Source organism: Pseudonocardia sp. T1-2H (genome assembly GCF_038039215.1).
GTDB lineage: Bacteria > Actinomycetota > Actinomycetes > Mycobacteriales > Pseudonocardiaceae > Pseudonocardia.
Map to the genome: position 1 here is coordinate 3751872 of NZ_JBBPCL010000001.1, position 57444 is coordinate 3809315.

52 protein-coding genes and 4 pseudogenes (2 of these 56 running past the window's edge) are annotated in these 57444 nt (G+C 72.9%); 18 read left to right on the top strand and 38 right to left on the bottom strand.

The window, feature by feature from the left end:
* Positions 1-48, top strand: partial view of an asparagine synthase (glutamine-hydrolyzing) gene (gene asnB, locus WBK50_RS18520; protein ID WP_341336814.1) — the end only. The gene continues 1809 nt to the left of window position 1, outside the view; 48 of the gene's 1857 nt are visible here — the last part of the coding sequence; its start codon lies beyond the left edge, outside the window; it ends in the stop codon at positions 46-48.
* 52 nt (positions 49-100) lie between these two features.
* Here asnB and WBK50_RS18525 read toward each other — a convergent pair whose 3' ends face one another.
* Both WBK50_RS18525 and WBK50_RS18530 read right to left on the bottom strand, forming a co-directional pair.
* Positions 101-298 carry a ferredoxin gene (locus tag WBK50_RS18525; RefSeq protein ID WP_341336815.1) on the bottom strand — a complete coding sequence of 66 codons (198 nt, stop codon included), beginning with the start codon at positions 296-298 and terminating at the stop codon, positions 101-103.
* A gap of 27 nt (positions 299-325) precedes the next feature.
* A complete protein-coding gene (locus tag WBK50_RS18530) occupies positions 326-1534 on the bottom strand; it encodes a cytochrome P450 (protein WP_341336816.1) in 1209 nt (402 codons plus the stop codon).
* Positions 1535-1696: 162 nt separating this feature from the next.
* On the opposite strand from WBK50_RS18530, the pseudogene WBK50_RS18535 reads away from it, so the two are divergent.
* Positions 1697-2331 (top strand): annotated as a pseudogene (locus tag WBK50_RS18535) (TetR/AcrR family transcriptional regulator).
* A gap of 221 nt (positions 2332-2552) precedes the next feature.
* Here the strand turns inward: WBK50_RS18535 and WBK50_RS18540 are convergent.
* Complete coding sequence (locus WBK50_RS18540) at positions 2553-4013, bottom strand: LCP family protein (RefSeq protein WP_341336817.1); 1461 nt, start codon at positions 4011-4013, stop codon at positions 2553-2555.
* 381 nt (positions 4014-4394) lie between these two features.
* Positions 4395-6362: an APC family permease gene (locus WBK50_RS18545; RefSeq protein ID WP_341336818.1), complete on the bottom strand. Its 1968-nt coding sequence runs from the start codon at positions 6360-6362 to the stop codon at positions 4395-4397.
* A gap of 472 nt (positions 6363-6834) precedes the next feature.
* On the opposite strand from WBK50_RS18545, the gene WBK50_RS18550 reads away from it, so the two are divergent.
* Both WBK50_RS18550 and WBK50_RS18555 read left to right on the top strand, forming a co-directional pair.
* A complete protein-coding gene (locus tag WBK50_RS18550) occupies positions 6835-8118 on the top strand; it encodes an FAD-dependent monooxygenase (RefSeq protein ID WP_341336819.1) in 1284 nt (427 codons plus the stop codon).
* Entirely contained in the window at positions 8073-8765 is a 693-nt protein-coding gene (locus tag WBK50_RS18555; RefSeq protein ID WP_341336820.1) for a hypothetical protein, read from the top strand. The genes WBK50_RS18550 and WBK50_RS18555 overlap by 46 nt, the downstream gene beginning before the upstream one ends.
* Positions 8766-8786: 21 nt before the next feature.
* Here the strand turns inward: WBK50_RS18555 and WBK50_RS18560 are convergent, their stop codons facing one another.
* On the bottom strand, positions 8787-9755 hold the full coding sequence (locus WBK50_RS18560; protein WP_341336821.1) for a trimeric intracellular cation channel family protein: 969 nt from the start codon (positions 9753-9755) through the stop codon (positions 8787-8789).
* Positions 9756-9857: 102 nt separating this feature from the next.
* On the opposite strand from WBK50_RS18560, the gene WBK50_RS18565 reads away from it, so the two are divergent.
* Both WBK50_RS18565 and WBK50_RS18570 read left to right on the top strand, forming a co-directional pair.
* Entirely contained in the window at positions 9858-11990 is a 2133-nt protein-coding gene (locus tag WBK50_RS18565; RefSeq protein WP_341336822.1) for an acyltransferase family protein, read from the top strand.
* Positions 11991-12267: 277 nt separating this feature from the next.
* The gene (locus tag WBK50_RS18570; protein WP_341336823.1) at positions 12268-14802 is read left to right on the top strand and encodes an ATP-dependent Clp protease ATP-binding subunit; all 2535 of its coding nucleotides are present in this window, start codon (positions 12268-12270) and stop codon (positions 14800-14802) included.
* Between the two features lie 935 nt (positions 14803-15737).
* Here WBK50_RS18570 and WBK50_RS18575 read toward each other — a convergent pair.
* The 11 genes and pseudogenes from WBK50_RS18575 to WBK50_RS18625 form a co-directional block, all read right to left on the bottom strand.
* Positions 15738-16337 (bottom strand): nitroreductase family protein, encoded by a 600-nt coding sequence (locus WBK50_RS18575; RefSeq protein ID WP_341336824.1) that lies wholly within the window; start codon positions 16335-16337, stop codon positions 15738-15740.
* Positions 16268-16600 carry a DUF6092 family protein gene (locus tag WBK50_RS18580; protein ID WP_341336825.1) on the bottom strand — a complete coding sequence of 111 codons (333 nt, stop codon included), beginning with the start codon at positions 16598-16600 and terminating at the stop codon, positions 16268-16270. Before WBK50_RS18580 ends, WBK50_RS18575 begins: the two co-directional genes overlap by 70 nt.
* Positions 16601-16729: 129 nt before the next feature.
* The gene (locus WBK50_RS18585) at positions 16730-18145 is read right to left on the bottom strand and encodes an NADH-quinone oxidoreductase subunit N (protein ID WP_341336826.1); all 1416 of its coding nucleotides are present in this window, start codon (positions 18143-18145) and stop codon (positions 16730-16732) included.
* A complete protein-coding gene (locus WBK50_RS18590) occupies positions 18142-19647 on the bottom strand; it encodes a complex I subunit 4 family protein (RefSeq protein ID WP_341336827.1) in 1506 nt (501 codons plus the stop codon). Before WBK50_RS18590 ends, WBK50_RS18585 begins: the two co-directional genes overlap by 4 nt.
* Before the next feature lie 7 nt (positions 19648-19654).
* Positions 19655-21508 carry an NADH-quinone oxidoreductase subunit 5 family protein gene (locus tag WBK50_RS18595; RefSeq protein ID WP_341336828.1) on the bottom strand — a complete coding sequence of 618 codons (1854 nt, stop codon included), beginning with the start codon at positions 21506-21508 and terminating at the stop codon, positions 19655-19657.
* A 3-nt stretch (positions 21509-21511) separates the two neighbouring features.
* A complete protein-coding gene (locus WBK50_RS18600) occupies positions 21512-21817 on the bottom strand; it encodes an NADH-quinone oxidoreductase subunit NuoK (protein ID WP_341336829.1) in 306 nt (101 codons plus the stop codon).
* Positions 21814-22368 carry an NADH-quinone oxidoreductase subunit J gene (locus tag WBK50_RS18605; protein ID WP_341336830.1) on the bottom strand — a complete coding sequence of 185 codons (555 nt, stop codon included), beginning with the start codon at positions 22366-22368 and terminating at the stop codon, positions 21814-21816. The genes WBK50_RS18600 and WBK50_RS18605 overlap by 4 nt, the downstream gene beginning before the upstream one ends.
* Positions 22365-22688 (bottom strand): NADH-quinone oxidoreductase subunit H, encoded by a 324-nt coding sequence (locus WBK50_RS18610; RefSeq protein WP_341336831.1) that lies wholly within the window; start codon positions 22686-22688, stop codon positions 22365-22367. Before WBK50_RS18610 ends, WBK50_RS18605 begins: the two co-directional genes overlap by 4 nt.
* A gap of 98 nt (positions 22689-22786) precedes the next feature.
* Positions 22787-23314: pseudogene (locus tag WBK50_RS18615) on the bottom strand (NADH-quinone oxidoreductase subunit H); the annotation flags it as partial.
* On the bottom strand, positions 23307-24395 hold the full coding sequence (locus WBK50_RS18620) for a hypothetical protein (protein WP_341336832.1): 1089 nt from the start codon (positions 24393-24395) through the stop codon (positions 23307-23309). The gene WBK50_RS18620 and the pseudogene WBK50_RS18615, both read right to left, overlap by 8 nt.
* Entirely contained in the window at positions 24386-24736 is a 351-nt protein-coding gene (locus WBK50_RS18625) for an NADH-quinone oxidoreductase subunit A (RefSeq protein WP_341336833.1), read from the bottom strand. Before WBK50_RS18625 ends, WBK50_RS18620 begins: the two co-directional genes overlap by 10 nt.
* A gap of 216 nt (positions 24737-24952) precedes the next feature.
* On the opposite strand from WBK50_RS18625, the gene WBK50_RS18630 reads away from it, so the two are divergent.
* The 3 genes from WBK50_RS18630 (at position 24953) to WBK50_RS18640 (ending at position 27739) form a co-directional block, all read left to right on the top strand.
* Positions 24953-25234, top strand: a complete 282-nt coding sequence (locus WBK50_RS18630) for a metal-sensitive transcriptional regulator (protein WP_297497398.1) — start codon at positions 24953-24955, stop codon at positions 25232-25234.
* Positions 25235-25310: 76 nt separating this feature from the next.
* Positions 25311-25451 (top strand): hypothetical protein, encoded by a 141-nt coding sequence (locus tag WBK50_RS18635; RefSeq protein WP_341336834.1) that lies wholly within the window; start codon positions 25311-25313, stop codon positions 25449-25451.
* Positions 25448-27739, top strand: a complete 2292-nt coding sequence (locus WBK50_RS18640) for a heavy metal translocating P-type ATPase (RefSeq protein ID WP_341336835.1) — start codon at positions 25448-25450, stop codon at positions 27737-27739. Before WBK50_RS18635 ends, WBK50_RS18640 begins: the two co-directional genes overlap by 4 nt.
* A 102-nt stretch (positions 27740-27841) precedes the next feature.
* On the opposite strand, the gene WBK50_RS18645 is transcribed toward WBK50_RS18640, so the two are convergent.
* Positions 27842-28723, bottom strand: coding sequence for a helix-turn-helix domain-containing GNAT family N-acetyltransferase (locus WBK50_RS18645; RefSeq protein ID WP_341336836.1), 882 nt, complete (start codon positions 28721-28723; stop codon positions 27842-27844).
* Between the two features lie 106 nt (positions 28724-28829).
* Between WBK50_RS18645 and WBK50_RS18650 the strand changes: the two genes are divergently transcribed.
* The 4 genes and pseudogenes from WBK50_RS18650 to WBK50_RS18665 all read left to right on the top strand — a co-directional run bounded on the left by WBK50_RS18650 (position 28830) and on the right by WBK50_RS18665 (position 32114).
* A complete protein-coding gene (locus WBK50_RS18650; RefSeq protein ID WP_341336837.1) occupies positions 28830-30206 on the top strand; it encodes an NAD(P)-binding domain-containing protein in 1377 nt (458 codons plus the stop codon).
* A gap of 16 nt (positions 30207-30222) precedes the next feature.
* Positions 30223-30606 (top strand): ArsR/SmtB family transcription factor, encoded by a 384-nt coding sequence (locus WBK50_RS18655; RefSeq protein ID WP_445942279.1) that lies wholly within the window; start codon positions 30223-30225, stop codon positions 30604-30606.
* Positions 30603-31682: pseudogene (gene arsB, locus WBK50_RS18660) on the top strand (ACR3 family arsenite efflux transporter); the annotation flags it as partial. The gene WBK50_RS18655 and the pseudogene arsB, both read left to right, overlap by 4 nt.
* 18 nt (positions 31683-31700) lie before the next feature.
* Complete coding sequence (locus tag WBK50_RS18665; RefSeq protein WP_341339437.1) at positions 31701-32114, top strand: arsenate reductase ArsC; 414 nt, start codon at positions 31701-31703, stop codon at positions 32112-32114.
* Between the two features lie 262 nt (positions 32115-32376).
* On the opposite strand, the gene WBK50_RS18670 is transcribed toward WBK50_RS18665, so the two are convergent.
* From WBK50_RS18670 to WBK50_RS18700, 7 genes and pseudogenes are all read right to left on the bottom strand, one after another.
* Complete coding sequence (locus WBK50_RS18670; RefSeq protein ID WP_341336838.1) at positions 32377-32661, bottom strand: DUF6343 family protein; 285 nt, start codon at positions 32659-32661, stop codon at positions 32377-32379.
* 128 nt (positions 32662-32789) lie between these two features.
* Positions 32790-33572 (bottom strand): indole-3-glycerol phosphate synthase TrpC, encoded by a 783-nt coding sequence (gene trpC / locus WBK50_RS18675; RefSeq protein ID WP_341336839.1) that lies wholly within the window; start codon positions 33570-33572, stop codon positions 32790-32792.
* 297 nt (positions 33573-33869) lie between these two features.
* Entirely contained in the window at positions 33870-34478 is a 609-nt protein-coding gene (locus WBK50_RS18680) for a dihydrofolate reductase family protein (RefSeq protein ID WP_341336840.1), read from the bottom strand.
* Positions 34475-35668 carry an AbrB family transcriptional regulator gene (locus tag WBK50_RS18685; protein WP_341336841.1) on the bottom strand — a complete coding sequence of 398 codons (1194 nt, stop codon included), beginning with the start codon at positions 35666-35668 and terminating at the stop codon, positions 34475-34477. Before WBK50_RS18685 ends, WBK50_RS18680 begins: the two co-directional genes overlap by 4 nt.
* 172 nt (positions 35669-35840) lie before the next feature.
* Positions 35841-36404, bottom strand: a pseudogene (locus tag WBK50_RS18690) (DUF2267 domain-containing protein); the annotation flags it as partial.
* Positions 36405-36449: 45 nt separating this feature from the next.
* Entirely contained in the window at positions 36450-37823 is a 1374-nt protein-coding gene (locus WBK50_RS18695) for a sensor histidine kinase (protein ID WP_341336842.1), read from the bottom strand.
* Positions 37824-38465: a response regulator transcription factor gene (locus WBK50_RS18700; protein ID WP_341336843.1), complete on the bottom strand. Its 642-nt coding sequence runs from the start codon at positions 38463-38465 to the stop codon at positions 37824-37826.
* 117 nt (positions 38466-38582) lie between these two features.
* On the opposite strand from WBK50_RS18700, the gene WBK50_RS18705 reads away from it, so the two are divergent.
* The 4 genes from WBK50_RS18705 (at position 38583) to WBK50_RS18720 (ending at position 44821) form a co-directional block, all read left to right on the top strand.
* Entirely contained in the window at positions 38583-39635 is a 1053-nt protein-coding gene (locus WBK50_RS18705; protein WP_341336844.1) for an iron ABC transporter substrate-binding protein, read from the top strand.
* 7 nt (positions 39636-39642) lie between these two features.
* On the top strand, positions 39643-42210 hold the full coding sequence (locus tag WBK50_RS18710) for an ATP-binding cassette domain-containing protein (protein WP_341336845.1): 2568 nt from the start codon (positions 39643-39645) through the stop codon (positions 42208-42210).
* Positions 42211-42431: 221 nt separating this feature from the next.
* Positions 42432-44411, top strand: coding sequence for a potassium transporter Kup (locus tag WBK50_RS18715; RefSeq protein ID WP_341336846.1), 1980 nt, complete (start codon positions 42432-42434; stop codon positions 44409-44411).
* 140 nt (positions 44412-44551) lie between these two features.
* Positions 44552-44821, top strand: coding sequence for a DUF2795 domain-containing protein (locus WBK50_RS18720; RefSeq protein WP_341336847.1), 270 nt, complete (start codon positions 44552-44554; stop codon positions 44819-44821).
* Between the two features lie 30 nt (positions 44822-44851).
* Here the strand turns inward: WBK50_RS18720 and WBK50_RS18725 are convergent, their stop codons facing one another.
* The gene (locus WBK50_RS18725) at positions 44852-45862 is read right to left on the bottom strand and encodes an extracellular catalytic domain type 1 short-chain-length polyhydroxyalkanoate depolymerase (protein WP_341336848.1); all 1011 of its coding nucleotides are present in this window, start codon (positions 45860-45862) and stop codon (positions 44852-44854) included.
* A 102-nt stretch (positions 45863-45964) separates the two neighbouring features.
* Positions 45965-46360 (bottom strand): CopG family transcriptional regulator, encoded by a 396-nt coding sequence (locus WBK50_RS18730; RefSeq protein ID WP_341336849.1) that lies wholly within the window; start codon positions 46358-46360, stop codon positions 45965-45967.
* A 102-nt stretch (positions 46361-46462) separates the two neighbouring features.
* On the opposite strand from WBK50_RS18730, the gene WBK50_RS18735 reads away from it, so the two are divergent.
* Positions 46463-47215 (top strand): hypothetical protein, encoded by a 753-nt coding sequence (locus WBK50_RS18735; RefSeq protein WP_341336850.1) that lies wholly within the window; start codon positions 46463-46465, stop codon positions 47213-47215.
* A 115-nt stretch (positions 47216-47330) separates the two neighbouring features.
* Here the strand turns inward: WBK50_RS18735 and WBK50_RS18740 are convergent, their stop codons facing one another.
* The 12 genes from WBK50_RS18740 to WBK50_RS18795 form a co-directional block, all read right to left on the bottom strand.
* Positions 47331-47891 carry a potassium channel family protein gene (locus tag WBK50_RS18740; protein ID WP_341336851.1) on the bottom strand — a complete coding sequence of 187 codons (561 nt, stop codon included), beginning with the start codon at positions 47889-47891 and terminating at the stop codon, positions 47331-47333.
* Positions 47892-47922: 31 nt separating this feature from the next.
* Positions 47923-48651 (bottom strand): hypothetical protein, encoded by a 729-nt coding sequence (locus WBK50_RS18745; RefSeq protein ID WP_341336852.1) that lies wholly within the window; start codon positions 48649-48651, stop codon positions 47923-47925.
* Positions 48652-48766: 115 nt separating this feature from the next.
* Complete coding sequence (locus WBK50_RS18750; protein WP_341336853.1) at positions 48767-49195, bottom strand: cupin domain-containing protein; 429 nt, start codon at positions 49193-49195, stop codon at positions 48767-48769.
* A gap of 16 nt (positions 49196-49211) precedes the next feature.
* Positions 49212-50582, bottom strand: coding sequence for a flavin monoamine oxidase family protein (locus WBK50_RS18755; protein ID WP_341336854.1), 1371 nt, complete (start codon positions 50580-50582; stop codon positions 49212-49214).
* Positions 50583-51115: 533 nt separating this feature from the next.
* On the bottom strand, positions 51116-51748 hold the full coding sequence (locus tag WBK50_RS18760; protein WP_445942280.1) for an IS5 family transposase: 633 nt from the start codon (positions 51746-51748) through the stop codon (positions 51116-51118).
* 79 nt (positions 51749-51827) lie between these two features.
* On the bottom strand, positions 51828-52397 hold the full coding sequence (locus WBK50_RS18765; RefSeq protein WP_341336855.1) for a GNAT family N-acetyltransferase: 570 nt from the start codon (positions 52395-52397) through the stop codon (positions 51828-51830).
* A gap of 94 nt (positions 52398-52491) precedes the next feature.
* On the bottom strand, positions 52492-53241 hold the full coding sequence (locus WBK50_RS18770) for a sugar phosphate isomerase/epimerase family protein (protein WP_341336856.1): 750 nt from the start codon (positions 53239-53241) through the stop codon (positions 52492-52494).
* The gene (locus WBK50_RS18775; protein WP_341336857.1) at positions 53234-53623 is read right to left on the bottom strand and encodes a RidA family protein; all 390 of its coding nucleotides are present in this window, start codon (positions 53621-53623) and stop codon (positions 53234-53236) included. Before WBK50_RS18775 ends, WBK50_RS18770 begins: the two co-directional genes overlap by 8 nt.
* A gap of 8 nt (positions 53624-53631) precedes the next feature.
* Positions 53632-53949, bottom strand: coding sequence for a DUF2218 domain-containing protein (locus tag WBK50_RS18780; RefSeq protein ID WP_341336858.1), 318 nt, complete (start codon positions 53947-53949; stop codon positions 53632-53634).
* A gap of 1 nt (position 53950) precedes the next feature.
* Positions 53951-54730, bottom strand: a complete 780-nt coding sequence (locus WBK50_RS18785) for a 2-keto-4-pentenoate hydratase (RefSeq protein ID WP_341336859.1) — start codon at positions 54728-54730, stop codon at positions 53951-53953.
* Positions 54727-55542: a 2-keto-4-pentenoate hydratase gene (locus tag WBK50_RS18790; RefSeq protein WP_341336860.1), complete on the bottom strand. Its 816-nt coding sequence runs from the start codon at positions 55540-55542 to the stop codon at positions 54727-54729. The genes WBK50_RS18785 and WBK50_RS18790 overlap by 4 nt, the downstream gene beginning before the upstream one ends.
* 83 nt (positions 55543-55625) lie before the next feature.
* On the bottom strand, positions 55626-57444 hold the 3' portion of the coding sequence (locus WBK50_RS18795; protein WP_341336861.1) for an ATP-binding protein. Its footprint extends 1004 nt past the window's final position; only the last 1819 of its 2823 coding nucleotides appear in the window; its start codon lies off the right edge, out of view — the gene reads right to left on this strand; the stop codon is at positions 55626-55628.

Here is a 57444-nt window from a genome sequence, read left to right on the forward strand (position 1 = left end):
GACGCCTGGCTGCGCCGCTACCAGCCGACACTGGACATCGCCGCCTGAACCGAGCGGGTGCTGCTCCGGGATCCCGCCGAGGATCCCGGAGTGGTCCCGCTCAGTCCTCGCTCAGCGAGAGCGCTTGACTGGGGCAGATGTGGACGGCTTGCCGCACGTGTTCCAGGGCGTCCCCACTCACCTGTTCGGTGCGCAGCACGACCGTGCCTTCGTCCTCGTCCTGGTCGAAGATCTCGGGCTCGGCGAGCACGCACTGCCCGGCACCCACGCAACGCCCGGTGTCCGCCACGATTCGCACGACTGCACCTCCCCGCCTCTGCCGGCTCTACCAGGTCACCGGGAGCGCGTGGAGGCCGTAGATGACGACGTCGTCCTTGAACGGCAGGTTGCCGACAGCGGTCGCGAGCCGCAGCTGCGGGATGCGCTGGAACAGCGTGTCGAACACGATCTGCAGCTCCGTCCGCGCCAGGTTCTGCCCGAGACACTGGTGGGCGCCGAAACCGAATGCCACGTGGTGCCGGGCGCCGCGCTCGACGTCGAGGGCGTCCGGGTCCTCGAAGGCCTCCGGATCGCGGTTGGCCGCGTTGCCCAGCGCGATCACGCCCTCGCCGGCCCGGATGTGTACCCCGCCCAGCTCCACGTCCTCGAGTGCCAGCCGCGACGTTGCCGTGTCGACGATGGTGAAGTACCGCAGTAGCTCCTCGACGGCGGCGGGGGTATTGCCCGGGTCGGCCCTGATGATGGCGAGCTGCTCCGGGTTCTCCAGGAGCGCGACGGTGCCCAGCGAGATCATGTTCGCGGTGGTCTCGTGTCCGGCGATCAGCAGCAGGAACGCGAGCGAGACCAGCGCCGCGTGGTCCTCGGTGGCGGTCTGGCGCTGCCTGAGCACCTGTCGGCCGAGCAGGTCCTCGCTCGGCTCGCGTTCCTTCCCGGTGACCAGGTCGTCGAGATAGGAGCGGAGCTCGTCGATCCCGACCTGCCGCGCCTGCGGGCTCGTGGTGCGGGAGAACAGCAGCTTCGACCGTGACTGGAAGAACTCGTGGTCGGCATAGGGCACGCCGAGCAGCTCGCAGATGACCAGCGAGGGCACTGGCAGCGAGAGCGCCTGCACCAGGTCTGTCGGCCGCGGCCCGGCCAGCATCGCGTCGATGCAGTCGTCGACGATCTCCTGGATCCGCGGGCGTAGCGCCTGGATCCGCTTGACGGTGAACTCGCCGACCACCGCGCGCCGTGCCGGACCGTGTTCGGGCGGATCCATCCCGATCAGCGACGGGGTGAAGTTCAAGCTGGGCTGCGGGAACTTGATCAGCCGCGGGAAGTCGGGGTGGCGGCGATCGGAGCTGAACCGCGGGTCGGCCAACATCGCGCGCACATCCGCGTGTCTGGTCACCAACCAGGCATGCCGTCCGGACGGCAGCAGAGCGCGGGTGATCGGGGTCGCCTCGCGGAGCTCGCCGTACTCGGCCGGCGGGCTGAACGGGCAGGTGCGCTGCATCGGGAATGTCGGAACGTGCTGGTCGGCCACCTGAGTCATGGCGAGGCCCCAATCCGGACAAAGCCTATGTGGAGGCTCCTATTCCGTTTACCTGGCTCAGGCTACGCACGTGGAGGGCTTGCGTCCACCGGCCGTTGGTGACGCCTCGTCGGCGAACCGGACGACGTGCGAAGATCTGGGCAACCTGCAGAGATGGTGGCGATGACGGCGGATTCGGCGACGGGCCTGCGGGCCGATGCGCGTCGTAACCGCGACCAGATCCTGGCTGCGGCGAAGGAACGGTTCGCCGCGCAGGGCCCGGATGTTCCGATGGAGGAGATCGCCCGCGCGGCCGGCGTCGGGGTCGGGACTCTGTACCGCCGCTTCCCGATCGGGAAGCTTTGGTCAGGGCAGTGGCCCGGGACAACTTCGGCAATGCACTGGCCGAGGTGCGCACCGCGGTAGCGGAGGAAGCCACGGCGTGGCAGGCGCTGGTCCGGTTTCTGCGCCAGTCGCAGGAACTCCGGTTGACCATCCAGCTCGCTATGGCCTCGCCGCTGGCCAGGACGATCGTTTCCGAGGATGCGGAGACCGACGAGCTGCGCCGCGCGATGATCGAGGTGCTCGACGGCGTGGTGCACGCCGCGCAGACCGAAGGCACCCTGCGTACCGATATCGACACCGGTGACGTGGCGATGATGTTCGTGCTGCTGGTACGCCAACTGCCCGTGCCCTACGAGGAGGCCGCTCGACTGGCACCGGAGCGGTGCATGACGCTGATGCTCGACGGCCTGCGCGCCCAGCCCGGTACCGACCTCCCCGGTCGCCCCCTGACCGGCGAGGACCTGGGTCTCTGACCCCGCCGCGCTGAGCTCGAGCCGCTGTCAACATCGGCTATGTGGTCGGCCTGCTGTACTGCGACCGCCCCGCCCCGCCCCACACCGCCGTGGCCGGCCGCGCCGGCCAGGGAGGCGCCGCCACCCGACGCGGAACGACGACCGCGGCCCGGCGTCGGTGCGCTGACCACGAACGTTCACCGGGTCGGCGACTGAACAGTGCTCGGTTGAAGACCGGTCGCTCAGTTCACGCAGGGCAGGCCGCCCGCGGTGATGGGCGGCGCGTCGGACGCTGCAGGATCGGCGCCTCCGGTTCCGCCCGGCGTCGTCCCCGCCGAGGGCCCGTCCGGGTCCGAGGCCGAGGTCGGGCTGCCGCTGACCTCCGGTCCACGGTAGTCCCGCCCGAGCACGATCTTGACGTGTCCGGCGGCCACGGCGCCGTCGTCCACGACGGTGAGCCCCCCGAGGATCCGGGCGACCTGGGCCGCGGCCGCCGCCGTGGCGGCGTCGGCGCGGACGACCGACCTCGCCGTCGTGGCGGCGTTGCCGAGCGTCCCGGGCACCATGCCGTGGTCGTCGAGGACGCTCTGCACGGCCGCGGCGAGCCCGGTGCGGCCACTGGCATTCTCGACGTCGACGGTCGCGGCCGAGGAGGCGGCGGTGCCCGGATCCGCGGAAGCGGCAGCGGAGGGTGAGCTGACGCCGGCGACGAAGGAACGGACCAGAGCCGGGTTCACCTCGACCGCCGCGCCGTCGGAGGGAGTCGGGAGGGCAAGACGACCCGTCGGGATGGTGCGGAACTGGACGTTCCCACCGGTGAGCCCCTGGGCCTGCGTCGCGAACCGCAGCAGGTCCCAGCCCTGGTCGATGACGATGTAGCGGTTGACGGCGCTGATCAGCCCGGCGAGGGCGGTCGGGTCCGCGAGGGTTCCGGCCGAGAGCAACTGATGCGCGAGGCTCGCCATGAACGCCTGCTGGCGCACGATGCGGTCCAGGTCGCCGCGCGGAAGCCCGTGCCGCTGCCGGACGAACGCCAGAGCCTGCGCGCCCTCGAGGGTCTGGGGACCCGCGGGCAGGTCGACGCCGGAATAGGAGTCCTGGACGGGTGCCACGAGGCATACCGGGACGCCGCCCACCGCCCGGGTGACCTCGGCGAACCCCACCAGATTCACCTCCGCGTAGTGGTCGACGGATGCGCCGGTGAGCTGCTCGACGGTGGAGATCAGCTCACGCCGCCCGGCCTGGCTGGCCTGGGTCTCCAAGTCCGCCCCGGTGACGCCCCTTTCCTCCAATGAGGCCCGCGCGTCGGTCATCGCGCGCTCGTACGCAGAGTTGATCTTGTGCGTGCCGAACCCGGGAACGTCGACGTAGGAGTCGCGCGGGATCGAGATCGCCGTCGCGACGGCCGTAGCGTCGTTCGGGACCCGCACGAGCACGAGGGTGTCGGTGTTGAGCGTCCCGGTGTCCGTGCCGGCGCTCAGTTCGTCGAGCACCTGCTGGGGCAGCGGGTTGCCGTGACCGTCCGTCCGGCTGTCGAGGCCGACGAGCAGGATGTCGGTGGCCCCGTCCGATGGGCGATTCGTGCCGAGGACGTCGCTCGTCGCGAGGCCGCGGTCGATCCGGTGGTAGGCCGACCACCCGTATCCGGTGACCAGCAGCACCGCCGCCGAGAGAACGGCGACGAGTACCCGACCCGCCCGCATCGGACCTCCACGCGAACGCACGCCGGACAACAGGCCTCCTGTCGTTTCGTGACCTGCCGTCGGCAGCCGTCGACGGCGCGAGCACGTCCGGCGGCAGCCTCGCGCGGCTGACAGGGAAGGTCTCACAGCGGCCGCGAAGTTCAGGTGAAGTCACGGTGGTCCAAGTGGGCGAGGACGAGACCCCGCTCGCGCCACGAAAGCTCGACCGTGGGCTGCGGGGCCGGCCGCCCGCCAGTTCTCACCTGGCCGACGGAGCTCACGTGGTCGCCGTCGACCCCGCCACGCACCACAGCTTCTACCCGCTGCCCGCCGGAGCGGACAGCCACCCAGCGCCCCGCCTGAGGGTGACCACTATCCGGATCGCGGGCCGGCCAGGAAGGCTCAGGAGCTGCGGCTTCCAGCTGCGGTTACTGCAGTGGTCTGCGGCATTGCCGCGTCGGTGGGTCGCGGTGGGCGGCGCCCGAGCCAGCCTTGTTCGCCCACGCCGAGGTGGTAGGGCACGTCGACCACGACGACACCGGGCGTGAACAGCAGGCGGGTCTTGAGCCGCAGCGCGCTCTGGTTGTGCAGCAGCTGCTGCCACCACCGGGTGACCACGTACTCGGGCAGGAACACCATGACGACGGTGCCGGGGTTGTCGGCGCGCAGCCGCTTGACATAGGAGATGAGGGGGCGTCCGAGGTCGCGATAGGGGGCCTCCAGGACGGTCAGGCGAACCGGGATGCTCAGCTTCTCCCAGTCGGCCCGCAGCTTCCGGGTGTCGACCTCGTCGACGTCCAGGGTGACCGCTGTGAGGCTGTCCGGGCAGATCGTGCGGGCGAGCTCGAGGGCGCGCAGGGCGGGTTTGTGCAGGCGGGACACCAGCACGATCGCGTGCACGTGGCTGGGACGGGTGCCGAGGGCGTCGTCCTGGCCGGGCGTGACCTCGGCGGTGACCCGGGCGTAGTAGCGGTTGACGGCCCGCATCGCTGCGAAGAGCGCGATCATCGCCAGGACCGCGATCCAGGCGCCGTGGGTCACCTTGGTCGCGAACACGACGACGAGCACGACCGCGGTGAACACCGCTCCGAGGGCGTTCACCGACTGCGCACGCCGCATCCCGGCGCGGCCGACGAGGTCGGGTGCACGCAGGATCCGCTGCCAGTGCCGGACCATGCCGAGCTGGGAGAGGGTGAAACTGGTGAACACCCCCACGATGTAGAGCTGGATGAGCCGGTCCAGGTTGGCGTCGAAACCGATGATCAACGCGACGGACGCGGCCGCGAGCAGCACGACCCCGTTGGAGAACACCAGTCGGTCACCGCGGTTGTGCAGCTGACGAGGCAGGTACCAGTCCCGGGCCAGGATCGAGGCCAGCACCGGGAAGCCGTTGAAGGCGGTGTTGGCGGCCAGCACGAGGATCGCGGCCGTGGCCGCCTGGAACAGGTAGAACAGCGGGGAACTGCCGCCGAACACCGCGCCGGCGATCTGCGAGATCACCGAGGGGTCACCGTCGGGCAGCGCTCGCGCGTTCAGCGCGACCGCGAGGACGGTGATGCCGCCGAAGAGCACGACTGCGATGAGCCCCATCAGGGTGAGAGTGGTCGCGGCGTTGCGGGCCTTCGGCTTGCGGAAGGCAGGTACCCCGTTGCTGATCGCCTCGACCCCGGTCAGCGCGGTGCATCCCGAGGAGAACGCCCGAACCAGCAGCAGCACCATCGCGAGCCCGGCGAGCCCGGTGGAGGGCGGAACCGGAACCGACGCCGTGGCAGCCTGCGGAAGCCCGTCGGTCAGCGCGCGGACACCAGCCCAGACGAACAGCAACAACGTGAGCCCGACGAACGCGTAGGTGGGCACGGCGAAGGCCCGCCCGGACTCGCGCGTGCCGCGCAGGTTCATCAGCGTCAGCACGACGACCAGCACGATCGCGAGGGCGACGGCGTGGCGGGACAGCACGGGGAACGCCGAGGTCACCGCGACCACGCCCGAGGTCACCGAAACCGTCACAGTCATGACGTAGTCGACCAAGAGTGCCGCGGCGGCCGCGAGCGACGCGTTCTCGCCGAGGTTCTCCCGGCTGACCACGTAGGCCCCGCCGCCGCTCGGGTAGGCGTAGCAGGTCTGCCGGTACGAGGCGACCACCGTGACCAGCAGCAGCACCACGACCAGGCCGACCCATGGAGTTGCCTGCAGCGCGGCCAGCCCGCCGGCGGCCAGGACCAACACGATCTGTTCGGTCGCGTAGGCCACGGACGAGATCGGGTCCGAGCAGAAGACCGCGAGCGCGATCCGCTTGGGCAGCAGCGTCTCACCCAGACGGGAGCTGCGCAGCGGTCGACCGACGAGGAGCCGCTTGACCACCTCGAACATGCCGCAAGTATCGGCGCCCGGCCGGACCGACCCCGTCATGGTCGCGTCTGTTTCCGGGGAAGGAGCGTCAGAATTTCGTCAAGATCCGTACGCGTCGAGCGCCTGGAGGAGAACGCCGGTGCGACCCAGATGGCACTGACCGACGACGCGTCCGCATGGGTCGGGTACCGCCCGAGGCCGACCTGAGCAAGGACACCATCGCCGAGGCGGTGCGCGCCGCTGGCGTCGGGGCGGCGTTCCTTGCTGACCTGAATGAGATCGATCTCGTCAAGGTCCGTGCCGAACTGAACCGGCAGGGCGCCACCTCGCAGAATCGCCTATCACCGCGCCCGCGAGAGGCGCCCGGACCGACCTGGCAGCTTCGGTGGACTCTTCCACTAGGTGAGGAAGACCGAGGGTTCTCGGCCTTGACTCTGAGATCGACCCGCAGCGGCGCCCGGCGCAGCTACCAACGTCCAGAGGGGCATGAACGATGCAGTTCTATCTCAACGGCTACAAGACCGGCGACCCGTTCATCGAGGACCCGCATCCGTCCGTCGCGGAGCGGCCGGGAGGCCTCCCCGCGGATGTCGACGTCCTGATCATCGGGTGCGGTCCGGCCGGTCTGGTCCTGGCTGCACAGATGGCCAACTTCCCCGACATCAGGACCGTGGTCGTCGACCGCAAGGACGGTCCGCTCGAGGTGGGCCAGGCCGACGGGGTCGCCTGCCGCAGCGTGGAGATGTTCGAGGCGTTCGGCCTGGCTGATCGTCTGGTCGAGGAGGCGTACCGGGTCAACGAGGTCGCCTTCTGGCGGCCGGACCCGGACGACCCGAGCAAGATCAAGCGGACGGGGCGCATCCAGGATGTCGAAGAAGGCTTGTCGGAGATGCCGCACGTGATCGTCAACCAAGCGCGGATGCTCGACTACCTCCTGGACCACATGGAGCGGTCGGCAAGCAGGTTGGAGCCGTTCTACGGCCTCCACGCCAGCGACGTCCAGATCGACGGCAGCGGCTCGTCGGAGTACCCGGTGACGGTCACCCTGCAGCACATGAAGGACTTCGAGGAGACCGGGGAGACCTCGACTGTCCGGGCCAAGTACGTCGTCGGCAGCGACGGCTCACGCAGCGGCACCCGGACCGCGATCGGCCGCGAACTGGTCGGCGACCCGATGAACCAGTCCTGGGGTGTCATGGACGCCTTTGCGGTCACCGACTTCCCGGACATCCGGCTCAAGTGCGCGATCCACTCCGCCAACCAGGGCAACATCCTCATCATCCCGCGTGAGGGCGGATACATGGTCCGGTTCTACGTCGCGCTGGACAATGTCCGGGACAAGGAGATGCTCGACAACCGGAATGTCACCCCGGAGAAGCTGGCCACGGTCGCGAACCGGATCCTGCACCCGTACACCGTCGAGGTCGAAGACGTCGCATGGTGGGCGGTGTACGAGATCGGCCAGCGTCTGTGCGACAAGTTCGACGACGTGCCGGTAGCGGAGATGGCCACCCGTCTGCCGCGGGTGTTCATCGCGGGCGATGCCTGCCACACGCACAGCGCCAAGGCCGGTCAGGGCATGAACGTGTCCATGGCCGACACCTGGAACCTCGGGTGGAAGCTGGGCGCCGTCCTCAGGGGACGGCCAAGCCGGAACTGCTGCACACCTATTCCGAGGAACGCCAGAAGATCGCCGAGCAGCTCATCGATTTCGACCGCGAGTTCTCCAAGATGTTCAGCGCCCACCCGACCGAGTCCGGTGACAGTGACGATGTAGAGGGTGTCGACCCGGAGGAGTTCCAGCAGTACTTCATCACGCAAGGCCGCTTCACCGCGGGAGTCGCGACCATATACGCCCCGTCGATGATCACCGCCGAGGCGATGTTCCAGCACCTCGCCGAGGGCTTCCCGGTCGGGATGCGCTTCCACTCCGCCCCGGTTGTCCGGTTGGCCGACGCCAAGCCCGTCCACCTCGGCCATGTCGCCCGGGCGGACGGCGCCTGGCGCCTCTACATCTTCGCCGACCAGAAGGACCCGACGGGCGGAGACTCCCATTTCCGAGGTTTGTGCGAGTTCTTGGAGTCGGACGCGTCTCCGATCAAGTGCTTCACGCCGGCCGGGGCCGATCCCGACTCGGTGATCGATGTCCGTGCCGTCTTCCAGCAGGGGCATCGTGACCTGGCCGTCGACAAGATGCCGTCGGTCCTGCTGCCGAAGAAGGGCAAACTCGGCCTGGTCGACTACGAGAAGATGTTCTGCCCCGACCCGAAGGCCGATGACATCTTCGCGCTGCGAGGCGTGAACCGCGAGACGGGCTGCATGGTCGTCGTCCGCCCGGACCAGTACGTCTCGCACGTGCTCCCACTGCACGGACACGAGGCACTGGCCGACTTCTTCGCCGGGATCCTGATCGACGCCGAGTAGGGCCGACACGTCCGGCGCCGTCTACGTGCCGTGACGCACCGGCGCTGCCGGGGAGGGGGTGGGGGCGAGCCAGGCCAGGGCGGCGGTGACCAGGGCTTCGGTGCCGGTGTCGAGGGTTGGCTGGATGACCGGCGCGAACCGGGCGGAGTGGTTGACCGGGAGGTCGCGGCTGAGGGTGCCGGCCGCCTCGGCGGCGCGGTAGGTGTCGGGGTCGGTTCCGCCGATGCCCCAGTAGGTGTAGGCGACCTCCGTGCACGGTGATCCGCAGGCTGTCAGCGGCGGAGAGCACCGCGCCGCGGCGGGTGCCGACCTGCCCGGCGGGGCATGGGCAGGACATGCTGGCCGAGCGTCGGTCAGCGCGATCGGTGTGCCGTGCTGCAGCAGGGTGTCGCGAATCGCCCCGCCACCCAGCCCGGACATGATCGCCAACGCCGCGAACCCGATGGGATCGAGCCGTTCGTGGCGGGCAATCACCCCACCGAGCACGGCATTCGCGAACACCCCGGTCAGGTCAACGTCGCGAAAGACCTCGCTGACCGCCCCCTCAACGCATCTCGGCGCGCCATGCCACGTCCGGCGATCGCCACTTCCAACGACGCTCAGCTCAGCATGCCGTCCACGGGCCCGCGGACGAGCCGACACCACTCCCGGTGGGTGGTCGGCCGACCTGCTCGTGGCCGCCCTCGATGCGTCCAAGGGATCACCGGTGACCGTCGGATCGGAGGACGAGTCGCTGCCGCTCGCCCCAACCGCGGGCCTGCCGATCACGACTGGCTGAGTCTGCGGAGCGTGTACCGCCCCGGGCGGGGCCCAACCCGTCCGGTCCCCGGCAGATTCCCCCGCAGCAGCGGTGACCGGCGCATGGAGCCGACGCCTCCGGGCAACTACCGGAGCGAACAGCGGATCGATCGACCGGGAGGAGTGCGGCATGGCTGTGTGCGAAGTGTGCGGGTTCATCGCCGCTCGCCCTATCCGTGGCGTGCTGGGCATTCACAGGGGTTCCCAGCTGGATTCCTTTCGCCGAATCCAGCTGGGGAATCCGTAGCTTCGCCGGAGTCGCCGGGGAAAGGGCGCCGTCCGTAGGCTCGGGTGATGGAGGAGGGGGCCCCGGGACGCCCGTTCCGGCCGGACATCGAGGGCCTGCGGGCCGTCGCGGTCCTGGCCGTCGTCCTCTTCCACGCGGCGGTGCCGCGGATCGCCGGCGGGTTCGTCGGCGTGGACGTCTTCTTCGTGCTCTCCGGGTTCCTGATCACCGGCCTGCTGTGGCGCGAGGTGGGGAAGACCGGCCGGGCGCGGCCTGCCCGGTTCTACGCTGCGCGGGCGCGTCGGTTGCTGCCGTCCGCGATCACGGTCCTCGTCGCCACGGCGGCGGTCGCGACCGCCGTGCTGCCGCCGCTGCAGGTCCGCAGGGTGCTCGGCGACGCCGTGGCCAACGCGCTCTACGTGGGCAACTACCGCCTGGCCCTGCAGGGCACGGATTACCTCGCGGAGAACCAAGCGCCCTCTCCGTTCCAGCACTACTGGTCGCTGGGTGTCGAGGAGCAGTTCTACCTGCTCTGGCCGACGCTGGTCGTGCTCGCCGCGGTGCTCGGCCGGCGTCTCGCGCGGCGGTCGGCCACCCCGGTCGTGGCGCCGTTCGCCGCGCTCGCCCTGGTGACGGGGGCCTCGTTCGCAGGCTCCCTCGCATGGACCAACACGAGCCCGCCCTGGGCCTACTTCTCGCTGCCGACGCGGGCGTGGGAGCTCGGCGTCGGTGGGCTGGTGGCGCTGGGCGTGCCGCTCTGGCACCGGGCGCCGCCCGCTGTCGCGGGGCTCTCGGGCTGGGCGGGGCTCGCTCTCGTGGTGGGCAGCTGCGTGCTGCTCAGCGGCTCGACGCCGTTCCCGGGGACAGCGGCGCTCGCCCCCGTCCTCGGGACGGCGCTGGTGATCGCCGCCGGATGCGCCGGGCCCGCATGGGGGGCCGGAGCGGTGCTCGGGCTGCCGCCGCTGCGGGCGGTCGGGCGCGTGTCGTACTCCTGGTACCTGTGGCACTGGCCGGTCCTCGTGCTGGCTCCCGCGGTCCTCGGTCACCCGCTGGGGCTGCCGGCCCGGCTGGCCGCGGCCGCGGTCTCGGGCGTGCTCGCGGCGGGCACCCTCGTCCTGGTCGAGAACCCGGTCCGCTTCGCCGCGCCACTGCACCGCTCGCCGCTACGCAGCCTGCTCGTCGGCGGCGGACTGACCGCGGCCGGCGTCTGCGCCGCGTTGATGGCGCTCGTCCTGGCGCCGGCGACGGTGGGGCACGGAGCCGCGATTGCCGCGCCGAAGCTCGGCGTCCCGGACGGCTCGACAGGGCCGACGGCGCCCGCTCCCGACCCGCGAGAGGCGCAGCTGCAGGCGCTCACCCGCCAGGTGCAGACGGCGGTGGCAGCCGCGGCCGGCGCCCGGGCTGTGCCGACCAACCTCACGCCACCCCTGGCACAGGCGTCCTCCGACACGGCCTTGCCCTTCCAGAACGGTTGCGATCAGAGCTACACCACCTCCGCGCAGCCGCCCTGCGTGTTCGGTGACCCGGCGGGGACGTCGACGGTCGCGCTGGTCGGCGACTCGCACTCCGCCAACTGGTATCCGACGGTCGAGCCACTGGCCGAGCAACGGCACTGGCGCCTCGACGTCCTCGCGAAGGCCACGTGCCCGTTCCTGCTGGATCTGCCCACCAGGAGCCCCTACCTCGGCCGGGAGTTCACCGAGTGCGAGCAGTGGCGGGCGACGGTGCTCAGCCGGCTGCAGGCCGAGCACCCCTCGCTCGTACTGCTGGCCATGTCCCGCCGGTACGGCGCCGACTTCGACTTCACCTCCTACGACGCCTCGTGGCAGGCCGCGCTGACCCGAACCGTGGCCACACTGCGGGCCGCCGGGTCGACCGTCCTCGTGCTGGGGCCTGTGCCGGACCCGCGCACCTGGGCGCCCACCTGCCTGTCCGACCACCTCGACTCCGCGACCGCCTGCGCCCCGGACCGGGCCGCAGCGGTGAACGCGCAGGGCATCGCCGCGGAGGACGCGGCGACCCGGACCGGTGGCGGCCGCTTCGCCGACCTGGCCGACCTGTTCTGCACCGCCGACACGTGCCCGCTGATCGTGGCCAACGACCTCGTCTACCGCGACGACAACCACATCACCGTCGAGTACGCCGCGATGCTGGCCCCCGTGATGGCCGCGGAGATCGACAGCGCACTGCCGGGAGGATGAGGCGGGATCGCGGAGGACGCAGAAGGAGACGAGGGCGACCGCGGGCAGCTGAGCAACGTCGTCTGAACGAGACGCGGGGTCCGCCCACTGCTGCCACGCACCGACCCACACCAGCAGGGCCGGCCACGCCATCCTCACGGTCAAACCGACGCTCTAAGCTGGTTCCCAGCTGGGTAGAACGAGGCGATGAGCCTGGTTCGGCGCCTACAGTGGGGGGTGTTGCGCTGCCGGTACGCCCGGCGCCCGCCGGCTACCCGGCGCAGTCAGGAAGTGCGACATGTTCGAACGGTTCACCGACGGCGCACGGCGGGTGGTCGTCCTGGCGAAGGAAGAGGCCAGGATGCTCGACCACAACTACATCGGCACCGAGCACCTCCTGCTGGGGCTGATCCACGAGGATGAGGGCGTCGCGGCGAAGGCGCTCGAGTCGCTGGGCATCGCCCTCGACGGGGTCCGCCATCAGGTCGAGGAGATCATCGGCCAGGGTCGGCAGGCGCCCAGTGAGCACATCCCCTTCACCCCGAGGGCGAAGAAGGTCCTGGAGCTGTCGCTGCGTGAGGCGCTGCAGCTGGGCCACAACTACGTCGGCACCGAGCACATCCTGCTCGGGCTGATCCGCGAGGGCGAGGGCATTGCCGCGCGGGTGCTGTTCAAGCTCGGCGCCGACCTCGGCCGGGTGCGCCAGCAGGTGCTGCAGCAGCTCTCCGGCGACCCAGAGCCGGAACCCGGCACCGGCGCCTCGAGTGCTCCCGGCGAGATTGTCCCGGCCGGGTCGCCGCTGTTGGATCAGTTCGGCCGCAACCTGACCCAGCAGGCCCGCGAGGGCAAGCTGGACCCGGTCATCGGCCGCGAGAAGGAGATCGAGCGGGTCATGCAGGTGCTCTCGCGGCGCACCAAGAACAACCCCGCTCTGGTGGGTGAGGCCGGAGTGGGCAAGACCGCCGTCGTCGAGGGGCTGGCCCAGGACATCGTCAAGGGCGAGGTCCCGGAGACGCTGAAGGACAAGCAGCTCTACACCCTGGATATGGGCTCGCTGGTGGCCGGTTCGCGGTATCGGGGTGACTTCGAGGAGCGGCTGAAGAAGGTGCTCAAGGAGATCCGCACCCGGGGCGACATCATCCTGTTCATCGACGAGATGCACACCCTGGTGGGTGCGGGTGCCGCCGAGGGCGCGATCGACGCCGCGAGCATCCTCAAGCCGATGCTGGCCCGTGGCGAGCTGCAGACCGTCGGCGCGACCACGCTCGACGAGTACCGCAAGCACGTGGAGAAGGACCCCGCCCTGGAGCGCCGTTTCCAGCCGATCCAGGTCGCCGAGCCGAGCGTCACGCACACCATCGAGATCCTCAAGGGCCTGCGGGACCGCTACGAGGCGCACCACCGGGTCAGTTACACCGACGCGGCGCTGGTCGCCGCCGCCACGCTGGCGGACCGCTACATCTCGGACCGGTTCCTGCCGGACAAGGCGATCGACCTGATCGACGAGGCCGGTGCCCGGATGCGGATCCGCCGGATGACCGCGCCGCCACAGCTGCGCGAGTTCGACGAGAAGATCGCGAACGTGCGCCGGGACAAGGAGCTGGCGATCGACGGCCAGGACTTCAAGCGGGCCGTACAGCTGCGCAACTGGGAGAAGACCCTGCTCGGCGATAAGTCCGAGTGGGAGAAGCAGTGGCGGGCTGGTGGCCTGGACGTCGTGGCCGAGGTCGACGACGAGCAGATCGCCGAGGTCCTGGGCAACTGGACCGGCATCCCGGTCTTCAAGCTGACCGAGGCCGAGACCACTCGTCTGCTCCGCATGGAGGACGAAGTCCACAAGCGGATCATCGGCCAGGGCGAGGCCGTCAAGTCGGTCGCCAAGGCGATCCGCCGGACCCGTGCCGGGCTGAAGGACCCGAAGCGCCCCTCCGGCTCGTTCATCTTCGCCGGCCCGTCCGGTGTCGGTAAGACCGAGCTCTCGAAGGCGCTGGCGAACTTCCTGTTCGGCGAGGACGACGCGCTCATCCAGATCGACATGGGCGAGTTCCAGGACCGCTACACCGCCTCGCGGCTCTTCGGTGCCCCTCCCGGGTACGTGGGCTACGAGGAGGGCGGCCAGCTCACCGAGAAGGTGCGGCGCAAGCCGTTCTCGGTCGTGCTGTTCGACGAGATCGAGAAGGCCCACCAGGAGATCTACAACACGCTCCTGCAGGTCCTCGAGGACGGCCGTCTCACCGACGGCCAGGGTCGCACGGTCGACTTCAAGAACACCGTGCTGATCTTCACCTCGAACCTGGGTACCCAGGACATCTCGAAGGCGGTCGGGCTCGGCTTCGCGCAGAGCAACGACGAGGCGTCGAACTACGAGCGGATGAAGACGAAGGTCAACGACGAGCTGAAGAAGCACTTCAGGCCGGAGTTCTTGAACCGCATCGACGACATCGTCGTGTTCCACCCGCTGACCGAGCCGCAGATCGTCTCCATGGTGGATCTGATGATCGCTCGGGTCGAGGCGGCGCTGCGGACCAAGGACATGGCGATCGAGCTCATGCCGAACGCGCGCACGCTGCTCGCCCGCCGGGGCTTCGACCTGGTGCTCGGCGCGCGGCCGCTGCGCCGCACGATCCAGCGCGAGATCGAGGACCGGCTCTCGGAGAAGCTCCTGTTCGGCGAGATCGCGCCCGGCCAGATCGTCATCATCGACACCCAAGGCTTCGACCCCACCGACACCACCCGCACCGCGCAGGACAAGGCCCACTTCGTCTTCCATGGCCAGCCCAAGCCCGCCCTCAGCGTGCCCGACACCCTCCCCGTCGCCATGAGCGAGGAATAGCAGCGCCCCGGCGCAGGACCGGACACCAGAGTCGCCCGCGACGCAAAGTCAGAGGTACCCGCGAGGCGAAGCCAGAGCTACCTCGCGAGGCCGTTGACTTCGGCCGCAGGAGGCGCCGGGGAACTCCAGGCCTCCGCACAGCTCCGCGGCCGAACTCGGCGGCCGGTCAACGACAGCTGGATCGCGGCGAGTCGCCTCGTCCGAGACCTGCCGCTGGCGACGTCCTGCGAGGCCCCGTCGCAGGCGCGCTCGGCGGCCACGGCCCGGTCCACCGCCTCGACCGCATGCGCGGCGGCGGCACCGGCGGCGTCCTGCACCTCGGCCGCGCGATAGGCGGCGGCCTGGTGAGCGCCCCGTGTCCGCGGCCTCGGCGAAGGCAGCGTCCCGCTTGGCGAGCGCATCGCGGGCAGTGTCGGTACCCACACATCGCGGGGAACTCGCGGAATGAACCGAACCGCCTGAAGTTTGGCCACCCGGCACACGCCGCCCGTCCGGCGGACAACACGGTCGGACCAGCGGATTCGGAGGGGACGCCCAGTCGGCCGGGCCCGCCCACGGTCCGCTGCAACCGGCCGGCCGCCATGTCACGTCACGGACGCCACGGTGTGACGCTCGCCCGGACAACGGGCTCCATCCCGGTCGGCGCGCCTAGGCTGCCGCTGGTGAACACGCCACCACCTGCACCCGGACTGACACGGACCTGCCCGTGGTGCGCCGAGGCCCGTGTCATTGCGTTCAGCGACGAGGGGCTCGTCCGCGCCCTCTCCCGGCACCTCGAGAGCTGCCCGGGTGCGACGACGGACGAACCGCCGCCGGCCACCTGACGCCGCGACGGCGGCGGAGCGCCGTCGTCTGGCAGGTCACGCGCGGAGGTGCGCCTTGCCGATGACCCCGTACACGCCCGTGAGTGCAGGCGAGGATGAGCGAGCGATCGCTCACTCCGCCGGGACCCAGGTCGTGAGGTCCTGCCAGCCCAGCGCACGCCGGGGGTTCAGCGCCGGAGGCTGGACCGCTTCCGGATGGCCGAGACACACGATCGGCTCCGGGACCCATCCCGCGGGCACCGCCAGCACCACGCCGACCGCGGCGCGGCTGAACGAGCTCACCGGGCCGGCGCCCACACCCAGGGCGTGCGCGGCGAGCAGCATGGTCGCGGCGGCGGTGCCGACGTCGACGGACAGTCCCGGTGCGTCCGGCCGGAATCCGTAGGCCTCCGCCGAGGCCCGGTCGACGCAGATCGTCACCGCCGCCGTCGGGCGCTGGATCATCCCCGGCGACACCATGCGCAGCACCCGGAGCGTGCCGGGATCGACGGTCGCCACGAACCGCTGGAGGTGCCGGTTCCCGGCGGTGGGCGCCCAACGGCCGGCGTCGAGGACCGCCTCGACCGTGTCGCGCCCGACCGGCTCCTCCGTCATCGCCCGGACCACGCGACGGCTCCGGATGGCGGCAAGCACGGGATCGGTCACGCCGGGCCCGTCGTCCCCGGAGCCGACGCGTACCGCGCGAGAAGAATCTCCGCGACCGAGCGGCACACCTCGTCCAGGCGCGCCACGTAGCCGTCGCGGTCGTCCCGGGGCACGGCCAACAGCGGCATCGTCCGGAGCGGGCCGTCCACCAGCGCGCCCGTCCTGTCCCGCGACCGCGAGTCGATCTTCTCGGCGAGCCGGTGCGCGGCCGTGAGCAGCCTCATCGGGCCGTACTCGGCGGCTTCGTCGACCTGGGTACGGGCGGCGGTGACGAGGTAGGCGAGCAACTCCAGCGCGTCGTCCTCGTCGAGGACCCAGGCGGCGGACATGCGCCTCATCGTGGCCCCCGGCGTGCGACACGCCAAGAGCCGCTGCCTCGGGGGCCCGGACGGTGGGGGGCAGCGTCCGCCCGCCACGAACGGTGAGCGCGACACCGCGCCGGGAACCGGCTCTGCCGGTCACGACACGAGGCCCCCGATGACCAGCGGCAGCACCGCCCCACCCCCGATCCCGAGCAGCACCGACACCGCGGCGGCGAGCACCGCGACCACGGTCGCCCGCCGGGCGACCGGCTGCTCGGCGCCGTCCCCGGCCCCCGCCCGGAAGGCGGGCGCGATCCAGCGCAGGTAGTAGAAGACGCTGGCCACCGTGTTCACGATCGCGACGACGGCCAGCCAGGCCATCCCGCCGTCGACGGCGGCGGTGAACAGGGTCAGCTTGCCGAGGAACACCGCGGTCGGCGGCGTCCCGATCAGCCCGAGCAGGCACACCACCAGTGCTCCGGCCGGCGCGGGGGCCCGCCTCGCGAGGCCCCGCATGTCGTCCAGGGTGCGGGCCCGGGGCAGGGCGGCGACCACGGCGAAGGCGCCGAGGTTCGTCACCGCGTAGCCGGCGAGGTAGAACAGCAGGCCCGGGAGCGCCTCCGGTGCGCGACCCGCCACCGCGACGGCCATGAGCAGGTAGCCGACCTGCGAGATCGTCGAGTACGCGAGCAGCCGCTGGACGGAGGTCTGGAAGAACGCGGCCAGGTTGCCCAGGCTCATCGACGCCGCGGCCAGCACCGCGAGCAGCACGGGCCAGGCGACGACGTCGGCGGGCACGGCCACGTCCAGGAGCCGGTAGGCGCCGACGAGGGCACCGACCTTCGGGATCGTGGTGACGACGGCGGCGACCGGCGCGGGGGTGCCGTCGGTGACGTCGGGGACCCAGAACTGGGCCGGCACCGCTCCCGCCTTGAAGGCCAGTCCGGCGAGCACGGCGACCAGCCCGACCGCCGCGAGCGCGGCCGGCGCGGTGGCCAGCCCCTCGCGCAGGGCCGGGTAGGCGGTCGCCCGGCCCGCCCCGTAGACCAGGGCGACACCGGTGACCATCGCGACCCCGGAGAACGCGCCGGACAGGTAGTACTTCATCGCCGCCTCGGTCGCGCGCGCGTCGCCGGCCCAGCCCACGACCGCGTAGAACGGCACGCCGGCCAGCAGGAACGCGGCGAAGAGCAGCAGCAGGTCGTTCGCTCCGGCCATGACGACCGCCCCGAGGCCACCGAGCTGGACGAGCACGGCGAACTCGGTCTCCCGGCGGTGCCCGGCGACCGCGTCCGCCGAGAGCCACAGCGCGAGCAGTACCGACACCAGAACGATCGCGCGAGCGGCCGTGGTCGCCGTGTCGACGGCATAGGCGCCGCCGAACACCGTCTCGCCCTGCCGGGCGGACGCCGTGGCGACCAGCCCGCCCACGGCGGTCGCCGTCGCGAGCCACCGGACCAGGCCCTGGCGCCTGCGCGGTGACCAGGACCCGAGCAGCAGGCCGGCGACCGCGCCGCCGAGCAGGAAGAGCTCCGGGAGCAGCGCCAGCGGGTTCTCGTTCATGCCGGTCATCGCGCCACCAGCTCCACGAGCCCCCGCGCGGCGGGCTCGATCACGTCGAGCAGGACGCGCGGCAGGACCCCGATCACCAGCGCGAGCGCGAGCAGCGGTGCGACCGCCAGCGCCTCGCTCGCCCGGACGTCCGGGAGAGGACGCGGCGCGCCGGGGGCGTCGGGCGTCCGCAGCGGACCGAGGAACAGCCGCTGCAGCGCCAGCAGGAACAGCGCCGCGGTGACGAGGATGCCGGTGACGGCCAGGGCGGTCGGGACCGGGGCCGCCCCGAGCGCCCCGGTGAAGACCTGGAACTCCGCGATGAACCCGGAGAACCCGGGCAGCCCGAGCGAGGCGAACGCGGCGACCGCGAACAGTGCGGCGAACCGCGGGGTGCGCGCGGCCAGGCCCGAGTACGCCCGCATGTCGTAGGTCCCGCCGCGCTCGTGCAGCACCCCGGCCAGCAGGAACAGCGCACCGGTGATCAGGCCGTGCGACACCATCTGCGTGACGGCGCCCGTCGTGGCGAGGGCGCGGGCCTGCACGTCGCCCCCGGCCACCAGACCGGCCGCGCCCACGCCGAGCACCACGTAGCCCATGTGGTTGATCGAGGTGTAGGCGATCATGCGTTTGACGTCGGTCTGGGCCAGGGCGACGAGCGCGCCGTACACCACGGAGACGACCCCGACGATCACGACCACCAGTGCGTACTGCCGCCAGCTCGCCGGCAGCAGCGGCATCGCGATCCGCACGAAACCGTAGGCGCCCATCTTCAGCAGGACCCCGGCGAGGATCGCCGAACCGGTCGCCGGCGCCTCGGTGTGCGCGGGCGGCAGCCAGGTGTGGAACGGCACCGTCGGGGTCTTCACCGCGAGGCCGACGCCGAGCGCCAGCAGGGTCAGCCCCGCGTACAGGCCTCCGCCCGCCAGCGGATTCGCGGCGGTCAGGGCCGGGATGTCGAAGGTGTGCGGTACGGCGGCGAGGAACAGCGCGATGATGCCGAGCAGCAGCGCGAGCGAGCCGAGGAACGTGTAGAGGAAGAACTTCAGCGCCGCGGCCCGGGCCCGTTCGCCGTGCCCCCACCCGGCGATCACGAAGTACATCAGCACGATCGACAGGTCGAAGAAGAGGAAGAACAGGATGAGGTCGAGCGCCGCGAACAGCCCCGTGCTCACCGTCTGCAGGGCCAGGAACAGCACCACGTAGGGCTTGACCCGGCGGGTCTCTCTCAGCGCGAACACGGCGCAGGCGAGGAACAGCACGGCGGTGAGCGCGAGCAGCGGCAGGGACAGCCCGTCGACGCCGAGGTGGTAGGAGATCCCCGCGCTCGGGATCCAGGGCAGCCGCTCCTCGAACCCGTAACCCTGCGGGGGCAGCCGCAGCCACACCGCGACGACCAGGGCGAGGTCGAGCATCCCGGCCGCGATCCACGCGCCCACGAACAGCCGCGCCGGGAGCCGGGCCGGCAGGCACAGCAGCACCGCGCCCACCAGGGCGGGCCAGAAGACGATCAAGGACAGCACAGGGCGGTCACCTCACCACGATCACGAACAGGGCCAGCGCGGCCAGGGCGGCGACGCCGATCGAGAGCTGGGCGAGGTACTGGTGCAGTTGGCCGGTCTGGGGTCGGCGCGCCCACCGGCCCAGGGTCCGGGCACCGGCCGCGACCGCACCGACGGCGCCGTCGACGGCGGGCTCGCCGCGCCGGTCCAGCAGTCCCGCGAGCCGGACGACGGCGCGCGCGGAGCCGTCGACGGCCCGGTCGAGCACGTCGGCGTCGAAGCGGGCGAGGGCCGACGCCAGGGCCACGGTGGGCCGGGCGACCAGCGTCCGGGCGAGACTCTCGAGGCCGAGCCAGCTCGCGAGGAGCCCGGATCCCCGACCGGCGCGGGCCGGCCCGGAAGGTTCCCGCCCGGCCCCCCGGCGCCGGGACAGCACCGCCCACGTCGCGGCCGCGGCGACGACGGCGAGCACCGCCGAGGCGGCGAGCTCGACGGCGCCGGGTCCCGGTCCGCCGAGCAGCGCACCGACCCCGGTCAGCGCCGCGGGTACGGCGAGCAGCACGAGGGGCGCGGCCATGAGCCCGGCGACCCGGCCCGCGGGCTCCTGCTCGTGCACCGGCTCGCCCGGCTCCGCGGGCTGCCACACGAACCACAACGCCTTCACGCTGTACACCGCCGCCACGACCGCGCCGGCCAGCCCCACGACGTACAACGCCGCCGAGCGCTCCAGCACCGCGGCGAGCACGGCGTCCTTCCCGACCCACAGCGACAGCGGCGGGATTCCCGCCAGCGACAGGGCGCCGGTCGTGAACGTCGCCCCGACCAGCGGGAACCGGCGGGCCGCGCCCCGCAGCCCGTCGAGCTGCCTGGTACCCAGGGCGACCAGCCACGCCCCGGCCGCGAGGAACAGCAGGCTCTTCGTGGCCGCGTGGGCGACGAGTTGCAGTGCACCCTGCGGGACCCCGCCGACGCCGGCAGCGAGCACCGTGTACCCGATCTGCGCGCAGGTCGACGCGGCCAGCAGCTGCTTCAGGTCGGACTGCGCGACGGCGACGAGCCCGAGCAGCACCGCCGTCGCGGCCCCGACCCAGGCGACCAGCGGGCCGGCCCACCCGGTCACGTCGAGCAGCGGCGCGACCCGCAGCAGCAGGTAGGCCCCGGCGGCGACCATCGTCGCGGAGTGCAGCAGCGCGGAGACCGGGCTCGGCCCCCGCATCGCGCCGGAGAGCCAGAAGCTGAACGGCAGCTGCGCGGACTTGCCCAGCGCCGCCACGACGACCCCGGCGGCGGCCACGTGCAGCCACGCTCCCCTGAGGGCCGGAAGCCCGGCCAGGGCCAGGGTGCTCACGCCGCCCGCCAGCGCCGCGCCCGCCGCCAGGTAGAGGCCCAGGTCTGCGGCCCGCGTCGTGAGGAAGGCGGTCCGGGCCGCGCCGACGGCCGCGAGGTCGCGGTGGTGATACGCAATCAGCGCCCAGCTCGTGGCGCCCATGACCTCCCAGGCCATGAGCAGCGGCGCGAGGGTGGTCGCGGTGACCGTCACCAGCATCGCCCCGGCGAAGACCAGGATCGTTCCGACGAACCGCGGGCGCCGCAGCTCCGCCTCCCCCGCCGCGAACACCAGCACCGCGAGCAGCACCACTGCCACCGTCACGACGAGCACCGACGACAGCCCGTCGACCGCCAGGCCCGCCGGGATCCCGGCCAGCAGCGGGGCGCTCGCGGCCGGCCGCAGGACGGCGGCCGCGACGGCGAGGCCCAGCACGCCGGAACCGAGGAGGACGCCGGCGGGCGCGGCGAACCGGCCGGACCACGCCCCGAACCCGGCGAGCACCAGCAGCGCCCCGCCCACGAGTGGGACCCCGATGAGCCACCACAGCAGCACGGGTCAGCCCTTCAGGTCCGCGGCGGCGTCGGTCGTGTCGACCTGGCGGGCGCGGTAGATCGCGGTGGCGACGGCGAAGCCGACGGCCATCTCGATCGCCATCGCGGTGACCACGACGACGATCAGCACGGGGCCGTCGGTCCCGTCCGGAGCGACGAAGAACCAGAGGGCGGCCGCCGCGAGGACGACACCGTTGAGCATCAGCTCCAGCCCCATCATCAGCATCACGATCGACTGCTGGGACAGCGCGCCGTAGAGGCCGATCGCGAACAGGCCGGCCGCGGCGAGCAGGAACAGCTGCAGCGTCATCCCGGCCCACCTCCGCCGGGGTCGTCGGCGCGGCGGCGGTCGAGATCGTCGCCGAACCGGTCGTACCGGCCCCGCGCCGTGGCCAGCACGACGGTGCCGACGATCGTGGCGAACAAGGTGACCCCGAGGGTCATCATCGTGAGCATCTGCCTGCCCATGAGTGCCTCGCCGAGCGCGAAGGTCTGGTCCGGCGCGGGTGAGCCGCGGCGGGTGGGCCAGTCCGTCAGCAGGACGCCCGCGGCCAGCACGCCGAAGGTGCCGACCGCGATCGCCATCGACCCGGACTTGTTGTGGTACATGGTCATCGGCATCAGTCCGGCCGGGTTCATCATGTACATGACCATGAACACGGCCATGATCACCATCTCGATGACCATCATCAGGACGATCACCACGCCCAGGTAGCCCAGGCCCAGGAGCAGCACCAGCCCGGCGACGGCGAGGAAGGACACGAGCAACGCGAAGGTCACCTGCGCCATCGAGTTCAGCCGGAACACGGCGAACCCCGCGACCACGGCGCCGACCGCCAGGATCCAGAAGAGCACGGTCATCCGGCACCTCCCCCGTTCAGGACGAGCAGCGCGACGGCGAGCGCCTGCACGATCGTCAGTGGCACCAGGACGATCCACGCGAACTCGGTGAACCGATCGGCGCGGATCGTCGGGAACCGCCTGCGCACGAGCAGGACGAGCGCCAGGAGGACCGCCGTCTTCACCGCCACCCACAGCCAGGCGGGCAGCCACGGACCGGCACCGCCGCCGAGGAACAGCGGCACCGCCAGGGCCACCGCGACCACCAGCAGCAGCCACCGGCCACCGGCGAACACCAGCCGGTCGACACCGGACAGTTCGGCGGCCGCGCCGCCCGCCACGTCGCGGCCGACCGGGGCATCGAACGGACCCAGAAGGCCATCGCCGTGGCGGAGATCAGGTACACGACGAAGGCCACCGGCATGATCACCACGAACCAGAGACCCCGCTGGGCGGCGACGATGTCGGTCAGCCGCAGGCTCTCCGCGCCGAGAGCCGCGGTGATGATCGCGAACATGTGCGGGAGCTCGTAGGCGAGGCCCTGGGCGACGAACCGGTAGCCGCCGACCAGCCCGAGCGCGCTGTTCGGGCCCCAGCCGACCATCCAGACGGCCGCCCAGGCCAGCACCTCCATGGCGTTGAACCAGACGACGCCGACGGACAGGTCGGTCACCGGTCGGGTCCCGAGCGGCAGCACCACCCCGGCCAGGACCGCGGCGACGGGCAGGACCGCGCCGCCTGCCCGCCACAGCACGGAGTCCGCGGCGACGGTCCGCCGCCGCTGCCCGAGGAGCAGCCGCCCCGCCTCCCGTACCGGCAGGAGGGCGTCGGCCCGGGCGCCACGGGCCCGGGCCGTGAGTCCCGCGTCGGCCGCGACCAGGGCCGCGGCCACCGCGACGAGCAGGAACGGCAGGAGGACGACCCACCAGAGCGGCAGCGCGGCCGGCGCGGGCATCGGCTCAGGCATGCCGTGCCCCCCGTTCGGCGGCCACGAGGTCGGTGTCCGGGTCCACGACGGCGACGACGAGGCGCGCGGCCGCGAACTCGGCCCCGACGACCGCGCGGGCCAGCGCGGCGAGGTCGGGCGGCCGCGGCGGGCCGGGTTGCGGCGACGGGATCCCGTCGACCGCGGCGTCGAGGGCGGCGAGCCGGTCGGCCAGCCGGGCCGCGACGTCACGCTCGCCCGCCGGGATCCCGCGGACGAGCCACCGCAGCGTCCGCGACCGGCGGACCCGGTCGGTGAGCGCGTGCACCTGTCCGCGCACCGCGGCCGGTTCGGCGCCGGCGAGCAGTTCGTCCCGGAGCCTGCGGGCCCGCGCCGCCGGATCGGCCCAGCCGGCGACGCCGAGGAACCGCGCGAGGGCGTCGAGATGTCCGCCGGCGAGGTGCCGCGGGTCCTCGTCCCGCCAGAACGATCGCCCGCTTCCGGGGGCGAGGACCTCCGCCTCGGCCTCCTGGATCACGTCGCCCTGGAGCGCGACGCGCAGGACGAGCCCCGCCGGCCAGTCCGGCAGGACCGGCCCGAGGGCGACGTGCAGGCGGTCGAGCATCAGCCCGTCGCGGTCCTCGCCGAGGTCGGCCATGCGGAGGCCCCCGGGCATCTCCATGTCCCCGTGCTCGTGTCCCCCGTGGTCCGGCCCGCCGTGCTCGTGCCCCCCGGAGTTCCCGGGCGCGCTCGCGCCTTCGTCGTGGGCTTCGGTGCACTCCTCGGGCGGGTGGCCGACGGGCCCGCCGGGAGCCCGGTCGGCGAGCCGGGAGGCCGCCGCGTCGAGCGTCCCGGACACGTGAGCAACGGCTTCGACGACCACCCGCACCCGCGGCTCGGGCATCTGCGCCCAGACCCGGTCGACGACCGCTGCCATCGCCGGAGCGGGCGGCCCCGCCACGACGAGCACGTCGGCGTCCGCCGGGGAGACCGCGGCGGCCCAACCCCGTCGGCCGAGCTCGGCCTCCACCGCCAGCCGAGCCTCGGTGGCGCCGGGCAGCGCGACCAGCAGGACGTGGGGCCGGGCGGACGCGAGGCGGAGGAGCAGCCGTCTCAGGTCCATCGCAGCGCGCCCTCCCGCCAGGCGTAGACGACGCCGGCCAGCAGGATCCCGAGGAACAGGAACATCTCGACCACCGCCGAGGGCCCGATCCGCGACACGACCAGTGTCCACGGATACATGAAGATCATCTCCATGTCGAAGGCCAGGAAGACCATCGTCACCGGGTACCACCGGACGTGGAACCGGGAGAACGCGTGCTCGGTCGGCGCGAGGCCGCCGCTGAAGGGCAGGACCTCCAGCGCGGTCCGCCGCACCGTCAGCAGGCGCGCCGCCCCGTAGAGCAGCAGGATGGCGGCGACGACGACGCCGAGCGCCACGAGCACGGGTACGAACTCGTCCATCCGCACGCCTCTTCCACTTCGGCGGCACCACAACCCCCTGGGGGTATCGTGCCCCGTCCTCGCACCCGTTGTCCATGCGGATGGGCAGAACCCCAGCTCATCAGGTGAGAGCGGGACGCGATCTCCCGCTTCGACCGCCGCCTGATCTGCGAACCGGTTGCGTACGGTACCCCCCTACCGTATGTTGGGCGCTGTCCGGACGAGTCGGAGGAGCCCATGAACGGATACACGGAGGACAAGGCCGCGTACCTGCGGCGGATGCGCCGCATCGAGGGGCAGGTCCGCGGGATCACCCGGATGATCGAGGACGACAAGTACTGCATCGACGTCCTCACCCAGATCTCCGCGGTGAACAAGGCCCTCGAGGCGGTCGCCCTGGGCCTGCTCGACGAGCACCTCAAGCACTGCGTGACCGAGGCGGTCGCCGAGGGCGGCGACGTCGCAGACCGGAAGGTCGCCGAGGCGAGCGCCGCGATCGCCCGCCTCGTCAGGTCCTGATCCCGGGGCGCGGCCCCGTCGGATCGCCACCCCCCGGCCCAGCCGGCGAGGGCCCCGGATCCGCTTCGTCGCCGAGGTGCCCTCGACCAGTGGGTACCGGCTGTTCCTGGACTTCCGGCACGGCGGCGCCGTCCACACCGCCGAGTTCACCGTCCCCACCCGCCCCGGCGGCACCGAGGCCGCGGACGGCCACACCCACGAGGGAGGCGCGCGATGACCACCACGTCGCAGACCCGCGCGAAGGATCTGGTTCGCGAGGTCGAGCTGTCCATCGGCGGCATGACCTGCGCGTCCTGCGCCAACCGGGTCGAGCGGAAGCTCAACAAGCTCGACGGTGTCGTCGCGACCGTCAACTACGCCACCGAGCAGGCCAGGGTCGACGCCCCCGCCGGGATCGACCCCGCGGACCTCGTCGCCGCCGTCGAGGCCGCCGGCTACACCGCCCGGCTCCCCCGCCCGGCCGATGAGAACGGCCCGGACGACACGGGTGACCGAGAAGCCGGGCCGGACGACCCGCTGCGCACCCGGCTGATCGTCTCCGCGGTCCTGTCGGTGCCGGTGATCGCGATGGCGATGGCGCCCGCACTGCAGTTCACCTACTGGCAGTGGGTCTCGCTGGTCCTCGCCGCACCGGTGGTCGTCTGGGGCGCCCTGCCCTTCCATCGCGCGGCGTGGACGAACCTGCGGCACGGCGCGGCGACCATGGACACCCTCGTTTCGATGGGGACCCTGGCGGCGTTCGCGTGGTCGCTCTACGCCCTGCTGCTCGGCGCGGCCGGCGTCCCGGGCATGACGCACCCCTTCGAGCTGACCGTCGCCCGGAGCGACGGAGCCGGGAACATCTACCTCGAGGTCGCCGCCGGCGTCACCACGTTCATCCTGGCCGGACGGTGGTTCGAGGTTCGGTCGAAGCGCCGGGCCGGCGCCGCGCTGCGGGCGCTGTTGGAAGCTGGGGCGAAGGACGTGGCGGTCCTGCGGACCCGGGACGGCGTGGACCACGAGGAACGGGTCCCCGTCGACCGGCTGGCCGTGGGCGACCGGTTCGTCGTCCGCCCCGGCGAGAAGATCGCCACCGACGGCGTCGTGGTCGACGGCAGCTCCGCGGTCGACGCCTCGATGCTCACCGGGGAGTCCGTCCCGGTCGAGGTGGGTGCCGGCGACACCGTCGTCGGCGGCACGGTCGACGTCGGCGGCCGGCTCACGGTACGGGCCACCCGCGTCGGCTCGGACACCCAGCTCGCCCGGATGGCGACGCTGGTCGAGGACGCGCAGACCGGGAAGGCGCAGGTCCAGCGTCTCGCCGACCGGATCTCGGGGATCTTCGTCCCGATCGTCATCGCGCTCGCGCTGCTCACGCTCGGCTTCTGGCTCGGCACCGGGGCCGGCGCCGCGGCGGCCTTCACCGCCGCCGTGGCCGTGCTCATCGTCGCGTGCCCCTGCGCGCTCGGGCTGGCCACGCCCACCGCGCTGCTGGTCGGCACGGGGCGCGGTGCCCAGATGGGCGTGCTGATCAAGGGCCCGGAGGTGCTCGAGTCCACCCGCCGCGTCGACACCGTCGTCCTGGACAAGACCGGCACCGTGACCACCGGCCGGATGACGCTCCAGGAGGTCGTCACCGCCGACGGGGTCGACCGGGCCGAGACCCTGCGCCTCACCGGGGCGGTGGAGGCGGCGTCGGAGCACCCGATCGCCGCGGCTATCGCGAGCGGGGCCGTCGACGAGGTGGGCCGGCTGCCCGAGGTGGGTGACTTCAGGAACCTCGAGGGGCTCGGGGTCCAGGGCGTGGTCGACGGGCACGCCGTGCTGGTCGGGCGGCCCTCCCTGCTCGACCGGGGGAGCCAGGGCCTGCCCGCCGACCTCGCCGAGGCCGCCCGCGTCGCGACGGAGCAGGGCCGCACCGCGGTCGCCGTCGCCTGGGACGGCGAGGCGAAGGCCGTCCTCACGGTCGCCGACGCCGTGAAGGAGACCTCGGCCGAGGCGATCGCCCAGCTGCGCGGACTCGGGCTGACCCCCGTCCTGCTCACCGGGGACAACCGGGCCGTCGCCGAGCGCGTCGCCCGGGAGGTCGGGATCGACGTCGGGCCGGCCACGGTCATCGCGGACGTCCTGCCCGCCGACAAGCTCGGCGTCGTCGAGGACCTGCAACGGCGCGGGAGGGTCGTGGCCATGATCGGCGACGGCGTCAACGACGCCGCCGCCCTGGCCCGGGCGGACCTCGGCATGGCGATGGGCACGGGGACCGACGTCGCCATCGAGGCCGCCGACATCACGCTCGTCCGGGGAGACCTGCGCGCCGCGGCCGACGCCCTCCGGCTCGCGCGCCGCACCCTGCGCACCGTCAAGGGCAACCTGTTCTGGGCCTTCGCGTACAACGTCGCCGCGCTGCCGCTCGCCGCCGCGGGCCTGCTGAACCCCATGCTCGCCGGGGCGGCGATGGCGTTCAGCTCGGTGTTCGTGGTGGGCAACAGCCTGCGGCTACGTCGCTTCCGGAGCCGGGCCTCGTGAGGCTCCTCGCCGGCTCGTCGCGTGCACGCCGCCGGTTTCGGCGAGCTTCACAGGGGAGCCGGTGCGGGGAGGACGTCTTCGGCCCGGGTTCGGGCTTCGACCTCAGCTCGGATCGGCCGCGCGGCGGCGTTCGAGGAAGACGGTGTCGCGCCAAACCCCGCGGTGGCGTCCGATGCGTTCGCGGACACCGAGGGTGCGGTAGCCGGCGGACTGGTGCAGCGCGATCGATGCCCGGTTCTCGGGGAAGATCGCGGTCTGCAGGGTCCAGAGCCCGCCCTCGTCCGCGGCGGTGACCTGCTTGTGCAGCAACGCCTTGCCGACGCCCCTGCCGCGGTGCCCCTCGCCGACGTAGACCGAGGTCTCGGCGACGCCCGCGTAGACCGGGCGGGCGGACGTCGCGGTGAGGGCCGTCCACCCGGCCACATCGCCGTCGACCTCGGCGACCCAGCGGTGGCCGGGCAGCCACCTGCGGTCGAGCTCGCCGCGGTCCGGGACCTCGGTCTCGAAGGTCGCGTCGCCGGTGGCGATGCCCTCGGCGTAGATCCGCCGCACCGCCGGCCAGTCCTCTGGCGCGAGGGCGCGGACGGTGACGTCGGCGGGTACGTCCGCAGGGCAGCAGGGGCGTGGGCCGAGCATGCCCATGACGGCGTCGGCCGCGTGGGGCAGCCCCGTGCAACAGGCCGGGTTGACGGACACAAGCGTGGCGGTCCCCTCCCTCCGCAGCGTCACGAAGCCGACGTCGGCCAGTTTCCGCAGGTGGTGCGAGCAGGTGGACTGGCTGATCCCGAGCTCTGCGGTCAGCTCGCCCACGGTCGTCGCGCGCCCGGCGACGGCGACCGCGTGCAGGAGCCGGACGCGGGTGGGCTCGGCGAGGCAGGCGAACCACTCGGCGTAGGTCGCGGCGTCCCCCGGGCCCAGCTGGGCCGGTGGCGGGGCGGACACGTCGGTCAGCGGGATCGGGCGGACGGACGGGCTCGCGCTCATGCGGCCGAGTATCGACCCGGGCCGATGATTGCGTCAATCGATCGACGTCGATACAGTCCGCGCAAGAATCGATCTGCATCGATGGAAACTGGTCGTGGAGGTTCTGATGGGGACGAGTGGACTTCCGGTCGTGGTCGTCGGTGCCGGGCCCGTGGGCCTGGCGGCGGCGGCGCACCTCACCGGACGGGGACTGGACGCGCTGGTCCTCGAGGCCGGGGCGCGGGCCGGCGCGCACGTGCGGGAGTGGCACGCCGTGCGGTTGTTCTCCCGGTGGGCCGAGGTGGTCGATCCGGCGGCGGAGAAGCTGCTCGCCCTGACCGGCTGGCGACACCCCGACCCGGACTCCTACCCGACCGGGCAGGAGTGGGCCGAGCGCTACCTGCAGCCCCTCGCCGACGCGCTGGACGGACGGGTTCGCTACGGCGCCCGGGTGGTCGGCGTCGCCCGACAGGGCCGGGACCGCGTCGTCGACGCCGGGCGGGACACCGAGCCCCTGACGGTGCACGTCGAGACGGCGACGGGCGAGGAGCGGATCGCCGCCCGCGCCGTGGTCGACGCCTCCGGGACCTGGGCCTCGCCCAACCCGCTCGGCGCGGACGGGCTGCCCGCGATCGGGGAGAAGGCCGCGCGGGACCGCATCGCCTATCGGGTGCCCGATCTGGCCGAACCCGCCACGCGTGCCCGCTACGCCGGGAAGCGTGTCGCCGTCGCCGGGAGCGGCCACTCGGCCCTGACCGCGCTGGTCGCGTTCGCGGGCCTGGCCCGGGAGGCGCCCGGGACGCACGTGGACTGGCTGGTGCGGCGCGGCCGGGTGGGCGACACGTTCGGGGGCGGCGACGCCGACCAGCTCCCGGCCCGCGGGGCACTCGGCACGCGGGCCGCAGCCGCCGTCGAGGCCGGACGCATCAGCACGGTGACCGGCTTCCGCACGGCCGTCGTCGAGCCCGTCGGGGAACGGCTCGCGCTCGAGTCCCTGGACGGGCGCCGGCTCCGGCCCGTCGACGAGGTGGTCGTGCTGACCGGGTTCCGCCCGGACCTGTCCTGGCTCTCGGAGGTGCGCCTGGACCTGGATCCGACGTTGCAGGCCGCTCGCGAGCTCGCGCCGCTGATCGACCCGAACGTCCACTCGTGCGGCACTGCTCACCCGCACGGCGCGCGCGAGCTGGCGCAGCCGGAGCCGGGGGTGTTCCTGGTCGGGATGAAGAGCTACGGCCGGGCACCGACCTTCCTGGCGATGACCGGCTACGAGCAGGTCCGCTCGGTCGCCGCCGCGATCGACGGCGACCAGGAGGCCGCGGAGCGGGTCGAGCTGGTGCTGCCCGAGACCGGCGTGTGCGGCGGTGCGGGAGTGTTCGACGACCCGGACCCGTCTGCCGAGGGCGGATGCTGCGGAGCCCCGGCCGAGCCGGTCGGGATCTCGCTCGGGAGCCGGCCGGCGGGACACCGACACCCGCGGGGCCCGCTTGCGCCCCTGCATCGATGAGCGTCAACATAGACGTGTGTCGATTCCGCTGCCGCTGCTGATCTCCTCCGCGGCGACCCATCAGGCCCTCAGCGCCGACGAGGCCGTCGAGCTGGCGGCGGCGTTCAAGGCTCTCGGCGACCCGGTCCGGCTGCGCCTGCTCTCGCTGATCGCCGCCCACGAAGGCGGCGAGGCGTGCGTGTGCGACCTGACCGGCGCGTTCGAACTGTCCCAGCCCACGATCTCGCACCACCTCAAGGTGCTGCGCGACGCCGGCCTGGTCCGCAGCGAGCGACGGGCGACCTGGGTCTACTACCGGGTCCGGCCCGAGGTCATCGGCCTGCTCGCCACCGTGCTGGTCCCCGGCGACGCGCCGCTCCGCAGCACCTGCCCACCCGACGGAAGTGACCTGCCCGCATGAGTGCCCTCCCCACGACCGACGCCGACGCCCCGGTCGCGAAGCGCCTGTCCACCCTCGATCGCTTCCTGCCGGTCTGGATCATCGCCGCGATGGTCGTCGGGCTGCTCGCCGGGCGGCTGATCCCCGGCCTCGGCGGCGCGCTCGACGCCATCGCAGTCGACGGAGTGTCGCTCCCGATCGCGCTCGGCCTGCTGATCATGATGTACCCGGTGCTGGCGAAGGTCCGCTACGACCGCCTCGGCACCGTCACCGGCGACCGCCGCCTGCTGATCAGCTCACTCGTCCTGAACTGGGTCTTCGGCCCGCTGCTCATGTTCGCCCTGGCCTGGCTGCTGCTGCCGGCCCTGCCCGAGTACCGCACCGGGCTGATCATCGTCGGTCTCGCCCGCTGCATCGCCATGGTCGTCATCTGGAACGACCTCGCCTGCGGCGACCGCGAGGCCGCCGCCGTGCTCGTCGCGATCAACTCGGTGTTCCAGGTGATCGCGTTCGCCGCCCTGGGCTGGTTCTACCTGTCCGTGCTGCCCGGCCGGCTCGGGCTCCCGCAGGCCGACCTCGACGTGTCTCCTTGGCAGATCGCCGGGTCCGTACTGATCTTCCTGGGTGTCCCGCTCGTCGCCGGCTACCTCACCCGACACTTCGGGGAGAAGGCCAAGGGCCGCGCCTGGTACGAGGAGAAGCTCATCCCGCGCGTCGGGCCGTTCGCCCTCTACGGACTGCTGTTCACGATCGTCGTCCTGTTCGCGCTGCAGGGCGACGCCATCACCTCCCGGCCCCTGGACGTCGCCCGCATCGCCCTCCCGCTGCTGGCCTACTTCGCGATCATGTGGTTCGGCTCGCTCGCCCTGGCCAAGGCGATCGGCCTGGGCTACGAGCGGTCCGCGACGCTGGCGTTCACCGCCGCGGGCAACAACTTCGAGCTCGCCATCGCCGTCGCGATCGCCACCTTCGGCGTCACCTCCGGGCAGGCCCTCGCCGGGGTCGTCGGCCCGCTGATCGAGGTCCCGGTCCTCGTCGCGCTGGTCTACGTCTCCCTCGCCGCCCGGCGCCGCTGGACGTCGAGCCCGGGCCGGCCCGATCTCGAGGAGCTTCTCGTGAAGAACATCCCCGAGGTGCTGTTCGTCTGTGTGCACAACGCCGGACGCTCCCAGATGGCCGCCGCTCTGCTCCACCACCACGCCCGGGGTTCGGTCGCCGTCCGCTCCGCCGGCTCCGCACCCGCCGACACCGTCAACCCCGCCGTCCGCGAGGTCATGGCCGAGATCGGGCTCGACCTGTCCCAGGAGTTCCCCAAGCCGCTGACCGAAGATGCCGTCCGCGCGGCCGACGTCGTGATCACCATGGGCTGCGGCGACGCCTGCCCCGTCTACCCCGGCAAGCGCTACCTCGACTGGGAGCTCACCGACCCCGCCGGCAGGACCGCCGCCGAGATCCGGCCCATCCGTGACGACATCGAGACCCGCGTGAAGGCGCTCATCGCCGAGCTGACCGGGCCCGCGAACGGGTGACGGCCTCGCCTCGGGCCGCGTCTCCCCCGCTCTACGGGCCGACCTGCAGCTCTGCCGCGGCTACGACGGGGACGTCTGGAGCGTGGCCGGTCATCAGACCGCCCGTCCGGAGCCATGGCTCCCGTGAGGCGATGAATCGAAGACGGCCCGTCACGAGGAACGGCGAGCTCGAAGTGCTCACGACCCGCCAAGCCTGACAGCTACCGCCGGGGCTGTCGATCGGCCGGTAGCCGGTTCGAGCAGGGCGGTCCCGCCGCCGTCCTCAGCCCGGCTCGCCGCGGGACTTGCGGTACAGCACCCAGCCCAGGTCCACGAGGGCGATCACCGCGACCACGGCGAGGACCACCGCGAGCCACAGGACGCCCACCCGCCAGGCGAGCACGGCTCCGACGGCGCACACGACCAGGCCGAACGCCGCCAGCAGCGCCCGCAGCGTCAGGGCGCTGCGGGCGGGCGCGGCGCCACCGAGGCCCGCCGTCAGGTCGTGGTAGTCCGGCAGGCCCTTCTCGTAGTCCTCGCGGGACCGGCGTCCCCGGTCGTCCGGCACGGCGTCCTCCTGCTCGCTCGGCTCCCCCGAGGACTACCCGTCGAGGGCCGCCCGACACCGCCGGCCTGCCTGCCACCGGGCTGGTCCCGGACGTCCGCGTCCGTCCGCGACCGTGCCGGCCCGCGGCGTCAGCCGGCCGCCCCGATGAACTCGCCGACCGCGGAGCGCGGCGCCCCGGAGCGGACCAGCGCCTCGCCGACCAGCACCACGTCGGCCCCCCACCGGCGGTACTCCGCCACGTCGGCGGCCGCGGCGACACCCGACTCCGCAACCCGGACCCGCCCCTCGGGCACCTGCGGCGCCAGTCGCCGGAACACCGACCGGTCGACGTCGAGCGTCGTCAGGTCCCGCGCGTTGATCCCGACGACCTCCGCCCCCACGTCGACGGCCCGCCCGAGCTCCTCCTCGGTGTGCACCTCGACCAGGGCGGTCAGGCCGAGCTCGCGGGCCAGTCCGTACAGCTCCTCCAGCAGGCCGCCCGGCAACGACACCACCATCAGCAGCGCGAGGTCGGCGCCCCACGCCCGCGTCTCCCAGAGCTGGTAGGGCGTCACCACGAAGTCCTTGCGCAGCACCGGGACGTCCACGGCGTCCCGCACGTCGGCCAGGTCGGTGAGCGAGCCGCCGAACCGCCGCCGCTCGGTCAGCACGCTGATCGCCGACGCCCCGCCCGCCGCGTACTCCCGGGCCAGCGATGCGGGGTCCGGGATGTCGGCGAGCGCGCCCTTGCTCGGGCTCTTCCGCTTCACCTCCGCGATGATCGCCGCGCCCGGCGCGCGGAACGCGGGAACCGGATCCAGTGCCGGCGCCATGCCTGCGACCCGCGCCCTCAGGTCGGCCGCCGGCACCCGCCGTTCACGCTCCGCCAGGTCCTCCCGGACACCGTCCAGGATCCCGTCGAGGACGGACATGCACCTCACCTCTCCTTCGCTCCGCGGTTCTCCGCCACCAGGGGCGGCGACCTCGGCCGCTCGCCTCCCGGTGGCTCGGCGGCACCGCCTGTTCGCCGCAAGCGACCTCGTCGTCGGTCACCGACCGGGAACCGCCGACCGAGAGCGCAGCACCCCTCACGAACAGCGACCACGAGCTCCCGGCGGACGGCGCCTGCCTCGCCGTCACCGTCTCATGCGCTCCACGGCCGGCGGCCGGCCCCCCGGCTCCGCGCAGCCTCGACCTGCTCGGCCGCCCGACCGGCCTCCGCTGCCGGGTCAGGCGCCCGAGACGCGGTAGCGCAGGTGGGTCACCCCGCGCGAGCCGATGACCCGGGTCGTGTCGAACCGCCGGCCGCCCGCGGTGATGCGGTCGAAGAGGCGCACCCCGCTGCCGAGCAGCACGGGGGCGAGGTGGATCTGCAGCTCGTCGAGCACGCCCGCCTCCAGGCACTGCTGCACGGTGGTCGCACCCCCGACGACCTGCACGTCCTTCTCGCGGGCGGCGGCACGCGCCTGCTCCACCGCAGTCGTGACGCCGCCGGTGACGAACGTGAAGGGCGCCCCTCGGCGACGGGTCCACGGCTCCCGCGCGTGGTGGGTCAGGACGAAGGCCGGGGCGCGGAACGGGGGCGGGTCGGGGCGCCCGGCGCCACCCTCGTCGAACATCCACCGTCCCATCACGTAGGCCCCCGCACGCAGCCGGATCTCCCGGACCACGTGCTCGTCGGCGTCCTCGCGTCCCTGGTCCTCCTCCACCCCGTCGAGGTCGAGGGCCCACTGGTGGATGCGGTGCCCGCCGTCGCCCAGGGCGTTGCCGGGGCCCGCGTTCGGCCCCGCGATGTAGCCGTCGAGGGACATCCCGATGCTGGCGAACACGACGCTCATCCCACGGTCTCCTGTCGACGCCGCCGGGACGCCTCCAGCGCACGGACGACGAGCGGGACGGCGAGGACGACGACGAACAGGCGCAGGCTCTGCACCGTGGAGACGAGCGGGACGTTCGTGCCGGTCGACTCCGCCGTCGCCAGCACCGCGTTGATGCCCCCGGGGGTCGTCGCGAGGTAGGCCTCGGTGAACGGGATCCCCACCAGGGCGGCGAGGCCCCAGGCGAGCCCGGCACACGCAACGCAGACACCCACCGTGGCCGCGAGCAGGTGGGGGAAGACCCCGGCCGCGTGCCGGGCCGCCGAGCGGGTGAAGCGCAGACCGACCTCGAGCCCGACGACGATGAAGACGACGTCCTTGAGCGGTCCCGCCGGCGCGAACCCGGAGGACGCCCCGGTGAGGGTGAACACCGCGGCCACGAGCATCGGACCGAGCAGTACCGGGGCCGGCAGCCCGAGCCGGCGCCCCACGGCGAACCCGGTGAGACAGATGGCCGCGAGGACGACCAGCCGCCCCGGCTGATCGGCGGAGTCCACCAGGTGGCCCATGACCGGGAGCAGGGGCTGCAGCCGGTCGTCGGCGGGGTTCTGGTCCTGCGGCGCGAAGCCCAGCGCGATAGCGGGTGCAGTGAGCCCCACCAGCCCGACGCGGAGGTACTGGCTGAACGCGACGATCCGGCTGTCGGCACCGAGGTCGTCCGCGCAGCTGACGACCGCCGCGGAACCGCCCGGGACCATGCCGAGGGTCGCGTCGGTGAGGCCCAGCTTCCCGAAGCGGGCCAGGACGGCCGCGGCGCCCACGCAGAGGACGATCGTCGCCACCGTGACGGCGAGCATCGGGAGCGCGGCGCCGAGCACGCCCAGAACCTGGGAGTCGAGGTAGCTGCCCATGAGCACCCCCACGAGCGCCTGGGCGGCCCGGTTCGTGCCCCGCGGGAACGGACGGCCGACCAGGCCGGGCAGGGCGAGCGCGATCCCGGCGACGAGCCCGGTCAGCAGGCTCGGCGCGGGAACCCCGAGTACCTCCGCCCGTTCGGCGACGAAGTAGCAGGCGATGACGAGTGCGGTCCAGCCGGCGCCGCGGACGAGCCGGCCGCGGAGTTCTCCTTCGGCGGGGCCGCCGTCGTGCGGCGGGGAGGGGGCGGGGTCCGGAGGTGAGGTCGGGGGCGCGGTCACGGTCGTGGCAGACATTGTGGTCCTCGCTGTGGCGGACACGGACCCGGCGAACGTGTCCTCCGTGCGTGGCCGCGAGTCACCTCACGGGCGGCCTCCGGATGTCCTCAGTGGAAAGCCCCTGGCCACGGGGGTGGAGACAGTCGTCACCATGTGGCCCCCGTTACCGGTCCGGTCGGAGCCGGACCCCTCAGGCGTACTCCGGGATCAGCGCGTCGCGGTACTCGGCGGGCAGCTGGGCCACCGTGTCGGAGAACTCCTCGTCGCCGACCGCCTCGTGGAGCGCGGCGACCACGGCCTGCGCGTACCGGTGGGCGGGGCCGATGTCGGCTTCGGTCCGCTCGGCGATCTCGGCCAGGAAGTCCATCAGGGCCATCGGCACGCCGGCGCCCCGGCCGCGGTCGATGCCACGGCGGAGCGGGTGCCGCAGCTCGCGCGGGACGCGCGGCATCAGGGCCTCGGCCTGCGCACCGGTGATGCGCGCGGCGAGGGCCTCCGTCACGGCCTCCGCGACCGCCGGCGCCTGCTCCCGCTCGACGCCGCGTTCGCCGAGACGGTCGAGGAACTCCTCCGACGACAGCCTCGCCGGCGGGTCCTCGTCCTCCACCGGGGGCGCCGCCGCAACCGCCTCGTCCAGCCACCGCCGGAACTCCTTCGGCAGCTGCGACCGCATGTCGTGGAACTCCTCGCCGCCCACCGCCCGCCACAGCGTGGCGGGCGGTGGGCGGGCCACCTGCTCGGCGGTCGGCCGATCGAGGTCCGCCTGCCGGGCCCGCGGGCGACCCGTACCAGGCCGCGGTCACACCGCCCCGGCGGGGGCCGGCTCGCCCGCCCAGGCCCGCAGCCGGCGTGGGAGGACCACCGTCACCGTCGTGCCCGCGCCCGGCGCGCCCTTGAGCATCGTCCGGCCGCCGCCGTCGCCGACGACCTGCTCGACGAGCTGCAGGCCGATGTGCCCGGGCCGCCGGCGTCGGCCCGGGTCGAGGCCCACGCCGTCGTCGGTGACGGTCAGCTCCACCGTCTCCCCGGGCCCGCCGGCGACGCGCACCCGGACGTTCTCGGCCTCGGCGTGCCGGAAGGCGTTGCGCAGCAGCTCCCCGGCGACCCGGTGGACCAGGACGGCGGTGCCCTCGGGCAGCCCGTCCACCCCGCCGACCTCGATCGACACCCGCGGGCCCCGCTCCTCCGCCCCGGGGCCGCTCCGCAGCTGCGCGACCAGGTCCTGCAGCGCCCCGGCCAGGTCGTCCGCGATCGGGCCCGGTCGCACGAGCTCGGTGAGCAGCGCGCGCAGCCGGCGCACGTCGTCCGCGACCACCTCGTGGGCGTGGTCCAGGAGCTCCCACGGGATCTCGTCGCCGGACCGGTGGCCCTCCGCGCGGAACGCCTCCATCAGCAGGCTCGCGCCCGCGAGGTCCGGGATGACGCCGTCGTGCAGCCGTTGCGCGAGGTCCCGGCGGGCGAGCTCAGCGGCCGCGAGCCCGTAGTTCCGCACCGCCCGCTGCTCGGCGCGGTCGCGTTCCATCCGCCGGGCGAGCGAGATCGACAGCGGGACGGTGGCGAGGGCGAGCAGCAGCAGGCCTGCCAGGACCAGCGGCACCAGCACCGTGACGGCGTGCCCGGTGGTGGCGCCGACGTCGACGGGGACGTAGACCTCGAGCCTCGTGTCGTTGCCACCCGCGTCCCGGAACCCGAAGTAGACCTCGAACCGCTCTCCCGGCAGGCTCCGCTCGTAGGCGTGCTCGGGGTCGTCCGGCACCTGCTGCACCACCACCTCGCCGCGGTCCAGGCGTGCGGCGAGACCCGGGTCCAGCCGGCCGCTGCGCCCCTCGACGCGCTGCTCGTCGGAGAAGACGATCCGCGCCACGTCGCCGGAGACGCTGAAGACCTTGACCCGCTCGACCATGCCCGAGCCCAGGAACGGCGCCAGGTCGGCGACCAGCTCGTCCCGGGAGAAGCCGCCGGGCCGCTCGTAGTCCCGCTCCGACAGCGGGACCAGCACCGCGGACGCGAGCTGGCGCGCGACCTTCTCCGCCGTCCGGTGCGCGTCGTCCTCGGCGAACCGCCAGACGCCGACGCCCAGCAGCCCGGACACGACGACCGCGACGACGGCGGTGAGCAGCACGTGCCGGACCAGGGTCCGGCGCAGCAGCGGCCCGGCCACGTGGACGGACACCTAGTACCGGGACCCGAGCGAGATGAGGCCGAGGCGTTCGGCGGAGACGACGGCGCCGAGCTGGCTGTGCACGCCGAGCTTCGCCATCACGGACTTGATGTGGTCCCGGGTGGTGTGCAGCGAGATCCCCAGCGTCGTCGCGATCCGGCTGGCGTCCAGGCCCTGCCCGAGCTGGCGCAGCACGTCGTACTCGCGGTGGGTCAGGCCGATCCGCGGCGCGGGCCGGCACGCCTCCGCCTCGACGACGGGGCGCGCGGCGTCGGCGCTCCGCAGGGCGGCGAGGATCGTGGCCAGCGCCGCGTCCTTGCCCAGGAACGCGACCGCGCCCGCGGCCAGGGCGCGGTCGGCCAGGTCCGCGCGGGGGTGCGCGGTGAGCACCACGATCCGGGCGTGCGGGCGCAGCTCGCGCAACCGCGGGATCAGGTCCAGCCCGCCCGCGTCCGGGAGCTGCAGGTCGACGACGGCCACCGCGAAGTCCACCGCCGCGGCCTTGGCCAGACCCTCGCGCGCGGTGTGCGCGACCGCGACGCAGTGCAGGTCCGGCTGCAGGCCGAGGCTGAGCTCGAGCAGGTCCGTGAACACCCGGTGGTCGTCCAACAGGAGGACCGGGATCCGGCCCGGCGTCTCGGGTGGGGGCAGCACCCCCTAATACTAGGGAGCCGAACCTCACTTGTTGAAGCCTAACCTTCCTTTCGAGCCGGCGCGGGCTCGTCGACACCCGCGCCGGACGGCCCTGCCCCCCGTGAAGAAGGAGCCCTCGTGCGCCCCGCCAGACGTCACCTGATCGCCGCCGCGGCCGCCGTTGCGGCGCTGTCGCTCACCGCTGCCTGTGGTGGCGGCGGGTCCACGACCGCCGCGCCGTCGGCCGCCGCGCCCGCCTCCGACACCGCGCTGGTGCTCTACAACGCCCAGCACGAGGAGGTCGGGCAGGCCTGGGCCGACGCCTTCACGGCGAAGACCGGGGTGAAGGTCGAGGTCCGCAACGGCAGCGACTTCGAGCTGGCGAACCAGATCGTCGCCGAGGGTGCGGCCTCCCCGGCCGACGTGTTCATCACCGAGAACTCCCCCGCGATGTCGCTGGTGTCGAGCAAGGACCTGTTCGCGCCGGTCGACGCGGCGACGAAGGCCCAGGTCCCGGCGCAGTACTCGTCGAGCAAGGGCGACTGGGTCGGTGTCGCGGCGCGCTCCACCGTCTTCGTCTACAACTCGAACACCCTCACCGACGCCCAGCTGCCGGCGTCGATCATGGATCTGGCGAAGCCGGAGTGGAAGGACAAGTTCGGTATCTCGCCGAGCGGCGCGGACTTCCAGGCCATCGTGAGCGCCGTCTACCTCACCCAGGGCGACGCCGCCGGTGCGGCCTGGCTGCAGGGGATCAAGGACAACGCGAGGATCTACCGCGGCAACAGCACGATCATGAAGGCCGCCAACGCCGGAGAGGTCCCGGGCGGCGTGATCTACCACTACTACTGGTACGGCGACCAGGCCGACGGCGGCGCCAACAGCGCCGCGACCCAGCTCCGGTACTTCGGCAACCAGGACCCGGGCGCGTTCCTGAGCGTCTCCGGGGGCGGCGTCCTGAAGGCGAGCAAGCACGCGGCCGAGGCCCAGCAGTTCCTCGCCTTCATGAGCGGTCCGGAGGGCCAGAAGATCCTCTCGGACAGCACCGCGCTGGAGTACAGCGTCGGCGGCGGGGTCGCCCCGAACCCGAAGCTGAAGCCGCTCGCCGAGCTGGACACCCCGGCCGTCGACCTGAACGCCCTCAACGGCCCGAAGGTCGTCGCGGAGATGCAGCGGGTCGGCCTGCTGTGATCCGGCCTTGATCACCAGCCCTGCACGGGGTGGCCCCGCGGCGGGTACCGGTCTCCGGTACCCGCCGCTCCGCCTCGCCGCGGCCGTCGCGGTCGCGCTGCTGACCCTGCTCCCGCTCGGCTACGTCGTGGCCGGAGTGGTCGGCACCGGCCCGGCCGGGGTCGTCGCGCTCGTGTGGCGACCGCGGGTCGGCGAGCTGCTGACGAACACCGTCGAGCTGGTGCTGCTCGGGACGACGGCCTGCGTGGTCGTCGGCACCGCCGCGGCCTGGCTCGTCGAGCGCACGGACCTTCCGGGCCGGCCGCTGTGGACCGGGCTGATGGCCGCGCCGCTCGCCGTCCCCGCGTTCGTGAACAGCTTCGGCTGGTACTCCCTCTCGCCGGGGTTCGCGGGTCTCGACGCCGCCGTCCTGGTCACGACGCTGTCCTACTACCCGCTGGTCTACCTGCCGGTCGCGGCCGTGCTGCGCGGCACCGACCCGGCGTTCGAGGACATGTCCCGGGCGCTGGGCAACGGGCCCTGGCACACCTTCGCCCGGGTCGTGCTCCCCCAGCTCCGGCCCGCGCTGCTCGGCGGCGCGCTCCTGGTCGGCCTGCACCTGCTCGCGGAGTTCGGCGCGCTGCAGTCCCTGCGCTTCGACACCTTCACCACCGCGATCTACGACCAGTTCCAGTCGACGTTCGACGGGGCCGGGGCCACGATGCTCGCCGGCGTCCTGGTGCTGCTGTGCCTGCTGCTGCTGGGCGGCGAGCAGCGGCTCGCCGGCCGGGCCCGGGTCGCCCGCGTCGGTTCCGGGGCGATGCGGCGCGCCGTCCCGCACCGGCTCGGCCCGACGATCCTCCCGGCGATCGCCGCGCTGGCGCTGCTCGCGGTGCTCGCCCTCGGCGTCCCGCTCGGCTGCATCGCCTTCTGGTTGGTCACCAGCACGTCGACGGCCTTCCCGCTCGACGACCTGCTGCGCACGACCGCGACCTCGCTCGGTCTGGGGCTGCTCGGCGCGCTCGTGACGTCCGCGCTCGCGCTGCCCGTCGCCTGGCTGGTCGTCCGCCGCCGCGGCCGGGTCAGCCGGCTCGTCGAGCGCTGCACCTACATCGGCAACTCGCTGCCGGGGATGGTCGTCGCGCTGGCGCTGATCACGGTCGCGATCCGGTTCCTGCCCGCGCTCTACCAGAGCACCGTGATGCTGCTGGCCGCCTACGCGGTGCTGTTCATGCCCCGGGCGATGGTGAGCCTGCGCACCGCGCTCGGCCAGATCCCCCCGGAGCTCGACGACGTCGGGCGCTCGCTCGGCGTCGGCTCCGCCGCGGTGCTCGCGCGCGTCACCCTCCCCCTGATCGCACGCGGGCTCGGGGCGGGGTCGGCACTGGTGTTCCTCGCGGTCGTCACCGAGCTCACGTCCACCCTGCTGCTGGCCCCCATCGGCACGCAGACCCTGGCCACCCAGTTCTGGAGCGAGTCGTCATCCATCCACTACGGCGCCGCGGCGCCCTACGCCCTGCTGATGATCCTGATCTCCGCGCCGGCCGCGTACCTGCTGACCCGCCGGAGCCGGGGAGGACACATGACGTCCGGCCTCCAGGTGACCGGCCTGCGCCGGTCCTACGGTCCGGTACCGGTGCTGCACGGCGTCGACCTCGAGGTCCCGCCCGGCACCCTGACCGCGGTCGTCGGGCCGTCCGGCTGCGGCAAGACGACGCTGCTGCGCCTCGTCGCGGGCTTCGACCGGCCGGACGCGGGCACCGTCGCGATCGGCGCGCAGGTCGTGGCGGGGCCGGGCGTCGCGGTGCCGCCGGAGCGGCGCCGCATCGGCTACGTGACGCAGGAGGGCAACCTCTTCCCCCACCTCACCGTGGCCGCGAACATCACCTTCGGGCTCCCGCGGCGCGAGCGCCGGGCCCGGCACCGGGTCGCCGAGCTGCTGGAGCTCACCGGCCTCGACGAGTCCTACGCCGGACGGCATCCGCACGAGCTCTCCGGCGGGCAGCAGCAGCGGGTCGCACTCGCCCGGGCCCTGGCCCCGGCGCCGGAGCTCATGCTGCTCGACGAGCCGTTCTCCGCACTGGACGCCGAGCTGCGCGCCGACACGCGGCGCGCCGTCGCGGAGGCGCTGGCCGCCGCGGGGACGACGACGGTGCTCGTCACCCACGACCAGGCCGAGGCGATGTCCCTGGCCGCGCGGGCGGCGGTGATGCGGGACGGGGTGATCGTGCAGGAGGGCGCCCCCGCCGAGCTGTACCGCAGGCCCGCGGACCGGGGGGTCGCCGCGTTCCTGGGCGACGTCGTCGAGCTGCCGGCGATCTACGGGGACGACGGCGCGGACACCCTGCTGGGCCGGGTCGCGGCCGGGCACCGCAACGGCGCGGCGACGGTGTTCGTCCGCCCCGAGCAGATCGCGCTCACCGCCGGGGGCGAAGGCGCCCCGGCCGACGTCCTGGACGTCGAGTTCTTCGGGCCGTTCGCGCTGGTCCGGGTGCTCGTCGGGAAGGACCTGCGGGTGACCGTGCGCTGCCCGGGACACCTCGTGCCCGCGGTCGGGGAACGGGTGCGGGTGAAGGTGGCGGGCGGGGCGCTCTGAGCGGGGCGAACCGTGGGGTGCCGCGCGTGGGCCGGCCGCGAGCAGCTCGACACCCGGCTCGATGCCGACCACCCTCGTCGTCGAGTCGCCAGGGGTCGTCGTGCTCGGAGCCCTGAACCTTCTCGCCCTCCGGGCGCGCTCGCTCGATCCTCCTCGCCGGCCCGCACGCTGACGGACCCGCCGCCGGGCGCGAGCACGGCGGTGCGGAGCAGACTGGCGGAGTGGAGGACATCCAGGCCGAGTCGCCGACGCCGGAGCAGCACGCGCCCGGCACGGCCTCGACGACGTCGGCGCCGCGCACGCCGAGCCATCCCGCCGCGCACAGCGGCGGTCTGTTCGGGCTCGCGCTGGGCGCGTTGGGCGTCGTCTACGGCGACATCGGCACCAGCCCGCTGTACGCGATGCAGACCGTCTTCTCGATCGACCACAACACGGTCAGGCCCACCCCGGAGGACGTCTACGGCGTCGTCTCGCTGATCTTCTGGTCGGTGACCCTCGTCGTCACGATCAAGTACGTGGTGTTCGTGCTGCGGGCCGACAACGACGGCGAGGGCGGCATCATGGCCCTCGCCGCCCTGGTCTGCGGGGTGTCCGCCTCGAACGCCCGACGCGCCGCGATCGCCCTGTCCCTCGGTGTGGTGGGCGCGGCCCTGTTCTACGGCGACTCGCTCATCACCCCGGCCATCTCGGTGCTCTCCGCCGTCGAGGGCCTCGAGGTCGTCCGGCCCGATCTCGGCGGGGCCGTCCTCCCCCTCGGCATCGCCATCCTCACGGTGTTGTTCACCGCGCAACGCTGGGGCACCCATCGGGTCGGGCGGCTCTTCGGGCCCGTCATGGTCCTGTGGTTCCTCACCCTCGTCGCGACGGGCCTGCCGCACGTCATCGCCCGGCCGGGGGTGCTGCTCGGGCTCTCTCCGACCTACATCGTGTCGTTCGTCGTCGACCACCCCTACACGGCGTTCGTCGCCATGGGCGCCGTGGTCCTGGTCATCACCGGCGCCGAGGCCCTCTACGCGGACATGGGGCACTTCGGCCCCCGGCCGATCCGCGTCTCGTGGTTCGCGCTGGTCTTCCCGGCCCTGATCGTCAACTACCTCGGCCAGGCGTCGCTGATCCTCGATGACCCGACCGCCGTCGCCAGTCCCTTCTACCTGCTCGCGCCGAGCTGGGCGCGTCTGCCGCTGGTCGTGCTGGCCACCGTGGCCACGGTGATCGCCTCACAGGCGGTGATCTCCGGTGCGTTCTCCGTCTCCCGGCAGGCCGTACGGCTGGGGTTGCTCCCGCACCTGACGGTGCGGCACACCTCGACCCGCGAGAGCGGCCAGATCTACGTCCCGGCCGTGAACTGGCTGCTCTTCGCCGGTGTGGTCGTCCTCGTCGTGACCTTCCGGTCCTCCGAGCGTCTCGCCACCGCCTACGGCCTCGCCGTCACCGGCACCCTGCTGCTCACCACGACGCTGTTCCTCACCTACGCCGCCACCGCCTGGCGCTGGGCACGCTGGAAGCTCGTGCTCGCCGCCGTGGTCGTCGGTGGCGTCGAACTCGTCTACCTCGCCGCCAACCTGACCAAGATCACCCACGGCGGCTGGCTGCCCCTGATGATCGCGGCGGTGATCGTCACGATCATGACCACCTGGCAGCACGGACGGCGCATCGTCACCGACCGCCGGATCGCCCTCGAGGGGCCGCTCACCGAGTTCGTCGACCGCCTGCACGCCGAGCGCGTCTCCCGGGTCCCGGGGACGGCCGTCTTCCCGCACCCGACCAAGCAGACCGCGCCACTGGCGTTGCGCGCCAACGTCGACTTCAACCACATCGTGCACGAGCGCGTGGTCATCATCTCCGTGGTCTCGGAGAACGTGCCCTACGTCCCGCTCGGCGAACGGCTGGCCATCGACCAGCTCGGGCACACCGACGACGGGATCATCCACCTCTCCGCCCGGTTCGGGTTCCAGGACGACCAGGACGTCCCCGCACTCCTCGCCGAGGCCCGGGGCCTGTCCGACGAGCTCGACATCGACCCCGCCGAGGCCTTCTACTTCCTCTCCCACATCACCATCGAACGCAGCGACCGGCCCGGCATGCGGACGTGGCGCAAACGGCTGTTCATCGGGCTCGCCCACAACGCCGCCACCCCGGCGGCCTACTTCAGGCTCCCGGTCGACCGCACCGTCGTCATGGGTTCGCGCATCGAGATCTGATTCTGCGAACGGGGGTGGTGCAGCCCTGCCATCAGCGCTTTCATTGAACGGTGGCCGACGGGTGCGGCCGGATTTCCCTCCGACGGGCGGACTCAGGGAGAGGGTCACGGACCATGGCGACTGTTCCACGGCATCCGACGGTGCGCGACCGTCTGATCGCGGCGATCGTCGGAGTCGAGTTCCCCGCCGAGAGATGGCAGGTGGTCGCCTGCGCCGCGGCGGAGCGTGCGGACGTCATCACGTGCTCGCGCCTGGCCCGGATCCCCTGCCGCACCTACGCCGACATCACCGAGGTCCTCGAGGCAGCCCTGCCACCCGCCCGGTCGCCGACAGCGGGCGGCCGGGGGACGGGCGCTCCCGCGCCCTCGTCCCGCGTGATCCTGGGGCGTGGCCAGTCGTCGATCGCCTGAGCGCGAGGACGTCCTCGGCGCCGGGCCCGGTCAGCCGATGCCGAAGAACCGGAGCATCGCTGAGGACGCGTCCGGCCCCGACGGGTCGGTGTAGGACCCGGCGGGGCTCCCCCCGAACCACGCGTGGCCGCCGCCGTGCACCGTCCAGGACTCCACGAGCACCACGCCGTCGGCGTCGCGGTGGACCGTCCGGGTGGCCGAACGGCCGCCGCCGCTCACCGTCGTGGTGTCGCACACCGAGACCGCCACCGGTTCCAGCCGCGCCGCGACGATCTTCTCGGCGCTGACCGGCGCGACGATCCGGTCCCCGTCCCCGTGGAACACGATCAGCGGCACCGTTCCGCCGGGTGCCGGCGAGCCGCCCGTCCGCATCGCCGTGAACGCCGATCCGACGTCCCGGGCAGCCCGGTAGCCGAGGCCGGAGTGGATGCCGGCGGCGGCGTAGAGCTCGGGGTGGGTAGCGCCCATCACCGCCGCCATCGCCCCGCCCGCGGACAGCCCGGCCACGAACACACGGCCCGGGTCCACCGCGAGATCGGCCATGACCGCGCGGGTGATGCCTGCGAGGATCGACGGCTCCCCGCTCCCGGCCTGCTGGTCCGCCGGGGAGAACCAGTTCCAGTACCGGCCGCTGTTGGCCCGGCCGGACTGCTCCGGATACGCCACCAGGAACGTGTGCGCCTCGGCCAGCTCGGTCATCCGGGTGCCCGCCGCGCAGTCCGCGGCGTCCTGCCTGCCCCCGTGGAGCATCACCACCAGCGGGAGGGGCTCGCCGGTGTAGCCGGTGGGGACGTAGAGCTCGTAGCTGCGGGTCCCCGCCGGTTCGGTGTGGGCCAGCCGGCGGAGCTCGCCCGCCGGCGCCGCGGCCTGCAAGGGCCCGGGACGCCCGGCGGTGTGTGGGCGCCAGGAGCGGGCGGCCCCCGGGAGCCCCGTGGAGGGGACGCCCAGCGCGCGGTGCAGGGCGGCGAGCGCGGCGGTCAGCTGCCCGCGGCGGGTCAGCCGCAGTGCTTCGGACATGCCGGTGGAACGGTCGTCGACCATCGAGAACCCCTTCGAAGGGCGTGCGCGATCGGCACCCGTACTGCGGGTGGGTGCCGCGGATGGGACCGCCGGTTCTGGGCGGTGGTGGAGGGTGCGGACGGGCTAGACGGTCCTGGCGGCCAGGGCCGCCTTGACCGCCCGTGGCGCCCGGAAGGCGCCGAGGACCTCCACGGTGGAGATCGTCGCCAGCGCGAGCTCCGGGGAGACGTCGTCGGCGACGGTGGCGAGGCCGAGGACCCTGACCTCGACGGTCTCCCCCGCGTTCCGGAGCCGCTCCAGCTCGGGGCGTCCGAGGTGCAGAGTGCCGAGGGTGAGGGTCCGCCGGGACACCGAGTCGTCCACGGCGCCCGCCCGGCTCTCCAGCTGGCGCCGGATGGCCGTGCGGATGAAATCCGTCCGGTTGGCGTAGAACCCCTCGTCGACCAGGAGGTCGATCTGGCCCAGGTCCACCAGCCCGACGTTGATCGTGATCTTCTCGCTCTTGTCGACCTCGGCCATCGCTCACCTCCGTGGGGCTCGGCCAGCCTAGCACCATCCCGTGGGATGGCCAGAGGAATCCGCCGGTGCGCCGCGGCGCCAACCGCCGCTAGGTTGTGGGGCGTGAACCGCGTCGCCCTGCACCAGTCCACGGTCCACCCGATGAGCCCGGTGGACCTGGTCGAGATCGCGAGGAGGGCCGGGCTCGACGCCATCGGGCTCCGGGTCGCGGCCACCGCCGAGGCGCACGAGTGGTGGAGCCACGGGATCGGCTCGCCGATGCTCCCCGCACTGGTCGACGCCCTGCTGGAGTCGCGGGTGACCGTGCTCGACATCGGGCGGGTCGAGCTCGGGCCGGAGCTGCGGTCCGTCGACTTCGCCCACCCGTACGTGCGGGTGCTCGAGCTCGGCACCCGGCTCGGCGCGCAGTTCGTCACCGCGCGGGCCGGCACCGGGGACCCCGCCGAGCTGTTCCCGCTGCTCGCCGAGCTGGCCGGCCGCTACCGGCTCCGGCCGCTCCTGACCGTCGTCTCCGGTACGCCCATCGACTCGGTGGGGCGGGCGCTCGAGCTGGTCGGCGGGACGAGCGGCGGGATCGTGCTCGACGTCGACCCGCGCCGGGATCCCGCGGAGCTGGAGGAGTCCGTGGTCGAGCTCGGGGACCGCCTCGGCTACGTGCGGATCCTCGCCTCGGCCCTGGAGGACCTGCCCGAGGCCACCCCGGGCCTGCTCGCGACGCTGCCGCCGCACATCCCGATCGCCATCGGGGCGGACGAGCCCGGCCACCTCGACTCGGACCAGGTCGCCAGGGCCACCGCGCTGCGCAGGACCGTCGACGCGATGCTCCGCCACCCGCGGGCGGGCGCGACCGTCTGAGAGCGTGTTTGAGACGGTGTGGCGTGCCTACGCGGGCTCTGCGTCGGTGTGATCAACTGTGACCCGGTGGCGCATCGACCGCGCACCGTGGCCGTAGGTCGCGGCGTCTCGCTGTTCACGACGGTTCGGAGTCCGGCCGCGTCGTTTGCAGTCCGCGGCCGATCTCGACGGCGCTGAGGAATACCTTGACCACGAGGCCGAGGACGAGCAGGTCGAGGATCATCTGCGCGATGACGACCACGCGGGCCGCCTGGCTGGTTGCCGTGATGTCGCCGAAGCCGACCGTGGCGAAGACGGTGACCGTGAAGTACAGCGAGTCGGTCCGGGTGAGCGAGTCGACGTTGAAGTTGTCGGGGTTGGCCTGCTCCATCATGAAGTACGTGGCGGCGAAGAGAAGGAGGAACACCGGCACGGTGACGGCGAGTGCCTCGATCGCGCGTACGGCTGAGTGCCGATGCCTGATGATCGCTCGTACCTGGTAGGCCACGAGGGCGGTCAGCGCGAGCAGTCCGACCGCCAGGGCGACAGCTAGCGAAATGCCGGCCAGGTTGTTCAGTGGCAGGAGGTAGTAGGCCGCGATCACTAGAACTGTGGTTGCCGTGGCTCGGAGCAGTCCGATGGTGACGAGCCGTCGGCGCTCTGCTGCGGAGATGCTCTCGATGGGTGCGGTGCTCATGTCGTGGCTCCTCGATGGACTGGGCCTCTCGCTAGTCGGGGATGCCCGGGTCGGTGGCCCTGTGCCGCTCTTGCTGAACCCGTGGCGAGCGGCGTTCGGCTGCCGCCTCGGGTGCGGTCACCCACAGCATCCACACCCCGTGGATCAGGAATCCCAGCAGCGGGAAGGCTGGGGTGATTCCCTTCGGGAGGGAGAGCCCGGCCAGCACCCACTGGCCGAACTCGTATGCGGCAGCTCCGACGAGATAGGTCGTCACGTTGGCGGCGAACCACCACATCCAGCGCGTCGTGTCCTCGCGCAGTGCCGCGGCCTGGGACAACCCGATCAGCGGTCCGAGAACGATCGCCTGGATGAACCCGTTCTTGAACGCGGCGAGGGTGTCACCACCCTGGGCCAGAATGTCGACCGCCCCGGGTGCGACCGCGAGCAACCACACCGCCAAGGCGGGCACGAACGTGGCCATCACCCACCGGCGACGGTTCAGCCCGGGCAGCCGGGTGACAAGGATCCGCCACTGCCAGCGACCCAGCACAAACCCGTGGAACGCCGCCCCGATGAGGGCGACGAGCAGGACCGCAACAACCCGATGCTCACCCGCGAGTGCTCTGGTCGTGTCGGACGCGAGCAGCTCGAGCGCCACCCCGCCGACCACGATCACCACATAGGCCGCGGCGCTGACGAGGATCCACACGGCGAGCAGCCGCCAGTCCCACCACGGGCCCGGGCCATCCTCCGAGTCCTTCCCGACTCCGATGCTCATGATCGCTCCCAGGCCCATCGATGAGGCTCGCTACGCAACGAAGCGTGATGTTCCGCCAAGTGCCGGAGATGCGCCGTCTCGCGATCGATGATGCGCAGCGCACGCACCGGCTGTGTCAGGCGATCACGAAGAACTTCAAGAACGGCGAGCGGGTCCGCCACGTGGCGGTGGACCCGTCCGGGAACGAGTAGATACCCCCAGCGGTGAGCTCGATCTTCTCGCCGTCAGGGGTTTCCAGTTCCGCCTCACCCTCGATGACGTGGAAGCTGTCGGAGCCGGTGACGCGGTAGGGCAGCTCGGCGCCCTCCTCGGTGCCGACCCTCCACAGTCCCGCAACCGGGCCGTTCTCCGACTGGAGAAGCCAATGGACCTGTCCCATCTCCCGGCCGTCCTCGACCAGCGGCTCCCAAGATTCGGCCGACACCGACGAACTCACCACACTGTTGGCTTTCGTCATTTGTCCCTCCAGATGAAGATGGCTGACTCTTGCGGCCCTCCCGACTGACGACCCGGCGCCCGGCGCGCCGGTGGTGCGGCCCCGCACGCCCTGAACATCGGGGTCAATCGCCGACCGCTTGCGCGAGGCCGGCGGTGGATCGAGCCTGCTGTCCGCCGGCGGACAGATAGTCGTCGATGTCGCGGGCGCCGCGGTAGCCGCTCTCGATCGCCCCGTCGATGAAGGAGCGCCAGGCGGTCGCGGAGTCGGCGCCGGCGAAGAACAGCCGGCCTTCGGTGCTGCGCAGGTCGGGCAACACCTGTGCCAACTGCCCCGGCCGGTAGATGCACCAGGTGCCGAGCGCGAGCGGATCATTGCTCCAGTCCCACCCGATGATGCTGTCCACCTCGACGCCGGGCAGCAACGGCTGCAGCGCGGCCTGCATGCCATCCACATCGTCGAAGCTGCTCATCGGCAGCTGCTTCGGGTTGGCGGCGAACGCGATCAGCCACGAGCCGTTCGCGTCGTGGTCGTAGGTCACCGCCCAGTTGACCGCCTGAGCCTCCGGGGCCAGCACGCTCACGTTGCCGATGTCGCCTTTCACGCGCACGTAGCACTTCATTCCGGCACCGGCGTGCCGTTCGGTCGAGGCGGCCCGCTTGGTTTCGGACAAGGGCGGCTCGAACTCCACGCTGTTCAGCACGTTCATCGGTAGCGTGATCAAGGCGGTCCGCGCGTCGACGGTGTCGCCATTGGTGAGCTCGACGCGCACCTGATGGCCGTTCTGGACGACACGCCGCACGGGTGAGTTGAGGCGGATGTCGGTGAGCGTGGCCTGCGCCGCGATGGAGTCGACCAGCTCGCGCGTGCCTTTCACCAGCTTCGTGGCCGACAACGCGGCCAGCGCCTGGGCTGCGCTCCACCCGGATAAGGCGTAGGTCCGGAACCACTCGGTCGCGGCGGACTGATCGAGCGGGCCGAACGCGAGCAAGGAGCACATCCCCTCCACCCAGTCGCGCAGCTCCGGCGCGACCTGCAGGGTCTCCAGGTGCTCGCGCAGCGATCGATCGCCGAGGCCCTGCGGGTCCGGACCCCATTCGCCCGAATACGGCTCGGCGAACAGGCTCGTGCCGGGCGCACAGAACTGGTCGAGCGCGTCGAGTGCCCGGGCGACGTCGTCGTCGGACAGGTCCACCACGTGGCCGTCGGACACGACCGCTTGCCGGAGCCCTTCCAGCACCGGAAAGGTTTCGGTCTCGACCCCGTAGCGGTTGATCTCGGCCCACACGTTCGGCTGCAAGGGGTGCACCCAGGTGCCGCCGAGTTCCATTGCATGCCCGTCGTGGTCCGCCGTGTAGGTCCGCCCGCCCAGCCGATCCCGCGCTTCGAGCAGCACCGAACTCCGCCCGCGCATCGTCAACTCGCGCGCCGCCGTCACCCCAGCGAAACCACCGCCGACGATCACGATCTCCGGACCAGATCCAGTCGTGGCCACTGTGGTCTCCCTCCGGTCGTCCTGCCTGAACGCGACGCGTCCACGCGGTGCACCGCCGGCTATACGTCGTCCGGGTGCTCGGGTAGGAGCGGGGCTCCCGCCCGCGCGGACACCCGGCGGCGTGCCCATCCTTGGCGGACACCGGGACCAGCGTCCTCACCCGCTAGGCATGATTGGCGGACGCTCTAGCCCGCGCCGGCGGCGCTGCTGCCGAGCGTTGCCCACCCCGCGCCGATCCCGTCGCCGGGTTCACGGACGGCCTGGTCCTGAGCGCGCCAACCTCCGACTGGAATGCGTCAAGAGACAGGAACCTCGCCACCGAGAGCGCACCTGAGCAGAGCAACTTGCGGCGAGTGTCCGCCGTTGCTGGCGGGTGGCAGGACCCCCGCGGGCGATCCGGCGGGTGATGGTGTTGATCGCGGCCCAGCGGATCATGGCCTCGGAGATGGCGGGATCGCGTTCGTAGTCACGGACCAGGCGGCGGTGCGCGGTGAGCCAGGCCAGCGTGCGCTCGACCGCCCACCGGCGCGGGATCACGGCAAACCCGCGCTGGTCGGCGGGCTTACGCACGATGTACAGCGTGGTGCGCAACAGGGTCTGGACCCAGTCGAGGAGTCGGCCGGCGAACCCGCGAACACGAACCGCACTGGCGTGAGCAGGTAGGCCTGCAGCAGGGCGGGCTTGGCGCCGTCGCGGTCCTGCACCGAAGCGCTGAGGACGACGACAGTGAGCAGCAGCCCGAGGGTATCGGTGACGATGAACCGCTTGCGGCCGTTGATCTTCTTGCCGGCGTCGTATCCGCGGGACTCGCGCCCGATGGTGTCGACGCCCTTCACCGTCTGGGAGTCGATCAACCCGGCGCTGGGCTGCGGGTTACGACCTTCCTGGATCCGCAACTGTTCACGCACCACCGGCAGGATCTGCTCGGTGACCTTGTCCTGTTCCCAGCGATTGAAGTACCAGTACACGGTCTGCCAGGGCGGGAAGTCCGCCGGCAGCTGCCGCCACGCGCACCCGGTGCGCACCACGTAGAGGATCGCGTCCACCAGCGCGCGGCGGGGATGCTTCTCCGGCCGGCCTCCGGTCTTCGCCTCCGGCAGCAGCGGCTCGATCAGCGCCCACTGCTCATCGCTGGCGTCTGAGGGGTACCGCGTGCGTCGTTCCACCCACCCAGAGTTGATCAGACTGCGGACGAGGTCACGCGGACACGCTGATCCTTCTCAAACACGCTCTGAGGACCCTCGGTCAGGTCGACGCCTGCAGGGCCGCTTCCACGTGGTCGCGGGCCCGCGCGGCGCGGGCCTCGGCAGGCGCGTGCCCGCGCAGGTCGACGGTGACGGTCACCGTCGCGCCGTCGCTCGTCGTCCTCGCCGGCAGCCCGGTGGCGCGCAGCAGCCGCAGCATCGGCGAGTTGCCGCTCAGCACGTCCGCGACCAGGTACTCCAGGCCGCGTTCCCGGGCGACGTCGACGATCCGCTCGACGAGCAGCCGCCCGATCCCGCAGTGCTGCAGGGCGTCGTCGACGACGACCGCGAGCTCGGCGGACGACGAGCCGCGCTCCCCCTCGTAGCGCACCACCGCCACCAGGTCACCGCCGTCCCGCAGGGCGACGAGGGCGAAGCGCCACTCCTCGTCGACGTTCGTGAACCGGTGCACCACGGCCGGCGCCAGGTGGGGGCGGGCACCGAAGTAGCGCCGGTAGATCGTGTCCGCGGAGAGCCGGGAGTGCAGGGCGACCAGGCCCGGCGCGTCGACGGGGCGGATCGGGCGCACCACCAGCCGGGACCCGTCGCGCAGCTCCACCTCGTCGCGCATCAGCTGCTCCGTGCCTTCCGGACGATCTCCGCGGACGTCGTGAACGCCCGCTCGGCCGCCTCCTCGAGCGGCAGCGCCCGGAACTCCGGGGTGTTCACCTCGACGCAGTAGGGGCCCGTGAACCCCGTCCGTTCCACCGCCTGGACCAGCCCGACGACGTCGAGCTCGCCCTCCCCCGGCAGCCGCCGGGTGGTGCGGGCGTTGACCAGGAGGTCGTCGTGGACCCGCGGGCCGTCGTTGAGCTGGACCGCCGCCACGCCCGCTCCGGGCAGGTCCTGGAGCAGGTCGGGGAGGCGCCCCCGTTGAAGAAGTGCCAGACGTCCACGAGCAGCCCGGCATTGGGTGCACCGGACCGGCGGACCAGGTCGACGGCCGTGCCGTAGTCCCGGATCGCCGACCACGGGAAGGCCTCCACGGCCACCAGCAGGTCCCGCTCGGCGGCCCGGCCCGCGGCCTCGGCCAGGCGCTTCGCCGCCGCGACCGGGTCCAGCTCGCCACCGCGGAACTCCCCCGCGCTGACGTGCCGCCCGCCGAACGCCTCCGCGACGGCGGCGACCCCCTCCCCTCCGGGCCCCTCGTCGTCGAGGGCCCAGCCGGCGAGGAACTCGATCTCCACGACCCGCAGTCCCGCGGCCGCGAGCACGTCGCGCATGTCGTCGACGTCGAGCCCGCCGGCCACGGTCCGGGCGAGGTCGTCGACGTGCAGCCCGATCCCGGTGAACCCGGCCGCGGCGGCCGCCTCACAGCGCGCGGCGAAGCCGTGCCGCGGCGGCTCACCGAAGCCCGCCCCCGTGAGGGTGAAGAAGCTCGCGACGAACTCGGGGTCCGGAGCCCGTTCAGCCACGGTGGGCCGTCGCCTCGATCATGAAGCGGGCCTTCTCCCCCGGCCGCCCGAACGCCGGCGACTCGATCGCGGACCGGGCCGGGCGGTGGTCGCCGAAGCGCTCCGCCCACACCTGGTTGAACACCGGCCGGTCCGCCTGCAGGTCCCGCATGACGATGCCGACCCGCACCACGTCGGTGAGCTCCGCGCCACCGGCCCGCAGGATGGCCTCGAGGTTCCGGAACACCTGCTCGGCCTCGGCCCGCGCGTCCCCGGGGATCGCGTGGCCGGCCCCGGGATCGGCGCCGAACAGGGCCGACACGTAGATCCAGCCGCCGGCCTCGACGGCCTGGGGCACCGGTCCCGTGTGCGACGGCGCGTCGTCGGTGTGGATGACCTGCACTGCCGCTCCTACTCGCCGGAGTCGGGGTGACCGGTCGGCCGCTGCCATCTCACGACGAGCTCGCGCCGCGCGCCGAAACGTTCGAGGTGGCGGGCGAGCACGTCCTCGACGTGGGCCAGCCCCTCGGCGTCGTCCGCCGCCGCGTCGAGCACGAGGCCGTCGGCGGTGGGCCGGACCGTCCCGGTGCCGTAGGCGAACACCAGGCGCCCGCCGTCGGGCTCGCCCTCCACCGGCTCGACGGTGTTCTTCCGGCCGAGGTGGGCGAGGAGCTGCTTGGCGTAGCGCGCCGCCGCGTCGGTGGGGACGACCGCCGTCGAGGTGGGCACGTCAGGCGCCGTGGATCTCGATCGCGCCCAGCTGGTCGAACTCGAAGGTGACGCTGCGGTCCACGACGACGGGGACTGGCGCGGTCACGCCGCCCGAGAAGACGATCTGCCCGGCCCGCAGCTTCTCCCCCTCCGCCCGGAGCTGGTTGGCCAGCCAGGCGACCGACGCCGCCGGGTGCCCCATCACGGCCGCACCCGCCGCAGTCATCGCCACGTCGCCGTCGACCCGCACGACCGCGCCGAGCAGCCGGAGGTCCTCGAGCTCGTCGGGCCGCCGCGCGATCGGCCCGAGGTAGAACGCGCCGGCGCTGGCGTTGTCCGCGACGACGTCGGAGAGCGTGAACTTGAAGCTCTCGTACCGGGAGTCCAGCACGTCGACGGCGGCGAAGACCACCTCGGTGGCGGCGAGGACGGACGTGATGGTCGCGGGCGCCTCGACGTCGCGGGCCAGCAGGAACGCGATCTCGCACTCGACGCGCGGGTGGATGAACCGGTCGAGCCGGACCGGCTCGCCGTAGCTGGAGAGCATGCCGCTCGTGACGCGCCCGTAGAGCGGGGCGTCGAGGCCCATGGCCTGCTGCTTGTTGCGGCTGGTGAGCCCGAGTTTCCAGCCGACGAAGGTCTCCCCGGCGTCGAGCTTGGACTGCACGAACGCCTTCTGCGCGGCGTAGGCCGTCTCCACCGGGATGTCCGGGTGGTCCTCGCTGAACTGCGCGATCCCCTTGCGTTCCCGCTCGGAGGTGATCAGGACGTCCGCGATCTCCTGGGCGGTGATGCTCATGCCGTGCCTCCGGGCTGGGCGGATCCGGTCGAGAAACGGACGGTGACCGCCCCGAGGTGCGCGAACTCCGCACGGAAGACGTCGCCCGGCTGCACCGGCACCATCTTGTGCACCGCCCCGGGCAGGACGACGTCGCCCGCCTTCAGCCCGGATCCGAGGCTGCCGAGCTTGTTGGCCAACCAGGCGACGCAGCGGGCGGGGTTGCCGAGCGCGGCGGCGCCGGCTCCGGTGTCCAGCAGCTGACCGTGCCGGGAGACGACCACGCCGAGCAGCCGCAGGTCCAGCTCCGCGACCGGACGCATCCGGCCGCCGAGCACCAGCAGCCCGGACGACGCGTTGTCCGCCACCGTGTCCACCAGCTTGATCTTCCAGTCCGCCACCCGGCTGTCGACGATCTCGACGGACGGCAGGGCGCCCTCGATCGCGGCGAGCGCCCGGGCGCTGGTGACGCCGGGGCCGACGAGGTCCTCGGCCATGACGAACGCGAGCTCCGCCTCGACCCGGGGCTGCACGAGCCGCCCGAGATCGATCAGGTCCCCGTCCTCGACGATCATCTCGTCGGTCAGCACGCCGAAGTCCGGCTCGTCGACGCCGAGCATCTCCTGCATCGGCCTCGAGGTCAGGCCCACCTTGCGGCCGATGATCCGCTGGCCCTCCTTGACCCGGCGGTCGATGTTGAGCGTCTGGATCGCGTACGCGTCGGTGATGTCGAGGTCGGGATGCCGGTCGGTCAGCGGCGCCACGGGCACGGCGGTCCGGTCGGCGGTCCAGAGCTCGTCGGCGAGGTCCTGCTGTACGAGGGCGGGTTGCACCTCCGCAGCGTCGCCGGGACGGCGGGGCCGGGCAACGGGACGTCCGGCTGCTTCCGTGCAGTGGGAACGCCCGGTCCCGTCGCTCAGCCGTCGCCGAGCTCGTCGAGGCGTCCCGCGAGCTGGCGTCGCGACGTGACGCCCAGCTTCTGGAAGGCGTTGCGGAGGTGGTACTCGACCGTCTTGACGCTCACCACCAGCTCGGCCGCGAGGTCCCGGTTGCTGCGGCCCGCCGCGGCCAGCCGGGCGACCACCAGCTCCTGGGAGGTCAGCCCGGCCCGGTCCCGGTTGCGGCGGGCCGCCGGGTCCAGCCCGGATGCGGCGAGCTCCTTGTCGCAGCGCTCGACGTAGGGCTCGGCACCGAGGGCGGCGAACCCCTCCTGCGCCTCGACGAGCAGGTCCACGGCCCTGCGCCGGCGCCCGGCCCGCCGGTGGAAGGCGCCCGCGGCGAGCCGGGTGCGGGCCCGGTCGAACGGGAACGGCACCCGGTCCACGGCGTCGAGGGCCTGCGCGAACGCCGCGGCGGCCCGGTCCGGGCGGCCGGCCGCGGCCTCGACCCGGCCCCGGGCCCGGGCCAGCCGGGCGATCGACGACAGCCGCCCGCGCTCCGCCGCGCGCGTCTCGTGCGGGCGCAGCATCTCGTCGGCCTCGTCGTGCCGGCCGACCCCGGCCAGCGCCTCCGCGTAGAGGTCCACCCAGGCCCAGAAGCCGGGCTCGTTCGCGCCGGCCCGGTCCGGGAACCGGCGGACCGGGTCGAGCGCGGCCAGCACCGCGGCCCGGTCCCCGCGGGCCTCGGCCAGCCGGGCCCGGGACATCGCGATCGCGACGACGGACCGCTCGTAGTCCCCCACGTCCGCGGCGTCGATCGCCGCCTGGGCGGCAGCCCACTCGCCGCGTCCCGCCGGGACGAGCGCGGCGACCCCGAGCACCATCGAGCGGGTGAACGCCAGGTCGGACTCCTCGTTGATCGCGACGGCGCGTTCGGCGTGCAGGACCGCGTCGTCCCAGGCCCCGGCGAGGTACTCGGCCCGGGCGAGGAAGGCGAACGCGTACGCCGCCGTGTTCAGCACGCCCAGCCGCGACGCCGTCGCCGCGGCCGACGCGAGGTCCTCGCGGGCGCCGTCCAGGTCGTCGTCGACCAGCCGGAGCAGCCCGCGGGCGGAGCGCGGCTCCAGCCAGGCGAACGGCGGATCACCCGGGCGCTCCTCGGCCCCCGCCACCGCGGCGAAGGACTCGGCGGCCCGCCCGCTGTAGCCGAGCCCGTGGGCGAGATAGGTCTGGGCCGCCCAGCGCGTCGTCGTGTCCGGGCCGGTCAGCGCGAGCGCCCGCTCGCACCAGAGGGCCGAGCCGGGCCCGTCGAGCCGCCCGTAGCGGTGCACGGCGTTCTGGAAGGCGATCGTCGCCGCCGTCTCCGGGTCCGTGTCCTCCGAACACGCCTTCCAGGCGCTCGCGAGCAGCGACTCCGCGGTCGCCGGGTCCCCGGTGGCCATGGCCAGCGAGCCGAGCACGCTGTCCCGCAACGGGCCCGGCTCGAACCCGGCCACCTCGTCCGCGAACGCCGCGGCCCCTGCCGCGTCCCCGTTCTGCAGCAACCAGTTCACCGCCCGCAGCAACCGGGTCTGCCCGTCCCCCCGCCGGTCCGGGCTGAGCCGGGACGCCTCGACGAGGTGGGCCACGGCGCTCGGCCACGACTGCCGCCTGGCCTCCCGGTCCGCGAACCTCTCCAGGTCCGCGGCGAGCCTCGCGTCCGGCTCGACGGCGGCGCTCACCCGGTGCCGCAGGACCACGGACGCCGGATCGATCTGCTCGCCCTCGGCCCCGGCCCCCCCGCCGTCCGACGGGCCGGCCGCGGCGACGAGCTCGGCCGCCCGCAGGTGCAGCGCGCTGCGCGGGGCCGCCCCGAGC

What these genes read in the sequence shown, in the direction of transcription:
- WBK50_RS18530 (WP_341336816.1), bottom strand. Translation starts at nt 1,534, where the DNA reads ATGACTCAGGTGGCCGACCAGCACGTTCCGACATTCCCGATGCAGCGC.
- WBK50_RS18540 (WP_341336817.1), bottom strand. Translation starts at nt 4,013, where the DNA reads ATGCGGGCGGGTCGGGTACTCGTCGCCGTTCTCTCGGCGGCGGTGCTG.
- WBK50_RS18545 (WP_341336818.1), bottom strand. Translation starts at nt 6,362, where the DNA reads ATGTTCGAGGTGGTCAAGCGGCTCCTCGTCGGTCGACCGCTGCGCAGC.
- WBK50_RS18550 (WP_341336819.1), top strand. Translation starts at nt 6,835, where the DNA reads ATGCAGTTCTATCTCAACGGCTACAAGACCGGCGACCCGTTCATCGAG.
- WBK50_RS18555 (WP_341336820.1), top strand. Translation starts at nt 8,073, where the DNA reads ATGTTCAGCGCCCACCCGACCGAGTCCGGTGACAGTGACGATGTAGAG.
- WBK50_RS18560 (WP_341336821.1), bottom strand. Translation starts at nt 9,755, where the DNA reads ATGCCCAGCACGCCACGGATAGGGCGAGCGGCGATGAACCCGCACACT.
- WBK50_RS18565 (WP_341336822.1), top strand. Translation starts at nt 9,858, where the DNA reads ATGGAGGAGGGGGCCCCGGGACGCCCGTTCCGGCCGGACATCGAGGGC.
- WBK50_RS18570 (WP_341336823.1), top strand. Translation starts at nt 12,268, where the DNA reads ATGTTCGAACGGTTCACCGACGGCGCACGGCGGGTGGTCGTCCTGGCG.
- WBK50_RS18580 (WP_341336825.1), bottom strand. Translation starts at nt 16,600, where the DNA reads ATGTCCGCCGCCTGGGTCCTCGACGAGGACGACGCGCTGGAGTTGCTC.
- WBK50_RS18585 (WP_341336826.1), bottom strand. Translation starts at nt 18,145, where the DNA reads ATGACCGGCATGAACGAGAACCCGCTGGCGCTGCTCCCGGAGCTCTTC.
- WBK50_RS18600 (WP_341336829.1), bottom strand. Translation starts at nt 21,817, where the DNA reads ATGACGCTGCAGCTGTTCCTGCTCGCCGCGGCCGGCCTGTTCGCGATC.
- WBK50_RS18605 (WP_341336830.1), bottom strand. Translation starts at nt 22,368, where the DNA reads ATGACCGTGCTCTTCTGGATCCTGGCGGTCGGCGCCGTGGTCGCGGGG.
- WBK50_RS18620 (WP_341336832.1), bottom strand. Translation starts at nt 24,395, where the DNA reads ATGGACCTGAGACGGCTGCTCCTCCGCCTCGCGTCCGCCCGGCCCCAC.
- WBK50_RS18625 (WP_341336833.1), bottom strand. Translation starts at nt 24,736, where the DNA reads ATGGACGAGTTCGTACCCGTGCTCGTGGCGCTCGGCGTCGTCGTCGCC.
- WBK50_RS18630 (WP_297497398.1), top strand. Translation starts at nt 24,953, where the DNA reads ATGAACGGATACACGGAGGACAAGGCCGCGTACCTGCGGCGGATGCGC.
- WBK50_RS18640 (WP_341336835.1), top strand. Translation starts at nt 25,448, where the DNA reads ATGACCACCACGTCGCAGACCCGCGCGAAGGATCTGGTTCGCGAGGTC.
- WBK50_RS18645 (WP_341336836.1), bottom strand. Translation starts at nt 28,723, where the DNA reads ATGAGCGCGAGCCCGTCCGTCCGCCCGATCCCGCTGACCGACGTGTCC.
- WBK50_RS18650 (WP_341336837.1), top strand. Translation starts at nt 28,830, where the DNA reads ATGGGGACGAGTGGACTTCCGGTCGTGGTCGTCGGTGCCGGGCCCGTG.
- trpC (WP_341336839.1), bottom strand. Translation starts at nt 33,572, where the DNA reads ATGTCCGTCCTCGACGGGATCCTGGACGGTGTCCGGGAGGACCTGGCG.
- WBK50_RS18680 (WP_341336840.1), bottom strand. Translation starts at nt 34,478, where the DNA reads ATGAGCGTCGTGTTCGCCAGCATCGGGATGTCCCTCGACGGCTACATC.
- WBK50_RS18685 (WP_341336841.1), bottom strand. Translation starts at nt 35,668, where the DNA reads ATGTCTGCCACGACCGTGACCGCGCCCCCGACCTCACCTCCGGACCCC.
- WBK50_RS18725 (WP_341336848.1), bottom strand. Translation starts at nt 45,862, where the DNA reads ATGGTCGACGACCGTTCCACCGGCATGTCCGAAGCACTGCGGCTGACC.
- WBK50_RS18730 (WP_341336849.1), bottom strand. Translation starts at nt 46,360, where the DNA reads ATGGCCGAGGTCGACAAGAGCGAGAAGATCACGATCAACGTCGGGCTG.
- WBK50_RS18740 (WP_341336851.1), bottom strand. Translation starts at nt 47,891, where the DNA reads ATGAGCACCGCACCCATCGAGAGCATCTCCGCAGCAGAGCGCCGACGG.
- WBK50_RS18745 (WP_341336852.1), bottom strand. Translation starts at nt 48,651, where the DNA reads ATGAGCATCGGAGTCGGGAAGGACTCGGAGGATGGCCCGGGCCCGTGG.
- WBK50_RS18765 (WP_341336855.1), bottom strand. Translation starts at nt 52,397, where the DNA reads ATGCGCGACGAGGTGGAGCTGCGCGACGGGTCCCGGCTGGTGGTGCGC.
- WBK50_RS18785 (WP_341336859.1), bottom strand. Translation starts at nt 54,730, where the DNA reads ATGAGCATCACCGCCCAGGAGATCGCGGACGTCCTGATCACCTCCGAG.